The organism is Chryseolinea serpens (assembly GCF_900129725.1).
In the GTDB taxonomy this organism is placed as follows: domain Bacteria; phylum Bacteroidota; class Bacteroidia; order Cytophagales; family Cyclobacteriaceae; genus Chryseolinea; species Chryseolinea serpens.
In genome coordinates this window covers 403,700-461,370 of the sequence record NZ_FQWQ01000003.1, presented here as the reverse complement: position 1 = coordinate 461,370, position 57,671 = coordinate 403,700, and the positions used below count along the sequence as shown (strand labels likewise).

Annotated in this window: 37 protein-coding genes and 1 tRNA gene (2 of these 38 running past the window's edge); 17 read left to right on the top strand and 21 right to left on the bottom strand. The window is 49.4% G+C overall.

The features are described from left to right. The 4 genes from BUB30_RS21680 to BUB30_RS21665 all read right to left on the bottom strand — a co-directional run. Positions 1-394 carry the beginning of a substrate-binding periplasmic protein gene (locus BUB30_RS21680; protein ID WP_073138123.1) on the bottom strand. Its footprint begins 461 nt before the window's first position, so 394 of the gene's 855 nt are visible here — the first part of the coding sequence; the start codon lies at positions 392-394; the stop codon falls past the left edge of the window. A gap of 113 nt (positions 395-507) precedes the next feature. Next, positions 508-1,281 (bottom strand): enoyl-CoA hydratase/isomerase family protein, encoded by a 774-nt coding sequence (locus tag BUB30_RS21675; protein WP_073138121.1) that lies wholly within the window; start codon positions 1,279-1,281, stop codon positions 508-510. A gap of 30 nt (positions 1,282-1,311) precedes the next feature. Continuing rightward, positions 1,312-3,381, bottom strand: coding sequence for a ComEC/Rec2 family competence protein (locus BUB30_RS21670; RefSeq protein ID WP_073138119.1), 2,070 nt, complete (start codon positions 3,379-3,381; stop codon positions 1,312-1,314). 22 nt (positions 3,382-3,403) lie between these two features. Beyond that, on the bottom strand, positions 3,404-4,351 hold the full coding sequence (locus BUB30_RS21665) for a PhoH family protein (protein WP_073138117.1): 948 nt from the start codon (positions 4,349-4,351) through the stop codon (positions 3,404-3,406). A gap of 90 nt (positions 4,352-4,441) precedes the next feature. Between BUB30_RS21665 and BUB30_RS21660 the strand changes: the two genes are divergently transcribed. Both BUB30_RS21660 and BUB30_RS21655 read left to right on the top strand, forming a co-directional pair. Continuing rightward, on the top strand, positions 4,442-5,215 hold the full coding sequence (locus BUB30_RS21660) for an SAM hydrolase/SAM-dependent halogenase family protein (RefSeq protein ID WP_073138115.1): 774 nt from the start codon (positions 4,442-4,444) through the stop codon (positions 5,213-5,215). A gap of 70 nt (positions 5,216-5,285) precedes the next feature. Further along, entirely contained in the window at positions 5,286-5,591 is a 306-nt protein-coding gene (locus tag BUB30_RS21655; protein ID WP_073138113.1) for a putative quinol monooxygenase, read from the top strand. 102 nt (positions 5,592-5,693) lie between these two features. Here the strand turns inward: BUB30_RS21655 and BUB30_RS21650 are convergent, their stop codons facing one another. The 6 genes from BUB30_RS21650 to BUB30_RS21625 all read right to left on the bottom strand — a co-directional run bounded on the left by BUB30_RS21650 (position 5,694) and on the right by BUB30_RS21625 (position 14,509). Continuing rightward, on the bottom strand, positions 5,694-6,671 hold the full coding sequence (locus BUB30_RS21650; protein WP_073138111.1) for an SRPBCC domain-containing protein: 978 nt from the start codon (positions 6,669-6,671) through the stop codon (positions 5,694-5,696). After that, complete coding sequence (locus BUB30_RS21645; protein WP_073138109.1) at positions 6,661-6,993, bottom strand: ArsR/SmtB family transcription factor; 333 nt, start codon at positions 6,991-6,993, stop codon at positions 6,661-6,663. Before BUB30_RS21645 ends, BUB30_RS21650 begins: the two co-directional genes overlap by 11 nt. 256 nt (positions 6,994-7,249) lie before the next feature. Next, positions 7,250-8,431 carry a glycoside hydrolase family 53 protein gene (locus BUB30_RS21640; RefSeq protein ID WP_178377168.1) on the bottom strand — a complete coding sequence of 394 codons (1,182 nt, stop codon included), beginning with the start codon at positions 8,429-8,431 and terminating at the stop codon, positions 7,250-7,252. Positions 8,432-8,486: 55 nt separating this feature from the next. Continuing rightward, positions 8,487-9,878 carry a SusE domain-containing protein gene (locus BUB30_RS21635; RefSeq protein WP_178377167.1) on the bottom strand — a complete coding sequence of 464 codons (1,392 nt, stop codon included), beginning with the start codon at positions 9,876-9,878 and terminating at the stop codon, positions 8,487-8,489. A gap of 18 nt (positions 9,879-9,896) precedes the next feature. Next, positions 9,897-11,483: a RagB/SusD family nutrient uptake outer membrane protein gene (locus BUB30_RS21630; protein ID WP_073138103.1), complete on the bottom strand. Its 1,587-nt coding sequence runs from the start codon at positions 11,481-11,483 to the stop codon at positions 9,897-9,899. A gap of 11 nt (positions 11,484-11,494) precedes the next feature. Then, positions 11,495-14,509 (bottom strand): SusC/RagA family TonB-linked outer membrane protein, encoded by a 3,015-nt coding sequence (locus tag BUB30_RS21625; protein ID WP_073138101.1) that lies wholly within the window; start codon positions 14,507-14,509, stop codon positions 11,495-11,497. 298 nt (positions 14,510-14,807) lie between these two features. Between BUB30_RS21625 and BUB30_RS21620 the strand changes: the two genes are divergently transcribed. From BUB30_RS21620 to BUB30_RS21595, 6 genes are all read left to right on the top strand, one after another. Then, a complete protein-coding gene (locus tag BUB30_RS21620) occupies positions 14,808-18,923 on the top strand; it encodes a hybrid sensor histidine kinase/response regulator transcription factor (RefSeq protein WP_073138099.1) in 4,116 nt (1,371 codons plus the stop codon). 109 nt (positions 18,924-19,032) lie between these two features. Beyond that, complete coding sequence (locus BUB30_RS21615; protein WP_073138096.1) at positions 19,033-20,082, top strand: glycoside hydrolase family 53 protein; 1,050 nt, start codon at positions 19,033-19,035, stop codon at positions 20,080-20,082. Positions 20,083-20,188: 106 nt separating this feature from the next. Further along, positions 20,189-20,803, top strand: coding sequence for a hypothetical protein (locus BUB30_RS21610; protein WP_073138094.1), 615 nt, complete (start codon positions 20,189-20,191; stop codon positions 20,801-20,803). 255 nt (positions 20,804-21,058) lie between these two features. Then, a complete protein-coding gene (locus tag BUB30_RS21605; RefSeq protein ID WP_073138092.1) occupies positions 21,059-21,952 on the top strand; it encodes an AraC family transcriptional regulator in 894 nt (297 codons plus the stop codon). A 64-nt stretch (positions 21,953-22,016) separates the two neighbouring features. Further along, a complete protein-coding gene (locus BUB30_RS21600) occupies positions 22,017-22,754 on the top strand; it encodes an SDR family oxidoreductase (protein ID WP_073138090.1) in 738 nt (245 codons plus the stop codon). Positions 22,755-23,214: 460 nt separating this feature from the next. Next, positions 23,215-23,649 carry a hypothetical protein gene (locus BUB30_RS21595; protein WP_143165027.1) on the top strand — a complete coding sequence of 145 codons (435 nt, stop codon included), beginning with the start codon at positions 23,215-23,217 and terminating at the stop codon, positions 23,647-23,649. A 71-nt stretch (positions 23,650-23,720) separates the two neighbouring features. On the opposite strand, the gene BUB30_RS21590 is transcribed toward BUB30_RS21595, so the two are convergent. After that, a complete protein-coding gene (locus BUB30_RS21590) occupies positions 23,721-25,649 on the bottom strand; it encodes an SPFH domain-containing protein (protein ID WP_073138086.1) in 1,929 nt (642 codons plus the stop codon). 432 nt (positions 25,650-26,081) lie between these two features. Between BUB30_RS21590 and BUB30_RS21585 the strand changes: the two genes are divergently transcribed. The 8 genes from BUB30_RS21585 (at position 26,082) to BUB30_RS21550 (ending at position 35,243) form a co-directional block, all read left to right on the top strand. After that, complete coding sequence (locus BUB30_RS21585; protein WP_073138084.1) at positions 26,082-26,654, top strand: DinB family protein; 573 nt, start codon at positions 26,082-26,084, stop codon at positions 26,652-26,654. 140 nt (positions 26,655-26,794) lie between these two features. Beyond that, on the top strand, positions 26,795-27,367 hold the full coding sequence (locus BUB30_RS21580; protein WP_073138082.1) for a hypothetical protein: 573 nt from the start codon (positions 26,795-26,797) through the stop codon (positions 27,365-27,367). 12 nt (positions 27,368-27,379) lie between these two features. Continuing rightward, on the top strand, positions 27,380-27,664 hold the full coding sequence (locus tag BUB30_RS21575; protein WP_073138080.1) for a winged helix-turn-helix domain-containing protein: 285 nt from the start codon (positions 27,380-27,382) through the stop codon (positions 27,662-27,664). A gap of 162 nt (positions 27,665-27,826) precedes the next feature. After that, entirely contained in the window at positions 27,827-28,540 is a 714-nt protein-coding gene (locus BUB30_RS21570; RefSeq protein WP_084138297.1) for a hypothetical protein, read from the top strand. A 7-nt stretch (positions 28,541-28,547) separates the two neighbouring features. After that, on the top strand, positions 28,548-29,297 hold the full coding sequence (locus BUB30_RS21565; RefSeq protein ID WP_073138078.1) for an SDR family NAD(P)-dependent oxidoreductase: 750 nt from the start codon (positions 28,548-28,550) through the stop codon (positions 29,295-29,297). Between the two features lie 185 nt (positions 29,298-29,482). After that, positions 29,483-29,564, top strand: a tRNA-Leu gene (locus BUB30_RS21560). 783 nt (positions 29,565-30,347) lie between these two features. Continuing rightward, positions 30,348-31,301 (top strand): hypothetical protein, encoded by a 954-nt coding sequence (locus BUB30_RS21555; protein WP_073138076.1) that lies wholly within the window; start codon positions 30,348-30,350, stop codon positions 31,299-31,301. Between the two features lie 552 nt (positions 31,302-31,853). Continuing rightward, entirely contained in the window at positions 31,854-35,243 is a 3,390-nt protein-coding gene (locus BUB30_RS21550) for a two-component regulator propeller domain-containing protein (RefSeq protein WP_073138074.1), read from the top strand. A 420-nt stretch (positions 35,244-35,663) separates the two neighbouring features. On the opposite strand, the gene BUB30_RS21545 is transcribed toward BUB30_RS21550, so the two are convergent. The 3 genes from BUB30_RS21545 to BUB30_RS21535 form a co-directional block, all read right to left on the bottom strand. Continuing rightward, positions 35,664-36,866: an epoxide hydrolase family protein gene (locus tag BUB30_RS21545; protein WP_245804149.1), complete on the bottom strand. Its 1,203-nt coding sequence runs from the start codon at positions 36,864-36,866 to the stop codon at positions 35,664-35,666. Positions 36,867-36,980: 114 nt separating this feature from the next. Then, positions 36,981-37,850: a helix-turn-helix domain-containing protein gene (locus BUB30_RS21540; RefSeq protein ID WP_073138071.1), complete on the bottom strand. Its 870-nt coding sequence runs from the start codon at positions 37,848-37,850 to the stop codon at positions 36,981-36,983. A gap of 28 nt (positions 37,851-37,878) precedes the next feature. After that, the gene (locus BUB30_RS21535; protein WP_221408773.1) at positions 37,879-38,781 is read right to left on the bottom strand and encodes a TolB family protein; all 903 of its coding nucleotides are present in this window, start codon (positions 38,779-38,781) and stop codon (positions 37,879-37,881) included. Positions 38,782-39,313: 532 nt separating this feature from the next. On the opposite strand from BUB30_RS21535, the gene BUB30_RS21530 reads away from it, so the two are divergent. After that, on the top strand, positions 39,314-42,637 hold the full coding sequence (locus tag BUB30_RS21530; protein ID WP_073138069.1) for a two-component regulator propeller domain-containing protein: 3,324 nt from the start codon (positions 39,314-39,316) through the stop codon (positions 42,635-42,637). Between the two features lie 70 nt (positions 42,638-42,707). Here the strand turns inward: BUB30_RS21530 and BUB30_RS21525 are convergent, their stop codons facing one another. From BUB30_RS21525 to BUB30_RS21495, 7 genes are all read right to left on the bottom strand, one after another. Continuing rightward, positions 42,708-44,348 carry an alpha-L-fucosidase gene (locus tag BUB30_RS21525; RefSeq protein WP_073138067.1) on the bottom strand — a complete coding sequence of 547 codons (1,641 nt, stop codon included), beginning with the start codon at positions 44,346-44,348 and terminating at the stop codon, positions 42,708-42,710. 55 nt (positions 44,349-44,403) lie between these two features. After that, positions 44,404-46,002 carry a GH39 family glycosyl hydrolase gene (locus BUB30_RS21520; protein ID WP_221408771.1) on the bottom strand — a complete coding sequence of 533 codons (1,599 nt, stop codon included), beginning with the start codon at positions 46,000-46,002 and terminating at the stop codon, positions 44,404-44,406. 7 nt (positions 46,003-46,009) lie between these two features. Further along, entirely contained in the window at positions 46,010-47,464 is a 1,455-nt protein-coding gene (locus BUB30_RS21515; protein ID WP_073138063.1) for a cellulase family glycosylhydrolase, read from the bottom strand. 131 nt (positions 47,465-47,595) lie between these two features. Further along, positions 47,596-48,798 (bottom strand): glycan-binding surface protein, encoded by a 1,203-nt coding sequence (locus tag BUB30_RS21510; RefSeq protein ID WP_073138061.1) that lies wholly within the window; start codon positions 48,796-48,798, stop codon positions 47,596-47,598. A gap of 31 nt (positions 48,799-48,829) precedes the next feature. Continuing rightward, on the bottom strand, positions 48,830-50,404 hold the full coding sequence (locus tag BUB30_RS21505) for a RagB/SusD family nutrient uptake outer membrane protein (RefSeq protein ID WP_073138059.1): 1,575 nt from the start codon (positions 50,402-50,404) through the stop codon (positions 48,830-48,832). Between the two features lie 44 nt (positions 50,405-50,448). Next, the gene (locus tag BUB30_RS21500) at positions 50,449-53,607 is read right to left on the bottom strand and encodes a SusC/RagA family TonB-linked outer membrane protein (protein ID WP_073138057.1); all 3,159 of its coding nucleotides are present in this window, start codon (positions 53,605-53,607) and stop codon (positions 50,449-50,451) included. A gap of 464 nt (positions 53,608-54,071) precedes the next feature. Further along, positions 54,072-57,671 carry the 3' portion of a hybrid sensor histidine kinase/response regulator transcription factor gene (locus tag BUB30_RS21495; RefSeq protein ID WP_178377164.1) on the bottom strand. Its footprint extends 468 nt past the window's final position, so the window shows 3,600 of its 4,068 coding nt (coding positions 469-4,068); its start codon lies beyond the right edge, outside the window — the gene reads right to left on this strand; it ends in the stop codon at positions 54,072-54,074.

The following is a 57,671-nucleotide window of genomic DNA, read 5'->3' as shown; positions in this document are numbered from 1 at the left end:
TAGCAAAGTTGGTGATGAAGGGCGGGCTGAATTTTACTTCTTTTTTCCGTTCGTCGGTGATGGTGATGTTGCCCATACCGACTACGCCTCCCTTGGAGATCTTTACTTTGTCGTACATGCTCTTGAAGTTGGACCCATCGCCCACAAATTTGGACTCGACGGTCACTTGTTTATTTTCCTTCACCCAGGCTTTGAAGTCGCCCATGATGTCGATGCAGATGCCCGCGAGTTGGCCGGTGTTATCGATGTATACGAAGCTGGGGGTTTGCACGTAGGCCAGCGAGAGGGTGCCTTTTCCATTTTTCTTGGCTTGCTTCCAGGTATCGGCCGAATAAGATTGCGCCAGACATGACGCGGCGCCTAACAGGATGAAAAAAGTAAACAGGGATTTCATGGTAAGGTGATTGAACCACGAGTTTAGAGGTTTCGCCTCTATAAATTCCAATGGGCGTAATATCGGTGTGCGTTTTTTCGAATAATTACGGGATTAGCCTGACTTTTCCCTTTTTACCAGGTGATTTTTTCTTTTTTCAGAAAGGCGTCTACCCCACGCTTGCAATCCCCGGTAGCCCGGGCGGTAGCATTGGATTCCGCCGCAAACGTCAATGCCTGTTCGAGGGGGAGCTCCTGTACGCGGGCAATCATTTGCTTGGTTTGCATCATGGCTTGCGCTGAGTTGGAGCGGATGAGCGATGCAGCAAAGGCGATGGTCTCCTGCTCCAGGTTTTCCTTCGGGATGATGCGGTTGATGAGGGAGAGACGCTGGGCTTCGTCGGCCGTGATCAGTTCGCCGCTGAGCAGGAGTTGCTTCGATCGGGCCTCGCCGATCTTGCGCAGTAAAAAGATCATGACGATGGCGGGAATAAATCCGATCCTTACTTCAGTGTAGCCAAACTTTGCTTCGGGAACGGCAAATACAAAATCGCATACGGTTGCCAGTCCGCAGCCGCCCGCCAACGCATGGCCTTGCACCTGGGCGATGACCACTTTTTTCAGCGTATAGATCTGCAGGAACAATTCTTTCAGGTGATTCGAATCGGCAAGATTCTCTTCATACGAAAAATGCTGAAGCTGCTGCAGGTAGCCCAGGTCGGCACCCGCGCAAAACGCCTCCCCTTGCGCTTTGAGGATGATGATCTTTACGGTGGCGTCCATCTCCAGGGCGGTGAAGGCCGCTTTCAATTCGCTCACCAATTCAAAACTCAGGGCGTTTCTTTTTTCGGGCCGGCTTAGGGTGATGGTTCCGATGCCTTGGTCTGCGCTGTATTGGATATATTTCATGTCTTTTGATTAAATCACGGTTCCCTTATATCATATCGATCGATCAAATGCGCCGTCGTGCCACACGGAATAAACCGGCTGGCCCCGTTCTTTCGCTTGTTGCAGCAACCGGTTGGCAAGATAGAATTTATTGCTGCTGTCGACGATGATCTGTTTGGCCACAACCTTTGACACTACGGAAGAAAGATCGCGCACGGCATTGTGACTAAGGATCAGGTAATCGACCTGCAAAGTTGAAGGAAGCGAAAATTCCCGGTCGGAAATGCGCAGAATAGATTCGCCATGCCACACCATCAGCGTGCAGCCTTTCCATTCGTTTATGGGTGGAGGCGGTGCCGTTTCCTGCGCGTTGTAAAGGATCCGGTTTGGGGCCAGGTGGAATTTCACTTTCGATCGATCCCGGATCAACGCGGTATCGCCCCAGCTAAAAACCGTTCTCTCGTTCATCAGGTCCACCGCCGTTTGCCCGGAGACTTTATAGACCGTTATGCGTTGCTGATCGATTTGTTCCCGCACATAGCTCCCCTGCAATACAGCAAATCCCACGGCGGCGAAACCAGCCGTCACCAGCCACGACATCCTTCTTGTTTCCAGCAACCGGACGAGACAGAGCAACATCGCGGTGAGCAAAACAAATTGCCAGGGCGTGATATAGACATTTTCGATCTTACTGAATGGGAAATTCTCAACACCAAAAACAAATCCATTCATCATTTTCACCAGCCACCCCAGCCCTATACCCAAAAAGCCGGCCACCACGGGCACGGCGCTTACGGCCAACAACACCAAGCCGGCGATGAGCACCCCAAAAGAGGCGGGGATGACCACGAGGTTTGTGATCAGAAAATAATTGGGGAACTGATGGAAGTACAACAACCCCACCGTGAACGTAGCAAATTGCGCCGCCAGCGACACGCTGCTCACTTTCCAGATTTCGTCCCATAACCTGTTCTTAGGCTCCCACAACGCATAGATACCGGGTTGAAAATAGACGATGCCCAGCAAAGCCAGATAAGAAAGCTGAAACCCCACCGACATGATCATGAACGGATCGACCAGCAACAAGCAAAAAGCAGATGCTGCCAGCGTGTTATAGATATTCATTTGCCGGTTCATCGGCCGCGCCAACGCCATAAATGAAAACATGGTGACCGCCCGCAACACAGACGGAGAAAGCCCTGTCACAAACGCATAGCCCCAAAGCACAAAAATGCTGACGACGGCCAGGATCCATTTTCCGGAGTAAGTTTTCTGAAGCGGCCGCAACATCAACAGCAGCAACCAATACACGATGCCCACGTGCAACCCCGAAACCGACAACACATGCAACGCCCCCGTCGCGGCATAGGCCTGCAGAACTTCATTGTCCAGCCCATCCGTTACACCCAAGACCAAAGCCGATGCCAATCCGTATTCGCGGTCGCCGGGCACAAAACGACGGATCACACCATCGGCCCAAAGCCGCACGGCAATGGCGTGACGCATCAAAGTTCCCGGAGGGTCGTAGGCAATTTGCTGCACATCGCCGGTGCGTAGGAATTGCTGATGATAAATTTGACGGTAAGAAAGGTATTGCCGGTAGTCGAATTCTCCCGGGTTGCCGGGAGGCGGAATGAATTGGGGCGAGCCTTTCACAAGCAAAACATCGCCATACGCAAAAGGCTTTTTAAAATCCTGTTTGGAAAGATACAGTAGGACGTTGCCTTGCTGTGGCCTCCACCGGCCTGCGGTGTTCACTTGCTGCACGGCGACTTCCAGTTTCCAGGATTTACTTTTCTCTTCTGAAGGCTTCGTCGCTACGGCCGTGTAATAGGCGACTGGCGTTTTCAGGTGAAGAAAATGAGCATCGCTTCGGGAGGCCGTGCGTTGGAGCGTGATGCTGAAACCGGCCACAAAGAGGGCCAGCAATCCGAACAGCCCGGGGTTGAGTTGCCAGCGGCGATAGGTCAGCGCCAGCACAAAGTAGATCATGCAGAGGCCCACCAACAGGGCTTGCGCCAACGGCGCGTCGATTGCGTCCGGGAGATGGATGGCCAGCAGGATGCCGCCCCCTAGAAATACCACCATGCGGACGAAGGCGTAGGGTATCCAACGGTTCATGAAGAAAGGTAATAAAATTCCGTCAGGAACTTTCCTTGTCGTAGGCTTCGATGATGTCGCGCACGAGGCGGTGACGCACCACGTCTTTCTCGTTGAGTTCCACGATGCCGATGCCTTTCACGTCTTTCAGGATGCGCACCGCTTCCTTGAGGCCGGAGCTTTGCCGCGTGGGCAAGTCGATCTGGGAAGCGTCGCCGGTGACGATCATTTTGGATTCGGGGCCCATGCGGGTGAGGAACATTTTCATTTGCATGGGCGTGGTGTTCTGCGCTTCGTCCAGCAGGATGAAGGCGTTGTTCAGGGTGCGGCCGCGCATGTAGGCCAGGGGTGCGATCTCGATGATCTCGCGTTCCATGTAGAAGCCCAGCTTCTCGAAGGGGATCATGTCGTTCAGTGCGTCGTAGATGGGGCGCAGGTAGGGATCGATCTTTTCTTTCAGATCACCCGGCAAAAAGCCAAGGTTCTCCCCTGCCTCCACCGCGGGGCGCGTGATGATGATCTTCTTTACCTGTTTGTTTTTGAGTGCTCTCACGGCCAGCGCCACAGAGATGTAGGTCTTGCCGGTCCCCGCCGGACCAAGCGCAAAGACCAGGTCGTTGTCTTTCACCAACTGCACGAGTTTGAGCTGGTTGGCGGTCTTGGGCTTGATGGGGTTGCCTTTGGTGCCATAGACGATCACGTCTTCGGCGGCCTGGTGTTCGGCTTGCACTACCTCGTGTTCGCGCTCGATGTAGGCTTGCACGTTTTCTTCCGTGATGCGGCCATACTTGTGATAGTGGTCCACCAGCGAGGTGAGCACATCGTCGATCTGGCCGATCTCGGCCGTGGGTCCTTTGATCAGTATTTGGTTGCCGCGTGATATGATCCTGCTTTTGGGAAAGGCTGCCGACAACGTGTCGATGGTCTTGTTCTCGATTCCCAGGAAGTCAACCATGGAAATATTTTCCAGTGTAACTACTTTTTCGGTCAAATGAATATGGATTTAGAGTAAAAGCAATGTGGCTTAAAAATGTTTACTTTGCCATACCAAAATTAACGAATATCTGCGGTAGCATCAACCATGGCCATTGTTACGCTTCTTACGGACTCCGGCGAAAGTGATCACTATGTGGCCGCGGTCAAGGCCCGGATCATCAGTATAAACCCGGGGGTTCGGGTGGAAGACATCAGCCATCACATCAAACCAGCAGACATTGCCCACGCCGCCTTTGTGTTGCGGGCTGTTTTCCGCGATTTTCCCAAAGGCACCGTGCACCTGGTCGGCGTAGATGCAACAGGAAACCGGGGCGATGCGTTCATTGCCCTGCAGTTGGAGGACCATTTTTTTGTGGGGTGCGACAATGGGCTGTTTGGCCTCATCAGCGAAAAGCCCCACCAGCAACTGGCCGAACTCAATGCCATCGCCACGGTGAGCACCACCTTTCCCGAACGCGACATCTTTGCACCGGCGGCCGCCAAATTGGCCAGCGGCGTGGCCATCACCACCCTGGGCAAACCCATGCCGGCGTTCAAAAAAATGATCGACCGCCAGATGAAAGCCACCAAAAAGCAGATCACGGGCAGCATCATCCGCGTGGACAATATGGGCAACCTCATCACCAACATCAGCAAAGATGCGTTCGACGTGCTGAGCCAGGGAAAAGCATACACCATCCAATTCGGGGGCGAAAAATTCCGCCGCATCCAGACCCAATACAGCCAGGCCGAACAGGGCGAATGCTTTATCGTGTTCAATAGCCTGAACCTGCTGGAAGTCGGCATCTACAAGGGGAACGCCTCGGAGTTGCTGGGACTTGGTTATGGGGGGACAGTGAATGTTATCTTCGAGGAATGACGACAACGGTCATCCTGCAGCCTGGTCCACTCACCCGTCTTTTGTCGTAAGCCATAAAAATTTAATCCACATGCTCATCCGAATCGTCCGCATGCATTTTAAAGAATCGGGGGTCGAAGAATTTCTCACCGTCTTCAACCGGCACAAAACCGAGATCCGGAATTTTGAAGGGTGCTCGCACCTGGAGTTGCTCAAGGATGTTGACGCACCCCACACCTACATCACCTATAGCTACTGGCGCGATGCCGCAGCGTTGGAGCGCTACCGGCAGTCGGCACTCTTTGAAAGTGTGTGGGGAAGAACCAAGGAATTATTTGCGGATCGGCCGCGGGCGTTTTCGGTGGAGAAATTTATCGATGTACCGGGGAATGCTTGAGACGGTTCTTTTTGAAAGAAGCTGAGGCGCGATTCAAACCACGTAAAAAACAAAGACTGCCCTTGCGAGCAGTCTTCATTTATTTCAAGGTACTGTGATGCTTTACGGTTTCTCGATGCAATTGAACATCCAGTTTATTCCATAGCGATCGGTGAACTCCCCGAAGTAGGCACCGAAAAACATATCTGCCAAAGGCATCGTCACGTTGCCGCCACTTGACAGGGCATCAAAAAGCTTTTTGGTTTCGGCCCGTGTGGAGGGTTCCACGCAGATGTGCATGTTGTTGCCCTGCGTGAGGGTCATTCCCATTTCCTTTGGCGCATCGGTAGCCATCAACACATGTCCGCCCAGGATGGGCAGCTCCACGTGCAACACCATCTTCTTGATCGGGTCGGGCACCGGGGGATGTCCCGCTTCCGGGGGAATATCGCCAAAACGTTTGATGCCTTCGCCGCTGAACTCGGTTCCGAAAACGGACCGGTAGAATTTGAACGCCTCCTCTGTGTTGCCAGGGAAATTCAGATAGGTTGTGACCCGCGGTTTTGTATTCGTCTTTAATTGTTTGCGAATTTTGAATTGAGCTTGCAGGTATTGCTCCAGGTTTCCGAGTGCCATGGTGAAGCCGGTCTCGAAGCCCATCGCCAGCAACTGCTGGAGGTTAGCCTCGCTTGCCGACGTGATCTCCACCGTGATCTCCGTTCCGCTGCCCATCGCGCGAAAGGCGATCTTCCAACGCGTCTCGCCGAATTCTGTATTCTTCACACCCTTTTCATCAACAAAATAATCGGTGGTCTCGAAGCTTTTTTGAGGATCGATCTTGTCAAAATCAACTCTCGCCCAATGCCGTTCGTTGTTGGGGCCCACCATGGAATAGAGCCAATGGCCACCTTTTTTGAAATCCATGGTTTTGGTTTCGGTCTGCCAGGGTCTCGGTGCCCACCATTGGTCGAGCAATTCCGGCTCGGTCCAGGTGAGCCAAACCAACTCGGGCTCGGCCTCAAAATACCGGGTGATGGTGATCTTTTTGTTTGCCAAGTCTTTCACGACTTGCGTTTCCTGTGTTTCTACGTTACTTACCATGACGTTTTGATTTAAGTTGTTTTAAAACATTATCCAGTTGATCGAAGCGCTTTTCCCACAACCGTCGGAAGGGCTCCAGCCATTCGTCTACTTCTTTCATTTTTTTGGGGTTACAGTAATAATAGATCTCCCTCCCCGATTGTTCCTGGTTCACCAGTTGGCATTCGGTCAGGACCTTGATGTGCTTTGATACTGCCTGGCGGCTCGTATCAAAATGTTCCGCCAGGGCATTGGGCGTCATGGCCTGCAATGCAATGAGCGTCAGGATTGCCCTCCGCGTGGGGTCGGCAATCGCCTGGAATACGTCTCTTCGTTCGATCATATTTTTAATCAGCAACTATATGGTTGCAAATGTAAAAGCAACCATATGGTTGCGCAAGACTTTTCCTGAAAAAATTTTTATGGAACTCCTAATTCATTAATACAAAGCGCTTTGGGTGATCGCGGGCGGACTTTTTTTCGGGAATGCCAATTCAGAATTTCACCAGAATTCGTGACGGAAGGGCATAGATTCTCCAGGCGAAGCGATTCGCAGGCAATGGTCGGATGGGCTTTGATGCTGAGTTAAGCGTTGCGGCTCATGGATATTGGAAGGTCATGTAATCCATGGTTTGAATGGCGTTGCCGCTGAAATCGAAGTAGGCACAATTGTCCAGGGTCGAGCCTGTACCCCACTGGTCCTTCATGCCCGACGTTATCGCTCCAGGCTCCCAGGGAATGACACCCACACCGCCTCCTTGCTTCACTTCCGTGGTGAGTTTTTTCATCAGGTCATATTGACCTTGGATGGTGAAGGGAAAACCATTGAGGGGTTGTGCATCGCCAAACAGGTTGTTGTAGCTGTCGGCGTTCTCGCGGGTCCAGGGATAGCCGGTTTCCAGGATGATCACGTCCTTGTTGAAGCGTGCTTTGAAGCCGGCAACTTTAGCGGAGATATCGTCTATGGCCACCGTGGTATGCCAGAGGGGATAATAGGAAAAACCGACCATATCAAAATCGGTGACCAGCGCCTGGCTTTTTATATTGTCGAACCACCATTCCACATTTTTCGGGTCAGCAACGTGCAGGATCACTTTTGTTTTGGTGGATGCAGAGGCCGACACATCGCGTACGGCGCGGATGCCCGCATTCAAAACTTCGCCGGCATTCGTCCATTGATTGTTGCAGACGTTGCAGGATGGAAATCCACTCGGCGCATCGGTAGACAGCAGGCCACAGTTGATCTCGTTGCCCAGTTGAACCAACTCCGGCTGCAGGTTTTTGCCCTGGAGATAATGCAGGGTTTTGAACGTGTAGTTATAGACCGAATCGCTCAAAACCTTTATCGATTTAATATCCTGCCAGGCTTCGGGGATATACTGTTTTTCGGGATCGGCCCAGGTATCGGAATAATGAAAATCAAGCAACACCTGTAGTCCCAAAGCTTTGGCGCTGGCAATGGTGCGCTCAACGTCTTTGATGTCGCTGTACAACTGAGTTCCCTGGTCGCCATACTTTTCTTTCGTCCAAAGCGGATTGTTCCAAAGTCTTACGCGCACGAGATTCAGTCCTTTGTTCTTGAAGATCTGATAAGGATCTTTCACCACGTTGTCTTCTTTATAAACGCCACCGTGGTCGAGGATCTCGTTCACCCACGAGAGGTCGGCCCCAAAATAAAAGCTACCCCCGTCGACCGGCGGGGGTTCGCTTTGGGAAGGATCGTCTGAATGACAAGCCATCAAACAAAATAAAATCAGGAAAAGAAATTTAGATGCGTTCAAGTATATTTTGTTTAAGTGATCGATTGTCATTCAGACTAAATTCAAAATAAATGATCTAGGGCATGTCTACTTCGAGGTTATAAAGATCCACAGTGATGGTATACGACCCCGTTGTTCCCGTGAACTTGAAATTGGAATCGTTCCCTCCCCCATTGATCAGCTGCGGGCTGATGGTTCCTTCTTCGAAATAGGGAAAGTTACCAAAACCGGCGGACCAATCGGGTCTGTCGAAAAAGCGGAAGATGGAATTGTTTGTAAAATTTGTCGTGCCCGTATACTTGCCGCCGCCGAGCCACGTCATTTTAAATGCGTTGCCCAGGTTCCAGCCCTGGTCGTCGCCGATCAGGTAAAGCGTGGGTTCGTCTGTGGCCTCCACGGTGATCGTCTTGGTATTGATGTTGACCACCAGTTTGTAGACTCCCGTTGTGCTATTGAACAGGAAATTCGAATCGCCATCGGCGCCGTCGCCCAACTTGCTATCGATCGTGCCGCTGGCAAAAAAGCTATGGCCATACTGATCTGCAGCCCAATCGGGAGACACAAAGAATCTGAATTTTCCATTCTCCTGAAATTGTCCGATCACTTCAAACTCGCCACCCCCCAAGCTGTGCATCTCCAACGCCTTGTTCAAATCCCAACCCTGCGCGTCGCCGATAATAAACAGCGTCGGCGCCGAAGCGGCTTCCACGGCGATGACCTTATCCTTTAACGAAACGGTGACCTTATAATATCCCGAAGCACCACCAAACAGAAAATTCGAGTCGCCATCGCCGCCATCCGACAACTCGCTGGCTATAGTTCCGCCACTGAAGAAACTCCATCCCCACTGTTGAGCCGTCCAGTCCGCTGTGGCAAAGAGCCTGAACTTGCCGTTGTTCTGGAAAACGCCCGTGGCTTCATAGGTGCCGGGTCCCGTGCTCTGCAACACCAATGCGTTCGCCAGGTTCCAACCTTGGGCATCGCCGACGATGTAAACGGGAGGAAACGTGGTGGCGTAGGGTGTTACTGTCAGGTTAATAACGGTTGAGTAAACCGGCGACACCTTGGCGTTGACAGACGAACGGACTCTTACTTTGATGCCTGCCGCTTCTTCCGGAGTCAATCCCAAGCCAAGCAAGGCTGCATTCAACTCGCCCACGGTCATGGTTGCCGTGGTGTTGTTTGCCGAAGGAAGCGTGAACGGATCCGAAAAATCGGATTCTGCTTTGTCGATCTCCAGCGTGTAATCCACCGCCGCTTCGAAGCCATAGTCGGGCACTGACCATGTGAACGTTTCGAAGTCTTTGTCGCCGTCGTCATACGAGAGCGTGTAGGTAGATCCCGATAGCGGGGCGAGTGTATTCGCGGCTACGTTTTCTTTCATGGTCACGATCTGCGTGTCTTCCTCGCAAGCCCATAAGGCCAGGAGCGCAAAACCGAGTATGAAGGGTATAATTTTGTTTTTCATGTCGTTCATTTTTTTGGTTTACTCGCCACCGGGGTAGCCATCGTTTTGCTTCAGGGTTGGGTTGGCCGCCAGTTCGAAGGCCGGTATGGGAAACAGGTTTCGGAATGCCTCGGTGGGCGCGCCGGCTTTGGTGTTTCCTTTCCATGACCACAAATAGTCGCCACCCGTCAACAGCCCATAGCGGATGAGGTCGGTGCGGCGGTGGCCTTCCCAGTAGAGCTCGCGTGCTCTTTCGTCGAGAATGAACGACAGCGTTAACTGGCCGGCATTGATGTTGCCCGAGTCATCGCCGAAGGCTCTTGTGCGGATCGCGTTCACATAGTCAAGCGCAGTGGACTGCGAGCCTCCCGCGCCTCCCCGCAACACGGCTTCCGCATACATGAGGTAGGCATCGGCCAGGCGGAACATGGGATAGTCGGTATCCACAAAATCGATGCTGCCCCCGCTGGGTGCGCTGCCGCCGGCCAGGGTTTTGTTCGTGAATTTTGTTACGGCATAGCCGTCGGTGAACGTGCCCACGTCGTCGATCTCCAACTTCTGTCCATCGGTGTGGAACATGGCGCGCGCATCGCTATCGCCACTCGTGTCGGGAAATTTCGCGACGAATTCGGGCGTGACACGATTTTGTGCCCAGCCGCTCGATACGCCGAAGTCGGCCGAATTCATGTTGCCGCCAATTTCTCCATGAATGATATAGGCCATACCACCATACGTCTGCGTGTGCACGGCGTCGTGGTTGATGGTGAAGATCAACTCGGGGCTGGTATTGTTGTCAGCCACGAAATTGTGACGATATTCGGTCGAGAGCGTATAGGCATTGCGCGACAGGAGTTTATTCAGGGCTGTGATACATTCCGTATTTCTCTCTGTTCCGGAATAGACTTTAGCGTTCAGGTAGAGTTTAGCCTGAAGCATCCACAACGCGGCCTTATCGGCACGGCCGTATTCAAATTTAGGTTCGCCCAAACCTTCCTCGATTTCCGTCAGTTCCTTTTCGATGTAAGCATACAAATCTGCGCGCGTGGTTTGCTTTGGAAAAAATGATCCCGGCTCATCGGCTTCCGTCACGAAGGGTGGATTGCCAAAAAGATCGAGCGCGTGGCTGTAGGCGAGCGCGCGGATGAAGCGGGCCTCGGCATGATACATTTTCACGTCCGTATTCGTCGATGCTGCGGACGCACGGATAAACTCATTGCAATAGGCGACGGTGAGCATCACGCGCGTATACAACGCACCGATGAAGGTGTTCGTGGGCGTCCATGTTTGCCAATGGAGCGGGTGGATGGTGCCATCCTCGGTCCAGCTGTAAACAGCCTCGTCGGTGGTCAGCTCCTGGAGATTCCAATAGCCTCTCAGGTAGATCCCAAAACCAATATCGAGGTTGGAGATGTCCGGGTCGGCGCCGGGACCCGACTGACCCGCCACGACAAAGCTGGCATATAGTTTGGCCAGCCCCATTTTATAATCCGCCGGAGTGTTGTAGGCATACGCCGACGTGACCGAATTCGGGCCCAGCGGTTGGGGATCGAGATCGCTGAAACAGGATGTGAGCAGCGCGAACACCGTCAGCATCACCATGGTCATTTTAAAGGATATGATTTTCATAGGAGTATGCATTAATAGGTAAGGTTTACACCCAGCATAAACACCCGGGCGCGTGGATAGATGTTGTTGTCGATGCCCGTGCTCACTTCCGGGTCGATGCCGCTGTACTTCGTGATGAAGAAGGCGTTCTGAACCGTGAGGCTCACCCGCGCTTTCAGCTTGTCCGACAACATCGGTTTCACATTGTAGCCCAGGCTCATGTTATCCATCTTGAAGAAGGAAGCATTCTCGATGTAATAATCCGAGAAGGCCTGATAGGTATAGAAGTCCGTGTTCCTGATGGCTGCGGGCATGTTGGTGAAGAATCCGATGGACTGGTACAGGTTTGCGTAGTTGGCCGAGCCGGCCTGAATGCCATTGTACAAATAGTTGCCAAAGCTGGCGCGTCCCGAAAAAGAAAAGTCCCACTGCTTATAGTTCACCCGCGAATTGATCCCCAGCAGGTATTGTGCCTGTGGACTGTGCAACCGGTATTTGTTGTCATCGCTTCCGGAAACCACGCCACCCTGACCGCTGCGATCCACATACAGTCCTTCGACAGGCTTGCCTTCGCTGTTGTAGACCTGCTGCAAAACAAAGAAGCTGTTGATGGGATAGCCCACCTGGATGTTCTGAATGTACTGTTGCTTACCAATCGCGCCGGCACTGACGCCTTGATAGTTGGGATCCTCTGTCTTGAGCAGTTTGGTCACCTTGTTGACGTTGTGTGCCGCGTTTACGCCGACGTTCCATTTGAAATTTTTTGTCTTCACCAGCGTCGAATTCAGGGTGAGTTCGATCCCCTTGTTTTCCAGGTTACCGACGTTGGTCACCAACACGTTTGAAAAGTTGCTGCCGCCCGGGATGGGGATGGAGTTGATCAGGTTGCTGGTCTTTCGTTGATAGACATCGATGGTACCGGAAAGTTTCCCGGCCAGGAAATCAAAATCAAGACCGATGTCGGTCTGGGCCGTCGTCTCCCATTTCAGGTTGGCGTCGTAAGGTTGCGGGCGATAGGTGTTGGTGAACGCGTTTCCAAATTGATATTGCGAGGTCGAAGAGCTCGACTGGTAGGTTGACAGATACGGGTAAGGATTATTCGAAACATCCTGTTGCCCGGTCACGCCATAGCTCGCTCTCAGTTTCAGATCGGTCAACGCGCTTACGCCGGACAGGAAGGCTTCCTTATTTATATGCCATCCCAATCCCACCGCAGGGAAGACCACCCACCGGTTGTCTTTGGAGAATCGTGAAGACGCGTCGTCGCGGAACGACAAGGTGACGAGGTATTTTTCATTGAAGGAATAATTCAATCGGCCAAAGAAGGAGATCAGCACGTTCGGGTTGGAGATGTACTGGCGGGGTATCGGATTTCCCTCGGCGTCGAGCGAATTGTCGCTAAAGATGGTTTGGGCCGCGTTGCGGATGAAGCTGGAGCCATCGCGGTCAAACCGTTGATAGGAATACCCCACGGTCACGTCCAGGTTGCTTTTGCCGATGGCCTTGGTGTAGTTGGCATACAAGTCCAGGAGTTTCGATTTGTTTTCGCCGGTGTAGTCGTTCAGTTGTCCTATTCCGCTGGCATAGGTGAAGGCTGCGTTGGTCGGATTGTTATTGTGGCCTTTCGAGCTTGAGTAGTCGAAGCCTCCGTTGGCGGTGAGTTTTAACGCGGGCAAAAATTTAAGCCTGTAGTCGATCTGCAAGGTGCCGATGCCGCGATACACACTGGCACGGTTGTCGGTCTGCATCAACAAGGCAACGGGGTTGCTGGTGGCCAGGGAGATGGGGTCGCCATTCGGATCCATCGTGGTGGCCGAAGGAGGATTCACCCACGAGAAGAAGCCACCCCACCGCGTGCTGCCGTTGTACACCGGCTGGGTGGGATCGAAAGAGACCGCCGAACCCACGGCGCCCGTGTTGCCAAAGTTCTGATTTGTATGCGTGCCTTTGAATGACGCGGATACTTTCAGATCGCCATCCAGAAATTCGGGCGTCAGGTTTACGTTCAATGAGTTCCGTTGAAAGTTTGTCGTTTTCAGAATGCCGTCCTGGTTGGTGTGGCCAAAGGATACACGGTAGGGAAAGTTTTTGAAAGCCCCCGACACGCTCACGTTGTGATCCTGTGTGAAGGCTTTCCGATAGATTTCTTTTTGCCAGTCGGTGTTGGCATCCCCCTGTCGTTCGGCAGCTTGTGCCGTGAGACCGGGCACATCGCCGCGGGCCAGCAGTTCGCTGGTGAGCGAACGCATTTCATCGCCACTCAAGACATCGACATATTTCATGGGTGAGCTCAGCGAGAAATTTCCATTGTAGGCAATCTGTGGCTTGCCTTCTTTTCCTTTTTTGGTGGTGATGATGATCACGCCGTTGGAAGCCCGCAGACCATAGATGGCGGTGGCCGATGCATCTTTAAGGACGGTGAACGTTTCAATGTCGTTGGGATTGATGGACGCCAGGCCGTTGGATTGGCCCGTCACAGCGTTGGCATCCAGCGGAAAACCATCAACCACGATCAGCGGCTCCTGGTTGGCTGAGATGGAGCCGCTGCCGCGGATGCGAATGGTGGCGCCTGCGCCCGGAGAGCCGTCGGTGGTGCTCACCTGCACACCGGCAATGCGACCGATGAGCATGTCCTGCGGCGAGGAGACCACGCCCTTGTTCAGGTCTTCAGGTTTCACGGCCACCACGGCGCCGGTCAGATCTTTTTTCTGATTCGAGCCATAGCCCACCACCACGATCTCGCTCAAGGCTTTGATGTCGGGGAGCAAGGTGATGGTGAGGTTGGTTTGGTTGGCGGGTTGGAGCTCTTGTGTGGCATAGCCTACAAAAGAGAAGCTTAGTGTGCCGCCGTCCTTTACCACAATGGTGAAATTTCCTTCGCCATCGGTGACGGTGCCATTGGTCGTTCCTTTTTCAAGGATACTGACCCCGGGCAAGGCGCCACCGTCGTCGCCGGACAGGACCTTGCCCCGGACGGTTTGCCCCTGGGCAAAAACACCGCCGGCCATGATCAGTAAGCCTAAGAGAGTGAGTAGTTTTATATTCATAAGCAGATTTGGTTTCAACCGTTTGCAAGTTCGATTCAAACGGTTTCGGCGGGCGAAAAAAATTGCGCACAAATGGAAAAAAATCGGTCAGGACGACAGCAAAAAAAGGTCGTTTATAAAAAAAATATCACCATCCCCTGACGGGTTTTTGACTCGAAAACCTCCAAATTCATCCTGATTTCACAGCTTTTCATTTTGACTTCCCCTCCGCTGGCAGGCTGCCGACGCCGGCCATCCCAATCCCACCCATTTCGGTTTTTAGTCGAAAGCCGTAATTTTCAATGTGAAGGCAACCGGTATGATCAGAAAAAGGACATGGGTTTTGGTGTTGACAGGCGTTGCGCTATGCCTCACGACCGCTCTGTACGGTCAGTCTTTCTTTTTTTCAAACCTGTCGACGCGCGATGGACTCCCTTCGAATGTTGTCGCCACCGTCGCGCAGGACACACACAATTATATATGGATCGGCACCGACAACGGCCTGGCGCGATACGATGGCTATGTATTCAAAACCTTCCGCAGCGCCGACAATCCGCATTCGCTGCCGGAGAATGGCATCTGCACGTTGCTGGCCGACGGCGACTCGTTGTGGGTGGGCACCTGGAAGGGATTGTGCCGGATCAACACGCGCAACTTTCAGATCTCGCGCATCACGCAAGTGGGCAACGCCGCCATCCGCTCACTCTATAAAGATAAAAAGGGCAATGTGTGGATCGGAACGCTGAATGGCTTGTGGCAATACAGTCCCGACAAAAAATTCAAAGCCTACACCGTCGAGAACAGCAAGCTCAGCCACAACACCGTCCGCAGCATGTATGAAGATGCTCATGGCACGCTTTGGGTCGGCACCTACGACAAGCTCAACCGGTTCGATGCGGCGAAGGGCGAATTTCTGGCGATCGACCTGAAAGGAAATTACAAGCCTGAGCTCAAAAACAATTTGATCGTCGACATCAAACCCGTGAAGGATGCCGATTCCCTTTTGTGGGTGGGGACGGAAACAGGTTTGTGTTTATTCAACACGCAAACCCTCCGCTACACGCATTTTGCAGGCAAAAGCTCCGGCTTTAGCAACGAGGTCATCAAACACATCTACACCGGCCCCGATGGCCTGCTTTGGTTGGGCACCGACTTTGGTTTGAACTTGTTCGATCCAAAAACAAAAAAGAACACCATCTACTTTCACAATCCTCGTGTCAGCTACTCGATCGCCAACAATGTGATCTGGCAGATCTTTGAAGATTCGGGAGGAACGATCTGGCTCATCACCGCCAATGGCATCAGCAAAGCCAACAAAGACAACCAGAATCTACGGTATCACGACGTGACCTATGAGTATGATCACCAGGCCATCGGCAACCAGGTGAAATCCATTCTCGTGTCGAAAAAAGGAATCGTTTGGATCGCTACCATTCACGGTGTGATCCGCATGGATCCAAAAACAGGCGCTCAAAAAATATTCGACATCGAATCGACGGCAGCGGATCGCATCATCTTCAACAATGTTTTTACGCTCGAGGAAGACGACCTGGGACGGATCTGGATTGGCACCGCCGGTGGCATCAATGTGTGGGACGATGAGAAGCAAACCATGCATGCCATCAGCGCCAATGCCGAAAATGGTCTCTCCTCCAACTATATCGCCCGCTTCATCAAGGGTCCCGATGGCTCGTTCTGGGTCAGCGCCTGGGAGGGCGGTCTTTTCAAAATGGTGTCGGGGTTTGAAAAACTGGATAAGATCAGATTCGAATACGTCGCCGATTTTGGAACGGAGAAAATCATTTACGCTGTCAATGCGCTGTGGAGCATTCGCAACCACGAGTTGTACCGGATCGATCTGAATGCCTATGTGCCCAAAAAAATCGAAACCTTTAGCAGAGCGGCCAAGGGACAAAACATCAACAACCTGTATTACGCTCCCAAAGGCAGCATCTGGGCCGGGGCGCTGAACGGATTGATCGAATACCGGCTCGACACCGACTCGGCGCGTTTTCATCCCATCATCACCGGCAGCGATGTGGTGTTGAACAATTTCATCAGCGATCCCTCCGGCAACATCTGGGCTGCAACCGACAAATACATCCTGAAATACAATCCCCAAAATGCCACGCCGGAAATTTTTCCGCTGGACAAAGACCTTCCGCTAAAAATGTTCTACGCCGGTTGTGTAGCCCGCAGCAAAGACAACGCGTTGCTTTTCGGAGGCGACAATGGTTTTGTGAGCTTCACCACCGACATCAAGCCCAACACCTATCAGCCCGATGTTTTCATCACCTCCATCGAGATCAACAACAAGCCGATCCAGCCCTTCCAGGAATTGAACAATCATACCACGCTCACAGAAGATGTTTCGTTCACCCCAGCCCTAACACTCGACTATTCGCAGCGCTCCGTCACGTTCAGCTTTGCGTCGCTGCACTACTGGCAGCCCGACATCAATGTGTTTGCCTATATGCTGGAAGGCCTCGACACCGACTGGACCTATGCATCGGGCACGAAAAATTTTGCCGTGTATTCCAATCTGTCGCCGGGCACGTATCGCCTCCACGTGAAGGCCACCAATAACTATGGCATCTGGAGCCCGAAAGAAGCCACCATCCAGGTGGTGGTTCGCCCGCCGCTTTTCCTGAGTCCCGGTTTTATCGTGGCCTATGCGTTGGTGGCAATCCTGGTCACCATCATTGCGTTCCGGATTTATGGCGTCCGCTTAAAATTGAAGAACGAAGTGAAGATCGCGCGCCTCGAAAAAGAACATGCCGAAGAGATCGTTCAGGCTAAACAGGAATTCTTCACCAGCATCTCGCACGAGCTCCGAACCCCCATCACCCTCATCATCCCTCCCATCCAGCAAATCCTCAAACGGAACAACCTGGACGAGGAAGATAAAACCCTGATCACCATTGCCGAAAAAAATTCGCAACGGCTGCTGCGTCTCATCAACCAGTTTCTCGATTTCCGGCGGATCGAGCACGGCAATCAATCGTTGAAGCTCAGCTGGTTCGACCTGGTGCCCTTTTGCCAGGAACTCTACAACCTGTTTACCGACAAGGCCGCGCGCAGCGAGATCGACTTTATTTTCACTCCGCGCGTGGAGTCCTGTCCCATCTGGGCGGATAAGGAAAAGATCGAGATCATTGTGTTCAACCTTTTCTCCAACGCCTTCAAGTTCACTCCCCGGAATGGGAAGATCGAATTTATCATCGACATCGAGCGGGATGCCTCTGGCAAAGGTTCCGTCCGGTTGACCGTTGCCGATTCGGGTGTGGGCATCGCGCCGGAAGAACACGCAAAAATATTTGAGCAGTTCTATCAGACCAACGACGCCCGGAAGATGGAAGGCGGCTCGGGCATTGGGCTTACGTTGGTGTCGGAATATACCAAGCTGCACCGCGGTGAGACAAAACTGACCAGCGAACCCGGAGCCGGAAGCACCTTCGCCATCACCTTGCCCCTGGGCAATGAACACTTTCCGGTAGACCAGCAGGATGAGGGACGCGAAGTGAACGTGCTCGCCACACGCGCCGCCAACAGTCCCGGCGATTCGTATGAATTCAACCTGAGGTCGAACAAACCCCTCATCCTCCTTGTCGAAGACAACGTCGACATCACGGACCTCATTCAGGTGTCGCTCAAAAACAAATACTGTTTTGTCACCGCCGAGAACGGGGAAGACGGGCTGCACAAGGCGCACACCTTGTTGCCCGAGATCATCGTCAGCGACATCATGATGCCGGTGATGGATGGCCTGGAGTTTTGCCGGAGGATCAAACACGACAACAAGACCAGCCATATCCCCATCATCGTGCTCACCGCCAAGAGCCTGGTGAGCCAGCGCATTGAAGGCATCCGGATGGGAGCCGACATCTACCTTACCAAACCCTTCGAGATAGAATTGCTCGAAGCGCACATCGACCACTTGTTGGAGCGTAAAAAAGAACTGGCCCAATTCTTCAAAAATGAATTGATCACCGAACCCAAAATGAACCAGGGTGCCGAAAACGAAGACGACCGGTTCCTCAAGAAAGTGATGAACGTGATCGAGGCCAACATCGCCAGCCCGGACTTCAACGTGGAAATGATCGGCGAAGAGATCGGCATGAGCACCAGTCAACTCTACCGCAAGCTCAAATCGCTGACGCACCTGGGGGCCAACGAGATCATCAAGAAATACCGCATCAAGAAAGCGTCGCTCCTGTTGAAGAACAAGGAGGGCAATATTTCGGAGATCATGTACGAAGTGGGGTTCTCGAACCTTTCTTATTTCTCAAAGTGCTTCCGGGCCGAATTTGGGCTCACACCAAAGGAATACCAGCAACGGGAAAGCAAACCGTCGTATGACTTACCGCAAAACCTGGAGACCGGCTATTCCGCCAAACATGCCAATATTGAAGAAGGAACGCCGATCAACGAATGATCCCGCATTTCATCTTAAAATGGTCTATTTTTTTCTTTTTGTGCAGGATTATTCTCCTCTCACACCCCAGTTTAGAAATTACTTTGCACGACCAGATACAACCCAGAAAATGAAAACGACTTTATCTCCCCTACTCCTCTTCCTATCGCTTCACATAAGCGCTGCAGCGACTTCCACCAACAGCCCTACGCCAGAAAAAAAAGCGCCGGCTTTTGTAAAGGGCGCCGACATCAGTTGGCTGCCGCAGATGGAGGCCGGGGGTTATGTTTTCTATGACGACCAGGGCAAACCACAGGATTGTTTCCAGATCCTCAAAGACCACGGCATCAATACCATTCGCTTGCGCACGTTTGTCAATCCTTCCGACAATCCGCACAGTGGCCATTGCAGCAAAGACGAAACCATCGCCATGGCCAAACGCGCCCAGCAGTGGGGCATGCGGGTGATGATCGATTTTCACTACAGCGACAGTTGGGCCGACCCGGGCAAACAAGTAAAACCAAAAGCCTGGCAAGGCCACGGGTTCCCACAACTGCTCCAGGATGTTTATGATTATACCCACGACGTGATGACCGGTCTGAAAGCACAGGGCATCACACCGGAATGGGTGCAGGTGGGCAATGAAACCCCGGGCGGCATGATCTATCCCGAAGGCAGCACAAAAACCTGGGACAGCCTGGCGCAACTCATCAACAAAGGGTACGACGCCATCAAGGCCGTGAGCCCGAAAAGCAAGGTGATCCTGCACGTCGACCAGGGCAACAACATCCCCCGTTTCAGAACGTGGTTTGACAATGCAAAAGCCCACGGCGCAAAATATGATGTGATCGGGTTATCCTACTACCCCTACTGGCTCGACGGCAACCCCGACTACACGCTGAGCATCGACGACCTCGCCAAAAACATGAACGAAATCTCCGCGCGCTATGGCAAAGAAGTGATGGTGGTGGAAGTGGGCGGCGAAGACGATAAAGTGCAAAACACCTACGACATGCTGGTGGCCGTCATCAAAAAAGTGAAGGCTGTGCCAAACCATAAGGGCCTCGGTGTGATCTACTGGGAGCCCGAAGGCGCCCAAAGCTGGAGCCGCTACAAGCTGAGCGCCTGGGGCAGCGATGGCCGGCCCACGAAAGCCATGGACGCTTTTTTGGTGGAATAACCTCGTTTGAGCGCTTTTTGCGGGGAATCCGGGGAGGGAATATTATTTTTTGTTCGTAAATAGTGGTAAGGAAGGTTTCACCTGTCCTCTTGAAAACCCCTACCCTATGAGATCAGTTGCCATATCCATTTTGCTGGTCGGACTGCTGGCACAATGTCACGAACCCAACATCGCCAACCGGGACTACTTTCCTCTCAACGAGAACACCGACTGGGAATACCTGCACCAATATTTCGCCACCGACGACAATAAAACATTCCTCTGGGCAGACACCATAAAGCTCACCATCAAAGGCGACACCGTTCTGGACGGCATTACCTACAAAAAGGTAGTAGACGACCAGGGGGCTATCGACAAAGCCTTGCGCAAAGAAGGAAACAAATACTACGGCCGGAGCCATGAAGTGTACCAGGGTTTTACAAACGAATACCTTTTCCTGGATGAAGACGCCACCCTCAACACGACGTGGACAAACGACAAGGGCAATGGTAACCGCACCGTCTACACGGTAGTGGCCGTGAACGGCACCCGCACTTACAATAGCACCACCTACAAAGAGGTCATGGAGTTGAAGGTAGAATACTACCTCGGGGATGATCTTAACTACACCACGCGTCATTATTATGCCCGTGGCGTTGGTGAGATTTATGCTTTTTATCCATACCCCTCATCGTTCACCTATAGCGATCTTGATATCTCGCTGTTGAACTACGCTCCATAGCGCTCGTTTGTCCGGGACGATTTTGCCCGTCAGGCAATCTTTGCCATGCTATCGACGTGATCCTAAGTGTTCTCCCCTGATAAATCCCAACAAAAGAGGTTGTCATTCGCGACAACCTCTTTTTCATTAACGTCTCTCTGAAACAAGATCTGCTTGTCGCTTGTTATTTTTTTGGATCGCGCGGTTTCCCCAAGCGAGCGTTTCTTTCGTACCTTACGGGAAGATTCCCTATCGGCAAATCTATAATTCTATCAGATGACAGTTACCAAGACACAGGTCAACATACCCAAATACGCTTTTGAACAAGATCCGTCCACGGGCAATACGGTGTTTCGAATCAAGAAAAACGATAGCCTTGTCAACTACCGGAAAGCCGAATTCCTGGTTCCCCATCGGAAGGATTACTATTTCATGGCGTTTATAAAAAAAGGCGGCGGCCGTCATTGGATCGATATGACGTCGTATACGATCAAGCCCAATAAATTCTATTTCACCATTCCGGAACAAGTCACCCTGAAAGAACAAGCCACGCAAATAACGGGGGTGATCATCTGTTTTACAAAAGACTTTCTTGCCTTGGATGAAAACCATTCCCTGAGGAAACTTCCCATCATTGAAAATCCTCATCACGGACACGAACTGGATCTGACTCCGAAGGACATTGTGTTCATAGAAGACATCCTGGAGAAGATTTATCTCGAATACAACGCGAAAGGCGAATGGCAAAATAACATGCTCCTGGCCTATATGGAAGTGCTCTTGATTTACTTAAGCAGGCTCTATACCGAACAGTTCAGCCAGCCCAAGGAATCGCCGGACCGCCAACTGTTAAAAAAATATCTTTCGCACATCGAAGAAGCCTTTTCCGAATTTCATGAAGTAGCGGCCTACGCCGACCTGATGAATATTTCCGCAGGACACCTGAGCGAATTCGTGAAAAAGCAAAGTGGAAAACCTGCCATCGTACACATTCACGAACGGCTGATCCTGGAAGCCAAGCGAATGCTTCTCCACTCCGACGACTCCATAAAAGAAATAGCCTTTCAGCTCGGCTTTGAAGATGCCTCCTACTTCAATAAGTTTTTCAAACGCCTCACCCAGCAAACCCCGCTGCAATACCGAACGGCCATCCGTGAAATTTACCATTGAAACCTGAAAGACTGCCGTTCCCGCCGGGCAGCGAAGAATACCTTTGTGTTGTTAAACCAACACTATGAAAACAGCACTGATAACGGGAGCCAACAAGAGCATTGGCTTTGAAGTCGCAAAACAACTCGCGCAAAAAGAACATTTTATTTACCTGGGCAGTCGTGACCTGAAGAAGGGTGAAGAGGCGGTCGCCAAATTGAAAGCACAGGGATTGAATAACGTCGAAGCTATTCAAATCGAAGTCACTGACCTGGATTCTGTGTCGGCTGCCGCCACCCGCCTGGCACAAAAAATAAATTCCCTCGACGTATTGATCAACAACGCGGGCATCAGCGGAGGCTTTCCGCAAAGTCCTACCGAAGTTGACACGGACATGATCCGGAATGTTTTTGAGACCAATTTTTTCGGACCTATTGAAGTGACCCGGAAATTTATGGGGCTGCTAAAAAAATCGGCATCTCCCAGAATTGTGAATGTCACCTCCGGTCTGGCTTCGCTCACGCTGCACAGCGATCCTTCGTGGAAATACTATGCGGTGAAAGGCGCAGCGTATGGTCCGTCGAAAACAGCGTTGAATGCTTACACCATTGTCCTAGCTCATGAATTGAAAGACACTAATTTCAAGATCAACATTATTGACCCAGGCTATACGGCAACCGATTTTAATCACCATCGCGGTCCCGGAAATGTGGAAGACGCCGGGAAGTTTGTTGCCAAGTATGCTTTATTGGGGGGTGATGGTCCTACGGGGAGATTCTTCAGTCTTGATTTTGAGGGGAAAGATAATGAGAGTCCCTGGTAAGATTTCTCCAGCAGGAAAAATTCCAAACGTACTCGCCTAAAAGAAGCAGTCGTTAAGACAACCGGTCTCGCAACAACAGTGCGAAGCCAGATCAAGCGCAGCTAGCCCGTGCCAATCCAAGCGCAGGAGATCGATCTGATCTTCCTTTGGCACGTTTTAAAATTCATTTGTGCAACCCCGGGCTAAAGCCCGGGGTTGTGTAAAAACAAAAGAGACCTTCTGTTTCAAGATGGTCTCTTTTGTTTTGACATACTTGTGAATAAGCTCTGGTCGGAACCGAGCGATTTCTTAGGATGGTCCTAAAGGATTTTAACGTACGGGTTACTTGCTACCAGGCATTTCGAAATCATTTGAGCGGCGAACTGGAAAACCGTTCTGTTGCAAAAACCACCTCCCATCGATAAGTTTGTCGTTGACAATCATCCCGACAGCTTATCCATCGATAAAGGCAACCCAAGAAATGCAAGATTTGAATGACGAAATAGAAAATGATGACAGTGGACCGGGATGCGGGGCTACCATTGTGTTGCTGTTAGCCGTCTTCATTTACTTAGGATATCGGCATATTAAGGATACGCAATACAGAGGGCAGGTCACCTATAGCCCCGCGTACACCGAAGGTGAAATCGTTGCATACCGTGAGAGCACGTCAGTGGAGGGCGCTACTTCTGCAGCTATTGAGTATAGCTACACGGTGGAAGGCAAACACTACAGCAGAAAAGTCGATATATCCGTGAGGTCTTTTAGGTGCGAATCCCTGGACTCCTGTTCAAAAAAACGGTTTTGGGTTGTCTACTCAACACGCGATCCGCAAAAAAGTATGATCAATTTCCAGCTCGAGGTTCAGCATACCGAACAACCCGAACCCTTCCCGAATACGGACGATTTTATTTAAAGAGACTGTCCAAAAAGGACAGTCTCTCTTATTGTGACCCAACTGTGAATTTGATCTAACCGAACCCCGGATTATTTCTTACTATCATCCGGCTTCTTCGGACCGTCGTTTTTCTTGGGGTCCATCATTTCCATCAGCTTCAATCCGAGCAAGCCTTCCATAGCGGTTCCGTTGCTGTTGGCGCCGCCACCGATGAGCACGTCGGGGATGAGTTTGATGTGACCTTTGGAAAGTTCTTCCGTGATCTTGTAGCGTGTGAAGTTCTCACCACCGAGGGCTTCCACCGCCAGCTCATAGGCTTCGGCCGTGGACTTACCGATGGCGAGGATCTTTTCTGCTTCCGCATTACCCGTCAACGAAATTTGCTCAGCTTGTGCAGACGCGCGCAGTTTGATCGCTTCCGATTCGGCTTGTGCGCGGGCTTTCGTGGCTTCGGCTTCGGCGTGGGCCCGCATCTTGGTGGCCTCCGCTTCGGCGCTCACCGCCAACTTCACGCTGGTGGCATCCCCCTCCGATTTTTTTACAGTGGCGTTGGCCGTGCGCTCGGCGATCTCCACGCTTTGCTGAGCCTTCACAATATCTTTCTGCATGTCGGCAATGGCGGTTTCCTTTTCCATGCCTTGTCGGGTCTCTTGGGCTTTCTTTTGCGTGTCGTACGTGACCTTTTGTTCTTCGGCGATTTTCCGGTCGGTCAGCGTTTTCATCAGCGACTCCGGCGGCACGATATCACCGATCAGTGTGTCGACGGCGTTCACGTTATATTCGTCCAACACCTTTTTGATATGAAACTTGGCGGCCTCCTGTCTTTCTTTACGCGTGCTGAGGAAGGCAATCACATCGCTGTCCTGCGCCGAGTTCCGGAAGTAGTTACCAATCGTTGGCTCGAGCACCTGCGACACGAGGTTGATCATGTTCCCGAAACGCGCAATCACTTTCGGCGCTTCCGTGGTGGGCACGTGAATGATCTGCGCCACGTCGAGGTTGAACGGGAAGCCGTCTTTGGAACGCACGGTGATGGTGCTAAGGTTTTTGTCGAGGTTGTGCGCTTCACTGCGCGCGCTCGCCCAGTTCAACACCAGGTTTGTGGTGGGCACTTGCTCCACCTTCATGATGTACTTGTTGATGGGATACTTACCGGGACCCAGTGGCTCGAGCCAAACGCCTTTAAATCCCTTCTGAACAATGTTACCGTGTTTGAATTCCACGCCCGTCAGGTCGTGTCCGTCCTGGCCGATGTAGGAGATCACCACGCCCACATAACCGATGGGAATTTCCGTCATGGGAATCTCTTCCACCTGCACCGCCCACGGGTTGAGGTTGTATGATCCCGCCAGGATCACCTGGGGCTGAAGTCCACGGTTACCCTGGTTCTTGATGAACCTGTCGAAATCCTGAAAGTTGTTGTGGCCTTCCACCAGTTGTCCGGCAATTTGTCCCGGCTCGATGGGCTGGCCGTCGAGGGTGGTGACAATGCCGACCATGCTTTCCTGGATGCGGATCATTTCGGTGATGGAGATCTGGAACAACAGCGTGTTGATCCGGTACGATCCCGATGTGATGTAGTTTGCCTGGCGGCCCCGTTGTCCGTTGTTGTTGAGAAATTTTTCGGCGTCCTGGTAGTTGTCACAGTCCACGCGTTGACCTAAAATATTTCCGGTCGGAATTTCTGCGCCGTCTTTGGAGAGGATCAAACCAATCTTGCCTTCGGGAATGATCACGAAAGGCTGCATGTTCACTTCATATTGCCAGAACCATTTTCCAAAATACAATCCCGGCGCCAGCGTCTTGGCCTGAAAGCCGGCTTCGCCACGGGTAGCGACGATGCGGCCATCGGGCAACTCGCGAAATTCACCAAAGAGTACGAATTTTTTTGTCACCAACCCGATCCGGTCTTCCGGCACGATGACCATGCCGAACAGGAACCGCAAAATGTACTTGTAGAGCAGAATGCAGATCACTACAACAATGACCCACCAATAACTGAAAATTGGACTTTCCATACGTGTTTTACTTTTAAGATTAAATGAAGGGGATAACTATAGACGGAGATTGTGAAACTGAATGCTGGCGATGAGGAATGGGATGAAGGCTATCCGTGGTGAGGTGTTCCGAAGAACTAATGTTTTAACTTTCATTAAACTCCGTATTGGCTACGGGCTTGTTCGGGGATGAAATTAAAAATAATTTCCATGCGTCCTGAAAAAGACCAGAACATTATTTTAAGCATCGAATAGACGCTGCTTTTGCTGTTTTTTTGATGCGCGCTATGCATCCCTATTGCATTTGCGCTCATTCGGTTGCTGCCTTAAATTGGCTTCACACGAAAAAAGATTGCGCGAAAGCGGAATGATAAAAAAGTGTCGGAAAATTTCATTATTTCTATAATTTTTCAATTTAAATTCATTTCCTCTCAAAAAAACCAACGCCTCGCTATGCATCATACGTTCAAAAACTGCCTGCTTAAAAATTTTCTGGCGGCCATGGATATGTTCAAAAATATCATTGTCCTATGTCCTGAAAAAGTATGGGAACAGGACAAAAAGTTTTTCTACCTGACGTATCACACGGCAATTTTTTTGGATTATTATCTTTCAAACCCCGTAAAAGAATTTTACCCAAGCTTGCCCTACACGATTTTGGATAGTTTACCGCCCGAGGCTGTTGATGATGTTATACCCAACAAATTCTACACGAAAGAAGAGCTAGTCGAATACGTTTCTGCCATAAGAAAAAAGTGTCAAAACTTGATTCAGCATGCTTCCGATGAAAAACTGGACGGGCGATGGATTAAAGATGAAGAAATCAATTTGCATGGCCTGTGCCCGACGTTGGTGTCGAACTATACGTTGATGGAAATTTTGTTTTATAATCTCAGGCATCTGCAACACCATGCGGGCCAGTTGAATTTGCTCCTGAGACGGCAAGCAAACATTGCGGCCGATTGGATTTCGCAGGCGGATGACCCTATTCACGAGACGGCAAACGGAGGAGCCACCAATATCTGAAAACTGGATTAGGCCTTCATTTCTGACGGGTTGGATTTGATTGATCCAAATGGCTAAAAAACACGGCCTGAAACAAAATGAAGGATTTAATTTGGTTTGCACCACAAACTAGATTTACATTTGTCTATAAACGCAGCGCTATGGAAACCGCAGAAAACGAATTAGACCCCGTGCAGAGCCTGCACATCATCACCGAGGCGATCGCCAAAACAAAGGAAAATGTCAAAGCGCATGGCTTTCTATTTCTATTGTGGGGATGGCTGATCGCGATTGCCAGCCTTTCATTTTTTATACTGCAGGCCTACACATCGTTCCAATGGTTCTTTCTTCCTTTCCCGGTATTGGTGCTGACCGGAATCATTCTATCCGTTCGGCATTATGCCCGCAGGAGTCATCAGACTGAAACCTATATGGGATACTATCTAAAAAAAATGTGGCTGGTATTGGGCATCAGCTTTATCACGGTGGTCGCCATGAATGTGGTCATCACCCAGCCTCCCTTTACCTATACGCTGCTGATCGGCGGCATCGGCACGATGGTTTCCGGTTTGGTGCTGCGCTTCAGACCGCTTGTGGTCGGTGGTGTCTTATTTTTGCTTTTCGCTGTGGCCAGTGTATTTACCCCAGACGTTTATAAACCCCTTTTGCAGGGAATCGCCGTGGTTACCGGCTACCTGATACCGGGATATTTATTGAAACATTCTAAAGTATAACGGGCATCCTGCATGTACAATGAATTGGACCCCGTTTTAAATACTCCCGTGCGCCTGGCCATTGTGTCGGCACTGATCAAAACGAAACAGGCGGATTTTGCATATCTCATGGAAATAACCAACACGACCCAGGGCAACCTGAGCCACCAAATCAAAAAGCTACACGAAGCGGCCTATATCGAAGTAACCAAAACGTTTAAAGGAAACTATCCCCACACGATTTGCAAACTGACTTCCAAAGGAAAAAAAGCGTTTGAGAAATATGTAGAGGACATTAAGAAGTATCTGCACTTATAACGCATAAAATTTCTACACCAGCACTTCGGTGCTTTTTTATAGATTTTTTAGTTTGCAATACAAACTACATTTATATGTAAAATAAAATACAGCACGCTGCGTCTTTCCTAAAAAGTGCCCTTTTTAAAAACCTATCATTTCGTCATTCTAAAACTATATTTTATGTATGAAGCAACCCACCCCACCCGGTCTCCCTATGATACGCATAGAGGGCCGCACCCAGGCATCATCGCCATTATCTATGTCTGCTTGTTTATTGTCAGCCTGATCCTCTTTGGTATTTTATCGCAGGGGTCAGGATTTCCAAGGCCCTTCGCACCCCCGGAGCAGGCGCAACAAATCTTCCAGCAGTTCCCGAATGCTATCCGTTTCAATGCGCTCTTCCAGTTTGGCGCCGCCATACCGCTTGGACTCTTTACCGCCGCCGTGACCAGCAGGCTTAGAATTCTGGGGGTGACGGCCACCGGTGTGAATATTGCCCTGTTCGGCGGCATCACGGCCTCTTTGCTCATCACCTTCTCGAGCCTTTGCAGTTGGTTGCTGTCGCAACCCGGAGTAGCCAACGATCTGCCGCTAATGCACGCGCTGCAACTTTTCGGATTTGCAACCGGGGGCGTAGCCCATATCGCGGCGGTAGGTCTGCTCTTGGCGGGAATTTCCGTACCCTGTCTTTTGGGCGGATATGCACCGAAGTGGGTGGCTTGGCTGGGGTTGATCCTGGCCGGCATCGCCGAGCTTTCAACGCTGAGCCTGGTGATTGAGCAGGCCAGCTATCTGCTGCCCGTGGTCCGGTTCGGTGCCTACCTCTGGATGATCAGCACCGGATTCACACTGGCGAAAAGCAAAACAGAATCGATTCACTCGAAGGAAAAATAATTCAACCATGAAAAATAAAGTAGTACTGATCACCGGCGGCACCTCCGGATTGGGCGCATCCGCCGTCAAAGCATTTGCAGATTTAGAAGCCAAGGTCGTTTTCTGTGGAAGGCGCACAACGGAAGGAAGCAGCATTGAATCGCAGATCCGGTCAAAGGGTGGCGAGGCCACTTTTGTGCAGGCCGATGTAACCAACGAAAAACAAGTTGAACATCTGGTATCCGAAACGATCCGCTTGCATGGCCAACTCGATGTTGCTTTCAACAACGCCGGCGCCAATCTATCCTTCGGGCCGCTTGAAGGGATGAGCAGCGAACAATTCATGAACACCGTCATGCTCAATCTGACCGGAACATTCCATGCCTTGAAGTATGAGATCCAGGCCATGAAAAAAAACGGGGGGAGCATTATCAACACCGCCAGCACGGCAGGGGTGAAAGGTGTTGCCCAGGGAATAGCAGCCTATGTTGCTGCCAAGCACGGGGTGATCGGTCTGACAAAAGCGGCTGCCCTGGAACAAGCACGCAACCAAATCCGAGTGAACGCACTTGTGGTTAGCGCGATGGCTACTGAACAATGGCTGCAGGGTGTGAACAGAACGCCGGGGATGTATGAAAAAATCGCGGCCGCCATGCCGTTGGGAAAAATAGCAACGCCAGAAGATATTACTCCCTTGATCACATTCCTCGCGGGCGACCAATCCACCTTCATCACCGGGGCTGCGTTGGCCATCGACGGCGGTGTCACTGCCGGATAGCGCACGACTCACCCGACAAAAATTCAACGGCATTTGGGCTGGACCACGAGATATTTAAAAGTTTCTTCTAAATTTGCCCCTCGCTTGCCTTCAGCATGACGTGCTGAATTGCGAAAGCAGATCCATAAAGTCCAAAAACGGCGAAATTGAGCAGATTTCGGGGTTATTTGGAAACCATGGAGCAAGCCAAAGTGGCGGAATTGGTAGACGCGCACGACTCAAAATCGTGTACCGAAAGGTGTGTGGGTTCGATTCCCACCTTTGGTACTACCTCAGTATCAGCAGGTTAAAGCCTCACAGTCCGTGAGGCTTTTTTATTGAAAATCGAATTTGCCCCACTACTCTCAGTTCTGAGAAAAAATTTTTCTACCACTGCCAAGGAGCGCATTTCAAATGAAAAAACCTTAGCTGTAGTTTCCCCAGCCTAAAGGCGACAACTTTCCAAGAAATGACGGAAGCTTTCACGAGTCAATATAACTAACGTGACGGTCCCCGGTAGCTATCGGCTGGTAGATGGCGCACGTCCCCGATAGTAATCGGTGTGTCTGTTCACATGTTTTAAATGACTGATAATCAGCATGGTATAAAAAAAGATTGAGCCGAACTGGATACGATTCGGGATCGCGCGCTACGTAACGCGGCTTAGCCAAAATGCTCTAGGACTTACATCATCGCGACCAGGCTGGACATAGATCGATGGCTAAGGCTTCAATGAATCAAAGATCAAGGCTTCTTCATTTTGCGTTTCCGCTGTATCTTTCTTGGGGAATGGGGTATCGAAACGTCCACCACAATGATTTTAATCATTGGTGAAATTTTATCCCGAAAATTTCGCGCAGGAGGGTTAACATCTCCACCGCTAAGTTGGAATTCTCCCTTGAAGATCCGGTTTTGGATTTTTGGTGTGGTCCAGCTGACCCAACCATAGCACGAGGTATATTCCGTATCCCTCAGAGCGATATTCGCGGGAGTAGTCTGCCAGTTGAGTTAAGGCGACGTGCCCCATGACGAAGAAAGAACGCCATTTTGAAATGCCGAACCCGTTGAGCGATGCGTATAAATAAGCTAACTCCATTTCTGTTTTTTATCGTTGCCTGTTCCTCAGATGATGCGCCTCAACCTGACTTGTCTGTTTATGTTGATCGTTTTGTAGCCGAGGCCAGGGCACGGGGAATTACGCTTGATGTCAGCAATCTTACGATGGCATATGTATCGGAAACCGACCCTCCGAATTATTGTGGTTATGGCACGGTCAGGCCCGAACATGTTCAGATCAAGTATTCGGATGATTGCTGGAATTCAAGGACCGATATAGATAAGGAATTATTAACGTTTCACGAACTGGGGCACGCCGTTTTGGGTCGTGTTCATTCCAACACACAATTATCAAACGGCGATCATCAAAGCATCATGTATATGAATCCATTTGGCCTATACAATGAAAGCACATTGGATAAAAAAGCCTACTATCTGGACGAGTTATTTGACATGACCACGCCCGAACCCCAATGGGCTCACGTCGATAGACCAAACCGTGTGGAAATTTTGAAGGATTCTGTCGCTGCGGTCAATGCATGGAAATTTGGAACTACTGGACTAATTGATCACGCGGGCGTTGTCAGCCATGAGGCATTTGTTTCGGCCGGGCATTCGCTTTCAATCCAGGCAAATGCTGCCGGATCCGGAATTTCCTTCTGGCGATACGATCTGAGTCCAGGTAATGTCACGATCGGTTCAGCGCTCACGCTTACCGTGAAGGTGATGACAAAAGATGTCACGGGCCCGGGATTGGATTTCGAATTGCAAGGGTTCGACGCACAAGACACCAACGTTTTTTATGTTTATTCAAAAAAAATTACCGGCACCCAGGACTTTAAAGAGTACACCATAGATCTACACTACTTTCCGCGAGACGTCTCCGTTGTTTCTATTTTTCTGCTGATGGATGGCCGAAGCACCGGAACTGCTTACATCGATGATATCTCCCTGGTGAATAAATACTGACTTTCCCCGACGTGAAGATCTTCAACGCATAGGATATTTACCGGCGATTCGCCACCTAAAAACCTCGAATGCATTCGAATTGGCCAGTGTGTGTGCTACACAACACGTTTTCAAATCGTGCGCACCATTCACTGCCGAAACTATTAATACCTGCGTTCGTTCGCCAGTCCTTCAATACATGAATTAGCAAAGTATCGACCTCTTGTGGGATTCTGGTTTGTCGAAAAATCACGGCGCATCAGATAGATCCCCTCTGTTCTGTTTGTAGCCGCACGGTGAAGACAAATGTAGAGATGAAGTTATTCTTTGACTTCCTGCCAACGTAATTCAAAATATGAACTATCGGCAAGAGGCCCTTAAAAAGCGAAACCCCATAGCTTGATTGCTCAGAATGAAATACGTGGAATTTGAAAAATAGCTAGAAAATGATAAGGAGAATTTGAGGTTTAGCAAAAGGCATACTTGTTGTCAACACCAAATCAAAGGCTTTCCAGGCGACACCCCCTCAGTCAGAATGGAAACAGGTTTAAAAAAAACCTTAACTTGTATGTAATGCCTGTAGACGTGAAAATAAGTAAAAAAAAGCATGTTCTGATACTCTTGGCGGCATTGGCACATTTGCCGTGTGATGCGCAATCTCAAAGTCTCGTTCCTGATCAGTTATTCTTTAAGCGGATTTCTACTGACCAGGGTTTGCCACAACCCTCTGTAAATAGTATCCTTCGCGACACACGTGGTTTTGTGTGGATGGCCACTGAAGACGGACTAAGTCGTTTCGACGCTGCCGAGTTTCGAACGTTTCGTCACGATCCTGCAGATTCCAGTTCCCTCAGTCATAACGTGGTTCATTTCGTTCAGGAAGAAGAAGCCACCGGCAATTTGTGGGTCGGAACGGTGTCTGGTATTAGCTATTTTGATCGCTCGCTTGAACGATTCAAGGTATATAAAGCAAACAACCCTCCCGGCACGGTTTACACCAATGCCACACTCGATAAAAAAAGGAACCGCTTGTGGCTGGCTTGTACTGTTGCAGGGTTAAGGTACCTTGATTTATCCAGGCAAGTAATAATTGATTTTAAAAAACCAGAACTCGACAACGAAACGGTATGGAATGTTAAAATCGCAGGTGATAGTTTATTGATAGCCACCCTTCAGGGCCTAAAAATTCTGAATTTACAAAACCAACAAATCTCTTCATTCTATAACAAGACTCCTGTAAGATCGCTTTTAATTGATCAGAATGATTTGTGGTTCGGAACAGAGGGTAACGGGCTTGGAAGATTCGATCGCGTTACAAAAAAAACAACCTTTTACAACCGGGAAAATGGTGGAACCAATAACAATGATATTTGGTCCCTTGCCCTAGACAAGGAACACAATTTATGGGTCGGCACGGATGGTGGTGGATTAAATGTGCTGATGCGCGGAAACAACATTTCACGGTGTTATCTGCACTCAGAATTTGATGATCGCAGTTTAAGTTACAATACGATTCGCTCTATCTTCATTGAACCGAATGGAAATGTGTGGCTTGGCACCTACAACGGAGGGGTGAACTATCACGAAAATAAGCCTATTCAATTTCAGTTGTATAGGAAAGACTTTTTTAATGACCTTTCATTGCGCAACAATGCCGTCTCAGCTTTTACAGAATCAACCGATGGGACAATTTGGATAGGTACAGATGGAGGAGGGCTTCATTACTTAAGGGACGGCGTTGTTCATCGTTATGCATTGCCTGAAAAACTAGCCCATGTGAATGTGATAACCGCTTTGCAAAGTGACGGACTGGGTTTATGGATAGGTTCGTTTCAAAATGGATTGATTTATCTGGATGGTCATGGAGGCTGGAAGCAATTCAAACATGAACCGGGCGATCGCACTTCGATTGCCGCCAATACCGTGTGGGATATTGAGAAAGATTCATTGGGGTACCTGTGGCTTGGGACAAACCGTGGCGTCAACCGGTTCAATCCCAAGACAGGAATCTGCCATCACATTGATCACCCCTTGAAAGGAAATATTGACAAGCTTTTCAAAAACATTCAGGCACAAACAATTCTTATTTCTTCTGACCACACGCTGTGGGTTGGATCGTATGGTTTACTTATGGCCTACCTACCCGCATCCGATTCAGTCATCGAGATCAAAGGACAAGATGGCCCGATACGGCCACCGCCCGATCTGCGGGTGAAAGCCCTACTGGAGGATGATGGGAAAATATGGATCGGCACCTATGGAAGCGGCCTTTGCCAATATAACATCCTCACCCGCTCCCTCCACGTCCTGGATGAACGTGATGGGCTACCCGATAACGTCGTTCTCTCTGTCGAAAAAGGAGAGCCTGGAAGTTTATGGCTAAGTACCAACAAAGGTCTGGTTCATTTTAATGAAGCGGATACCATTTTTACAGTATTTGACGCCAACTATGGAGTCCAGGGCACGACCTTCAACCGGAACGCTGCATTGCAAACATCAGACGGTCGTCTATTATTCGGGGGCACACATGGCTTTAATATTTTCAGACCCCATGCCATCTCAGACAATCGTGGGTCGTTAGAAATCGTATTTACGGATTTTAGCATTTTTAATAAGCAAATAAAACCTGGGAGTGACCTATTAAAACAAAGCATAACCGAAACGCAGCAACTCGATTTGCCACACGCTGATTCACGATTACTTACGTTTCACTTTTCAGCTTTTAACTTTTCATCACCTGACAAAATAATCTATGCCTATAAGCTTACAGGTTTCGATGATGACTGGCAAAAAACAGGTAAAGATCATAGCGTCACCTTTACCAATCTTGATCCGGGATCGTATACCCTCACGGTGAGGGCCTCCTTTAATGGCAAGGTATGGGGTCCGGAGAAATCGTTGACCATAACCATTCAAACACCCTGGTGGCGCACCACCTATATTCGCTGGCTTGCATTTCTTCTTTTTGTCATAGGGGCCTACAGCTTTAGTCGTTATCGCACCTACCAACTCAGCCAACGAAAGAAAGAATTGGAACAGTTGGTAAGTCAGCAGGGGCAGGAAATTAAAAAACAAAACCACGATCTGGCGGCACAAAATGAAGAGCTGATAGCACAAAACGATGAAATGGCCGCGCAGCAGCAAATGATTACCGAGCAGAATATCCAGTTAAGTGAAGCAAAACAAAGCCTGCAAATGATCAATCAATCCCTGGAACAGGTAGTCGATCAGCGCACGGAGAAGTTAAATGAGACCATTCACCAACTTAATAAAACGATTAAAGAACTGGATGCCTTTGTGTACAGTGCCTCGCATGATCTTATCGCTCCCATGAAATCCGTGACAGGCCTGATTGAACTGGCACGAAGACAAAATCAGAATCCGGACATCGGTGTCTATATCGATCACATGGAACGAAGCGTCAAAAAGCTCGAGGATGTAGTCCTAAATATGATGCAATACTCGCAAAATTCAAATTTAGAAGTAACCTATGAAGAAGTGAACGTGCATGATCTGATCCAGGAAAGCATCTCTGATTTAAAGTTTTATCCAGGAATGGACGCCATGAATTTTGTCATCAATTTTAATAAGGATGCAAGCGTTAGAACCGATAGGAAAAGGTTTAAAATCATTTTGAACAATCTGATCGGCAATGCCATTAAATACCGTGATGATCGAAAAGAATCAAATATCGGGCGGGTAACATTTGAAAATGGGAAAACCATTTGGAAACTTGAGGTGCAAGACAATGGCATCGGCATTGATAAACACTACCTCAGTCGTGTATTTGAAATGTTTTTCCGTGCCACTGATCGATCGCAGGGATCGGGCCTCGGGCTTTACATCGTAAAGGAAACGGTTGAAAAACTTTATGGAGAAATTTATGTCGATTCTGAAAAAGGCGAATGGACTAAATTCACCGTCGCTATTCCCCATGAAAATATTTATGTCCGAAAAAAATAAGCTTGATCATAGGGACGCGCCGCTGTCTAACCGATAAATATGGCTTATCATCAAACCAACATCACTGTATTCTTTTGAAGTGATATTCATAGCTATTTCCATAACAGGACATACGCTGGCAGGCAGATCGCAAAATGCCTTGATACCGGCGAAGAAAAGGAGAATACGATTCGTATTCTCAAATGGTTTGACGCGGTCAGTTTGGAGTTATTGGCTCCTGGTTCAACGCGGACCGGCCGGTCGGGTTTCACCTTTACCAGAATGGCGGCCGTGGCTTCGGCCTCGGAAATCCGAATCGAACCAGCAATCGCTGGTTCGATGGCTTCATAGCTGGAGGTAAAATAACTTTCTCGCTTCCAACGCTAAGAATTGATCAAGATGCTTTACCTCCGTTACTACGCTTATGAGATAACAGCCGATTTATTTGATGCTATAAAAGAAATTCTTTAGTTCCTCGGCAAAGGCGTCGGGCACTTCGAGGGCTGCGAAGTGTCCGCCTTCTTTCATTTTTTTATAGCTGACTACATTTACAAAACGCTCTGCCCATTCTTTCGGAAATTGCGCCTCTCTTGGAAATACGGACACCCCTGCCGGCACGTTGCTTTTCTTCAAGGGTTGCGAACCACCCCACTGAGCAATGGCATCTGCTTTATACATTCTGACCGAGGTGGCGACCGTTTGCGTCACCCAGTAGATCATGATGTTGGTGAGCAATGCATCCTTGCCGCCGAATGCCGGCTCTATTAATTCGGGTGTTGCACCGGCGTTGACGAAACTCAGCATCCAACCGGCAAGCGCCACGGGCGAATCGTTCAAGCCGTAGGCCAACGATTGTGGCTTGGTGGCCTGCACCATGGCATAGGCCCCCTCGGCATACCACCATTGTTGCACGAACTGTGCAAATTGTTTTTCGGCTTCAGTCATGGTGGCAGGATCTTCCTGCCCCATGGGATAACCCAAGTCGGTAAAATGCACGCCCGCCACTACTGCGGGATATTTCGACGCCAAGGCTTTGGTGACGCCCATGCCGATGTCGCCGCCGGCAGCATAGAATTTTTCATAGCCCAGATTTTCTGTCATCAGCACTTTCCATAGGTCAGCCACGGCTTCGCTGGTCATGGCGGTTTTTTCCGAAAAACCAAAACCAGGGATGGAGGGAATTACCAGATCGAAGCTTTGCTCGCCCTCGGTGAGCAGCGGAATGATCTTATGAAAACGGTAGTAGCTGTCCGGCCAGCCGTGTGTTAAAATCAGCGGCTTCGGATTTTTACCTTTGCCCTTGATGTATTGAAAATGAACTTTCACACCGTTCACTTCGGCGATGTACTGCGGGTATTTGTTGAGCAAGGATTCTTGCTTGCGCCAGTCGTATTCGGTTTGCCAATAACGAACCAGGCCGCGCAAATACGCTTCGCTGGTGCCGAAATTCCAGCCTGAGCCTTCGGCCTCGCCCGGCCAGCGGGTATTCTGCAACCGGTTTTTCAAATCGTCCAATACTTGTTGAGAGACGGCTACTTTGAATTCTGTTACGTTTTTCATTGCGGGTGTCTTTTTTGTTTGTGAATAACAACTCATGCTGCCCAGCGTGAGCAGGGCGAAAATGACAGCGTTTAGCTTGTTCATAGGGGACTGTTTTTAAACAAAGCTATGTTTCAAACCCGTTGGCGGTTAGATGAATTGTCGGGAGAAATGGTACAAATTTCGGTTTCCTTCCCTGTGTTCAGGCGACAATGACGCTTATCCCTTGCGGTACTCCGTAGGGGTAATTTTTGCCAGCTTTTTAAATGACTTGGTAAAATGGGAGGCGTCTTCAAAACCGAGCCAGTGACATATTTCCTGTATGGACATCGTGGTTTGCTTTAACAGGCTCTTGGCTTCCAGCGTCACAAATTCGTCGATGAAGGTTTTGGCCGACTTGCCCAACTCAACCTGCAGGACTTCGCTCAGGTATTTGGGTGTGATGTTCAGGCTTCGGGCATAAAATGCCACACCTTTATGCTGGGCAAAATGGTGGGCCACCAGTTTTCTAAACTCCCGGGCGATCGCTTCGCTTCTGGAGCCCTGTGGACTCTTGCCTTTCCCATTTTGCGCGGAATGAAATGAATTTGCCAACACCAGGAGAGAATGAACGACTCCCGGAATAGCCTCTTTGTCGTCTTTTAATACCTTGAGCAATCCGAACAAGGATTCTATCTTTTTTACCTGTTCGTCGGTCAGCTGGATCACATGATTACCTCCGTGAAAGAAGAAGGACAGCGAATGCAAAAATGATTTCGCCTGTATGCCTTCAAATAGTTCTTCCGTAAAATAAACCGTATCGTGTTCTGCCGTGTAATTACCCGCCCATTGACAGACCATCCCAGGCCCGACGGTCGTGAGGCTTCGCGCTTTCAGAGAATAATCCGTGCTGCCGATCTTAAACACATCGCCTTCGCCGGTGTAGGTAATGCCCAGCCCATAGGCAAATGTCCGGAAAGGAAAATTGACGTGTGCGTTCTTGTAGGTATGCCGGTCTGCCAAGAAAAATGGCACGTTAAAACCATGCGTGTTTTGGTGCTTTAAAAATTCATACAAGTTGAAAGATTTCAGATTGAATTTTTTCTGCATGTCAATATTTTTTGGGGGGAGGTGGCTTTCAAGGTAACATCCAGGGCAAGTGCCGGGTGCTGATCCATTTCACATCGTAGTCTGTACTATAAAAGAGATACTGCTCGTCCGGTGTCAGATAGGTGCAATATTCGTAGGTGTTCGTATTGAATTTGGCCCCCATGTTTTTTGCAGCGCTCCACGTACCATCGTTGTTGCGCTGTGAATAGTACAGATCGCCGCTGCCATATGAATCCGTCCGATCAACGGAGGTGAAAATAAGGTATTGTTCATCGGGTGAGATCATCGGATCATGTTCCATTTGTGCCGAGTTGATGGCAGGTCCTAGATTTTCGGGAGTTGTATAGCCGCCATTGAGATACCGGCTTACATAGATGTCGTGCGATCCCAGCGTCCCGGGTCGATTGGATGCAAAGTACAAATTGCCATTTTCCGCACGGGACATGTAGTACTCCGTACTGTCCGAGTTTACGCCTTCGGGATTTTCGGGCTTGGACCATGAACCGTCGGATTGAGGGCGGACAAGCCAGATATCGTAATCCGGGATGGTGTCGCCGATGTTTCGTGGCCGGTTGGAAATATAATATAACGTTCCGTCGCGGGATACAAAGGGGTCGGCTTGCGAGTACTCGGTTTCAGTGAAGGGTGCCAACACGGGTTTGCTCCATGCGCCTTCCCGCAGTTCGGTCATGTAGATCATCCACTTGCTATGGCTTGATCTTGAAAAATAAAAACGATTTCCATCCAAAGAAAAGGCTGCATTGAAGTCAAGCGAGTCGCCGCTCACAATTCCGGGAAGGAAAGGCATGGCGACAGAATCGGGCAAAGGTTGGGGGTAGTTAACGGAAGTATGGCGTCGCTGGTCACGGGCGCACTGGACCATCAATATCGTGATGGCTACCAGGAAAAGATGCTTCACGGATTTATCCATAACCATAGACGATCACGATCCAGTTGCTTTAAACTAATATGACCATCTAACGTCTTTTACTTGGCAAAGTTTTTTGTTGCCTTTAAAAATTATGGCAGACGGCATGTATCCGTGGTATCGATTCGTCTCATGCGATGGCCAAGGAGTCTAACCCGGCACATAGAAACCTCTGCGCGCATCGACACAGCTTCTATGGATTCATCAAATCCTGCCTTTACGTTTAACAAGCAGAATTGTAACCAAAATCTCCACTAAACGAGAACACTCTAAAATTAAATGTTCCCACCCATACCTAAAGGTCTCAAAAACGTGTGCCATTCGTCTCAATTGCGAAAAACGCGGCCAAAAAATTATACCCACGTAGTACATTTGGTCTCATCAGTATGGGTAGCCATTTCGTCCGGCGCCCCACATCATTTTCGACAAGTCCCCCTGTTGTAATGCTGCCCTAAAGCCATTGGATCAAGATCGGTCAATCCCCATATTCTGCCTAAAAATGTGTATATTCATTAATTCCCTTTGAAACACAATTATGCTTAAGACAAGCGCCCCTTATATATTGTGGTTTCTCCTTTTTTTGGCGTGGGAGGATTTTGCACAAGCTCCCTTAGAGAAAGTCAAATTCTCAAAGACCTCCATGACGCTGTCCAATCCACATGTGTCATCTATCTTGCAAGATTCGCGTGGCTTTTTATGGGTGGGCACGGAAGATGGACTCAACCGGTTCGATGGTTATGAAGTTACTGTATATCGCAATGACGCGAACGATTCCACCAGTCTTCTAAAAAATGTCATTCTAAAGATATTTGAAGACAGCCGTGGGGTGCTCTGGGTAAGCACGAGCAGCGGCGGGCTTCACATCTATAATCGTCAGCAGGACAATTTCAAACGGCTGTCATCCTATTCGTTTGACTGTGAGGTGAGCGAGTTCCATGAAGATGACTCCAGCGTATGGATTGGAGGCATACGCCACGGCAAAGCTTTTGTAAACCAAATCAATAAGAAAACGAACCGGCACCGGTATTTTGAACTTTTCAACTCGCGCAGCCCGGTGCACGCACTCATTCCGGCATCGGATCATGCGTTCTGGGTGGGTGTCCGCGGAACGGGTCTCTTCCTTTGGGATTTGAAACAAAAAACCATCCACCGGCAGGGTCCCTCCCAAAAGTTTCACCGCGCCGTAAAAGACCGGGAAGGCAACCTGTGGATTGCTGCCGGTGAGGGCTTGCAAAAGTATAACCCGGCAACAAATGACAATACGCTCTATAACACCCATTCGAATCCGGCATTGCCGGTCGATAATGTGCTGGACCTTTGTGCGGATGGAAACTACCTTTGGGTGGGCACGGAGAACGGTGGTCTTTGCCGGTTGAATACCCTTACCAATGAACTGTTAACATTTCAAGCGAACAAGAACGACCCGGAGTCATTGCCCGGCAACTCTATCCACGCGCTTTACAAAGACCGGCAGGAACGAATATGGACGGGCACATTTTCGAATGGGATCGCGGTGATTGACCGGTTACAGGAGAAGTTCATGGAACTGAATATCCCCCTGGAAAATGAAAACATAACGGCGATCGTTCAGGATTCAAAGAACCGCCTCTGGATTGGTACAGAAGACGGGCTGATCGTGAAATCCTCCCAAGGTATAAAACACTACAGACATACAGCAGCAAAAGAAAGCTTGCAGACCAACCCTATACTCGCCGTCTACGAAGACCGGCAACAGCGCATTTGGATAGGCACCTGGGGAGGCGGCCTGCATCGCTTTGACGAGGCCCACGATAATTTCATTCACTATATGCCGGATGAAAACCGCAAAGGGAGTCTTTCCAATCCCCATGTATTTTCCATTTCGCAGTCTGGAAAAACACAGCAACTGCTGGTGGCTACCTATGACGGTCTGAACATACTCACCGATGAACGTGCAGGCACGTTTGACCATGTTCGCGAAAATCGTTTCGAATTCAATAACTACATGCGAACGATCTACGAGGATAAAAAAGGCAAGATCTGGATCGGCACGATTGAAGAAGTTTTATGTTATGATCCCCTTCAAAAGGAGTTGACCCGGTTTGAAACAGCAACCCATCCCGACTCCATACAAGTCGGCGGCATGTGCAACAGCCTGCTGGAAGATCGTCATGGCCAACTGTGGATCGGCACCCGGAATGGTCTGCATCTGCTCGTCGATGGAGTGTTTAAAAAAAGATACACCACACACGATGGATTACCCAACGATGTCACACAGGCCATCCTGGAAGATGACGCGGGCAACCTCTGGCTGAGCACCGCCGATGGCCTATCCCGGTTCAATCCAGCGACGGGTGCGTTTCGCAACTATGATGCCGCCGATGGGCTTTCCGACGACACCTTTAATCCCAATGTGTGCATGCGTAACCCAACCGGGCAACTTCTTTTTGGCGGCAAGGGAATCTGTATTTTTAACCCCGACAGTGTGCGCGACAATCCTTTCGCACCCAGTGTCTACATTAGTGAACTTCGGATCCTCAATCAGCCGGCAAAGCCCGGCGATTTTGGTGGCATGCTACAGCATCAGATCAGCGAAACCCGTGAGATCACCCTTCCCTCCGAATACACCTTCTTCTCACTGAAGTATGCTGCATTGAACTTTACCGCCACGTCTAAAAATCAATACGCCTATAAATTGGAGGGATTTCATACCGACTGGAATTATGTAGGCGACCAGCGCTCGGTGATGTTTACCAATCTTGATCCCGGCACCTATACGTTCAAGGTGAAAGCCAGCAATAATGATGGCGTATGGAGCAAGCAAGAGGCAATGCTGGTCATCCGCGTCTTGCCACCGTGGTGGCGCACATGGTGGGCAAAACTGGCGAGCGTTATTCTGCTGACCGGTGTCGCGGTGTCGATCTACAGACTGCGCGTGGGCAGCATCAAAAAGCAGAACAAGATGCTGGAGTTGCAGGTATACAAACGAACCGAGGAGCTGGCACAACAAAACGAAGAACTTATCCAGAGCCAGGAGGAAATATCGGCACAACGCGATATCGTGTCGGCGCAGAATTTTGAATTGCAAAAAGCCCGACAGATCATCGAGGAACAGAACAATGAGATCATAAAACGCAACGAAACACTCGAAGCGGAGGTTGAAGAACGTACCCACGATTTAGTTGAATATAACCAGCAACTGGAGCAATTCGCGTTCATTTCCGCGCATAACCTTCGCGCGCCGGTTGCCCGGATACTCGGACTGGGGCATATATTGGAAATCAGCAAAAGTGATGTGCAAGAATCGCGCATGATCATTGACAAAATGATGATCACCACAGAGGAACTTGATCGTGTCGTAAGGGACCTGAATACCATACTGGAACTGCGCCGGGATTCCACGTCTGAGATTGTGCAGATAAACCTTGAAGAAGAACTGCGCCTCGTCAAAATAAACCTGCAGAAAGAAATAGAGGATAGAAAAGCAACGCTGTACGAAGACTTTTCGAAAGGCGTTACGCTTTGGACGGTGAAACCCTATCTCGATAGTATCCTATTGAACCTGGTCAGCAACGCCATCAAATATCGTCATCCCAACCGGAGGCCTGTGATTCGTATATGTTCAGAGCTGGTGAATGAACACCTTCATCTCACCGTACAAGACAATGGACTCGGTATGGACATGGCAATATGCAAAGACAAGCTCTTCAACCTATACAGTCGTTTCCATCTTCACATTGAAGGAAAAGGTATGGGACTGTACCTGGTGAAAACCCAGATGACTGCATTGGGCGGCAAAATTGAAGTAGAAAGCAGGGTCAATGAGGGTACGACTTTCCATCTCTTCTTCAAAAAAAACCATCATCCGCAGATGAACTAGCATGGGGAGAACGATCGAATGAAATATATCCAATGCGTCCCCCCTACTCTATCGCTTTTGGCGCTCCCCGTTACTGCAAATATATTTTATAGACCACGGCGATGTCATTTGACGTGGCCTTTGGCTTTTGGATGACCAGGTTGTCCGAATTTTGCTTCCAGGAAAGTTTCTCGGTGCTGCCCAGCATTTCAATATTTTTAATCCTGGTCTTCCCCTTCCCCAGCGACTTGATGTTTACGTTATCGACTGGCCTACCCAATACAGTGGCATATAGAGTATTCCCTTTTTTATTGAAGCGTATGTCGCTCGCGGTGAGTTTGACCTTTCCTTCGTTAAACCCCTGGACCTTCACCGGGTTGGCGGCTTCTGTCGATGGGCCTTCGCCAAATATTTCCCATGGGCGTGTATCGAAAATGCTTTCACTATTCACTTTCATCCATGATGCGATGTCTTCCAGTACGGCGATCTCTTTTTCGTCTATCGTTCCGTCGCCACGAATCGGGATGTTCAACAGCAGGTTTCCGTTCTTACTTACAATGTCCACCAGCATGTGAATGACATCTTTTGCCGATTTATACTCTCCCTTTTCGTAGATCGATCTTTTGTAGTGCCAGTCGCCAATGCAAGTGCAGGTTTGCCATGCCAGTGGCTGGATATTTTCGGGGGCTCCGCGCTCGACATCCCAGACGATGCATTTTTTCTGCTCTTCGTTCAGGACCTTTCCGAATAATACCCCCTCAAGTTTACCCTGATGCGTTGCCTGGCTGTGGTTGTAATAATCTGCTGCAATTTTTAAACCCACGTCGCTTACAGGGTAAAGCGGGAGAACCGAATCATCGAAGTAAAGCAGGTCCGGATTAAACTGATCAATAAGATCAACTACTCTGTTGTAAAACTTATTACAGTATTCCGGAGAAGGCGTGGATGCGCCATTGCCCCACTCCCACTGCTTGAACAAGGATGTTATTTTATCGCTTCCCTCACTCAAGGCATGATCTTGCGCATAGAGCTCCTGGGGATCGAGCCCTTCCCACCATGTTCCCTTTCCCTCCGCCTTTGTGAGCCGGCCATCGTAAGGCACGCCCATAAGGGGTCCGCTCTTATCGGAACGCTGCGAGGTCTCCAACCACGACCAGGCATGTGAAGCATGCACACTCAGTCCAAACGGAAGGTTATTATTTTTTGCCGCCCGGGCCCAACTGGCGATGATGTCTTTCTTCGGTCCGACGCGTACGGTATTCCACGATTGATACTTACTATCCCACATGTCCAGGTTATCATGATGGTTGGCCATCGCGAAAAAATATTGAGCACCTGCTCTTTTATAAAGCGCTACCAGTTTTTCCGGATCCCAGTTTTGAGCTTTCCAATCGTTGATAACTTCCTTGAAACCGGCCTTGGAAGGATGTCCATAGTGAGCCACGTGCCATTTATACTGCTCACTACCCTCATCATACATATGCCTGGCATACCAGTCGCCTTGCTCGGGCTGACATTGCGGACCCCAATGTGCCCAGATTCCGAACTTGGCGTTGCGAAACCATTCCGGAACCTTGTAGCCCGCTAACGATTGCCACGTTGGCTCGAACTTACCTTCTGAACCTGTTTGCTTGGTCGCGGATACGGGGGCTTGTTTCGAGGATTGGCCGAGTGATGGTTGATAAAATCCGATAACGGCGAAAACAAAAAGTACTATTGAAACAGATTTCATAATATATAGTATAAAAGAAGTGTTAGTTGATTCTACAATCGTCTTATCAGAAAACTCAGAGCTTGACAAGGTTGAGAAAGAACACATCATTTTCTCTGGTGTCAAGTTCACGCGAAAAAACAGATCCCGCCTTTATGGATACAATCTCTTTCAAAAATGGAGCACCGTCGTTTTGTCGCTTGATATGTTCCACCTGTAGCTTTGTAAGCTGTGCTGGCTTTCCCATAGAAAGATAGGTTGAGTAGGCGTCATTACTGCGATACCCCACTTTATATATTTCCAGCGCATATGTACCCGCCGGTATATGTGTAATATCCAGCTTTACCTTGGGCTTCGCCTTTGACGGCAAATCACGGACATAGTATCGCTGGTTGTTTACAGAGTCGCCGGGATGGGTGTTTGTAAAATCCCACACGACTGCCTGGACATTTCCTTCTTCATCTTTACACACCCAGGATGACTGATCCCTATTTGTCAATTCCGTATTCCCCAACCGGTTCATAAATTGGTACGCATAGAACACCGGCTTGTTAATCCCTTGGGTATTGAGCATACCAAACCCTCCGTGAAAGGGTGTGAACCTCGGGCCCGCCTCCTCGAATATATCCGTGAAGACCCAGTATGACATGGAGTTGGCGGCATCACCCACTTGCTTAAGCTTTTGCAAGACAAAGGCTGCTTCGTGATAACTGTCGTGTATCGGGTCTGCCGGGGTGTAGGAGGCACTCCACTCGGTATAGTGCAACTCGAGGTTGGGTTTGGATGAAGCGGAGATCTCTTTTCGTGAATCCAGCACATCGCCGATAATACTCATCGGATTCTTGTCCAGCACCGTACCGGAATTGCCAAACTCGTCGAGGTATCCCTGCTTTACGCCGTATGCATGTGTGCTGATGAAATCAATAGGCGTAGCGTTCTTGATGCAGTAATCAATCATCTCGCTTTCCCAGGCAGCGCCTGCTGTTCCCGGCCCGCCTACCCGGTAAGACGGGTTCACTTTTTTTATGGCATTGGCACTGTAATTATATAGTTTGAAATACTCAGCCTGGCTACCCGCCCAGAAGCCATCGAGATTGGGTTCATTCCATACTTCAAAATACCATGTCTTTACTTCCGCTTCGCCGTATCGTTCTGTAAAATGTTGTACGAGATTCGTGATCAATGCGGCCCATTTCTCATGGTCTTTCGGAGGCGTTACATTGCCCCGCCACCAGAAAATCGTTTTGTTACCGCTGGCAAGCTGTGATGGCATAAACCCCAGCTCCACAAAGGGTTTCATTCCGATGGAGTGCAGAAAATCGAACAACACATCAACGTACATATAGTTGTACTGAGGGTTCCCATTTTTATCTTGTGCGTAAACGGCCATGTCATCCGTCAATAGCCCGTGCATGCGAATGTATTTGAAGCCGCATTCTTTTCTGACATAAGCGAGTTGCTGTTGCCAGTCGGTGCGCAAACCTTCGTTGGCACGCCCCGCGCCCACACATTCCTTGAACATGGTATTCAGCGGTCCTTTTTCAACATTGAAATCAATGTTGATCAGACGTTCGGGTGCTACCTTTTTCTTACTTTGGGCCATTGCACAACTTGCCAACAGGCAAACAAATACAACGGTATAGGTCCGGTTCATTCTTGAATAATTACAATTCATAAAGCGTCTATTTCGCACCTTCCAGAATAGCATCTATCGTACGTTGATCTTTTACCGTATAATTTGCTCTATCCAACGCTCCGCCTGTGTCCCAGTAAAACGGCTTGATACCGTTCGCTATCGCCTGCTTGGTGACGTAGGTTAGCCAGTAGTCAACCGCGTCGTTGTGCGTGGCTAAGTCCAAAGGAATGTTTTTAGTGCCACCTCGTCGGTATGCGCCATATTCCCCCATGAGGACAGGAATGCCCTTGTCGACATAATTCTCCTTCCACAGTTTAAAGGCTTTCAGCTGTTCATCTTCTTCCCCCCAGTTTGGATTGCGATCGGGTTCGATCGTAGAATGATGTCCGGCACCCCAGTAGTAAAACATTTTACCCCAGCTCGCATCCCCATCCAAGGCTGTAAATTGAAAAGGCGTATAATTATGCGGCTCAAACATAAGACGGTTTGGCGAGGGATCGGTGGGGAATGAGCTTACGTCAAACCATTCGGGTGTGCCTTGCAGCACCAGGACGCGATAGGTGTTGCGACCTCCGGTGGAGCGAACGGCATCAACAAAAGTCTGATGATAGGAGCGCAACACACCCATTTTCGTGGCATCGTCGGCGTTGGGCTCGTTGGCGCTGGCAAACATGAGATGTTCATCGAAGTCACGCATCGTCGTTGCGATCTGTTCCCATAGTGCTTTTTGTTTGGCGTTGACCGAATCCTTTTTTACGGGGGTACAGTTATTCTCAAGCCATCCACCATCCCAGTGAATATTCAGCAAAACGTACATGTCATTTTTCACGCAATAGCCCACCACTTCTTTCACTCGGTTGAGCCAGTTTTGATCGATGTGCGCGGTTGCCTTATTATCCACGTGATACCAATTCCAGGCACTGGGAATGCGAATAGCATTAAAACCAGTTTGCTTTACAAATTTGATATAGTCTTCCGTGATGACAGGGCTACCCCACCCGGTTTCACCACCGGGTGCTTCCATGGTATTTCCAAGGTTCCAGCCCAACTTTATCTTGTCGGCGAGTTGCAGGGCTGTGCTACTCATCCCGGTGGCATCCGATGGTTGGGGAGATGTATTATACGACGGATAGATCTGAGGCAGAAAGATCTGGCTCGGCTGAGAAACGGTAACGCGCCTGGACTGGCCGCTATCTGAGCTCACCACCAACACCGCTGAACGCGTGGAACCGGTAGCATTCGATCCTGCAATTATTTGAATGGTGACACTGCCGCTGTTCCCACCGGTTTGCGTTAGCTGCAACCATGCGGAGGCAGCATTGTTAATACGCCAGCTATCGCTACTGGTCACGGTTATTTCAGACGTGCCTCCCGCGACGGGGAAGGTAAGCTCCGTTTCAGAAACCGACAGCTGTGGTTCAACCCCCTCCTTTCCGCAAGAGGAAAAGGAAATAACGACAATGAAAAACAGAGAAATTTTAAAAGGACATTTGATCTTCATTTTTTCTTCACTTTAGATGCATACTATTTCCAGCGAACGAAACCTTACAACATGAACTAACATTTCAATTCGCGTACATTTTTACGTTAGAGGGTCTTTTTAACAACTACTGCTCCGTTGGCAGATGACGGCTATTTGATTTTCACTACTCTGATATTATCAATGGCCGCAATCAACCCTGTCGCTGTAGGGGTAGCGGCACTGTTGATCGTATAGATGTTTACGCTTCCATTGCCCGTGCTTCCCAACAAATCGGTCAAGCTGGTAACGGCAACTCCCGTACCGTTATCCTTTCGAAATCCAGATAATGGAAGGGTTACCGTGCGCCAACCCTTGGTGGAATATGAAAACGTATTTCCGTTGGCGTCTTTCCACGGCTCATAGGGAGCAACATACGTCCATGTGTAATCCTTCAAGACAACGATAGAAGTCCCCTTCCATGCATCCGGAACATTGATCTCGAATTTAAGCGCGTAGTCGCCGACAGGATCGCTCATATTATCGACAGGAACCCATTGCACCGCGTTGGTATTGATGCTGCGTTGCCAATTCCACCATGACGCATCGCCAGCGCTTAAAACAGCATTATTGAGCACGGCATAGGATCCCTTGTTGCCCGGAAAATTGGTGCTGCTATTATCTGTGCCCGTGCCCCAACTAAGCGTATTGATGTTATCAAAATCACAGAGGACCCCAGTCGATGCATCATTCACATTGAAAGCAGTAGAATCTGCGCCCGACTGGTTCGCGACAATCACCTGTCCGCTTTGATTAAGCTCTGGCAACACGAAGCCCACAGCCGTACCATTGACCGATGAGGTGTACGCTGTGATCGGTACGCCGGCAAAACTTATTTTGGTAAGCAGAAATAAATTTGTCCCATAGATATATACCGAGTCTCCCGCGTTGGCATTCTCATTTGAGATGCTGGTGATGGTGGGTGCCGGTGCCACAATACTAAACTCAAATGTCGCTGACCCATGCGATGTAAAATATTGAATGGTATTGAGCTTCTCGGCGGGTATGGATGGGAACGGTATCACCGCCGGCACCTGCACGACAGCATACGAATCTGAAAATAATCCGTTGTTGAAATTTGCCGGCACGCCATTGAAGGAAATCTGGAGAGCGTCTTGCAAATTATGTCCGTTCACTACCACCCACTGGCCGGGGGTCAGACTTTGCAAGACCGTGTCATCCGGCGATGGGGCGTAATTTATGATGCCGGTTATCACCGGGGCACTCACCTCATCTTTTTCGCAGGCCTGCAGCCACATCAAAGTCACTGACAGTAAAAAAAGCTGCCGCGTATAGTTATACAGTATCTTTTTCATAGTTGATTTTTTTAAGTCTGAGCGTAAATCATCAATGGTAATAGCGCACCGGGGCATCCGCCAACTTGGGGTTTGCCGTAAGTTCCGCCGACGGCAACTGTAGCGTAAAGGTGCCGGGGTTCGCAGGGGTAATGCTTCCGATCGGGGCATTTGGCGTAGCGATACCACTGCTATAGGCAAAGGTTACGCGTTGCTGATCATTGAGAAAGCTCACGGCTTTTTGAGGGTCGTAGTAAGAAAGCCGGACCAGGTCGAACCAGTAATGTCCTTCATAGGCCAGTTCTTTTCGCCGCTCCTGGATCAACGTGTCGATATTCAGCGAGGGTGCCGGGTCGACGCCTGCCCTTTTGCGCACGGCGTTAAAATATTGCAGCGCCTCACCATCGGCGGTAGATCCATTGTTGCCCAAGATGGCTTCGGCATATACCAGGTACACATCGGCCAGCCTGAGCAGGGAATTATGTTCTACGGACGAGACGAGCGTCATGTTAGGTGAATTATTATCCGTTTGCGTTCCTACCATATGCTTTTTCAAGGTTGAACTATTGGAAGTATAGCCACCCCCTGCGGCGTTCAGTTCAGGGTACTTGTCGCCGGGAAGCATAAAGCTAGCCTTGCGTCGGATCGTGTCTTTCTTGGAATATAGTTTGTATAGATCGTAGGTAGGCTGCAGAAAAAGCCAGGCTCCTTGATTGTTGGGCGTGATGTCGGAGCTGGGAGAGTAGGTCTGCAGCATGTTGCCAAAGCCATACGTTACGCCAGGTGCCCATTGCAGTGCAAATAAGGATTCCGGGTTGTCATTGAATTGCGTTTTGAACAGGTCATAGTAACTGGGAAACAGCGACCGTCCACTGTTCTTACATACATTACCGGCATAAAATTTTGCGCTATCCAAATAGGTCTGATTGCGTGAGCCTCCCTCCTGCGATAAGCCGGACATCGTCAGGTACACTTTGCCGGCCATCCCTTGTGCCGACCACGTGGTGGCTCTCCCGGCGGCGTCTGTGGCAGGGAGGTTTCGCGAGGCAAAGATCAGGTCGGCCGTAATAAACCTGTAGACATCCGCCTTTGTATTCCGGTTCACCAGCGGTGAGCTGATGAGTTTGGTGTTGTCTTCAATGATGGGCACATCGCCCCAGAGCATGACCAGGTGATAATAGGCCATGGCACGAATAAACCTGGCCTCTGCAATGGCCGCATTTTTATCCGATTCCGGAATGGAAGCGGGTGCTTTTTCACGTATGGCATTAATGGTTGAATTACAATGCGCCACCACAATGTACAAGCCCGTCCAGGCTTGCTGCATGATGGCGTTTTGTCCCGTAATCGAGAACGTGTTCAGCTGCACGGCATCGCCCCACCATTGCGAGATCAAGTTACCGCTCATGACATCACCCAGCATCATGTAGGGCTGGGTGTTCCATTGCCACCAGGGAGAACCACCGTAGAGCGCGGCTGTAGCCAGTCTTAAGTCTGCCGTTGTCTGATAAAAATTATCAGAACTTATCTGTGATAATGACGGACGTTCAAGAAAATCTTTTTGGCAGCTCGTTATCGATACGATAACGAACAGCAAAGGGACGATCAAGGCATATATTGATTTCATTGCTTAATATTTTATTGTTTAAAAGGACCAATAGCCATGTATTCTTATAGTTGCAGGTTAGCGCCTATAGTAAATACCCGGGGCTGGGGATAAAAACCATTATCCATCCCTGCAGACAGCGGATTCCATGAACCGATTTCTGGATCCATCCCTTTGTATTTCGTTATGAGAAAAGCGTTGGAAACATTACCATAAATCCGCAAGGAATGTATGTGCAATTTCGACGTGATCTTTTCGGGGATCGTGTAGCCCAGCGAAATGGTCTTGCATCGAATAAAAGAACCATCTTCGACATACCGGTTGGAGATCCGATTGTTGTTATTCGTATCGTCATTTCGGAGCCCTACGATATCCGTTTCCGGATTGGTGACGTAGACGTTGTTGATGTCTGAAGCCGATCCATTGGGGTCAATTAACGCCAGTTGCGCGTGGTTTGACAGCGACTTAAAATAGCCAAAACTGGTCAACGGGTTGTCGCTTTGTATGCGCAATCCATTCAACACTTTGTTCCCCACGTTCGCACTGAAGAAAACATTCAGATCAAAATTCCTGTAGGTAAAAGTGTTATTGAAACCAATCTGATATTTAGGAATAGGCGAACCCAGAAACGTTTGGTCATGTTCGTCGATAACACCATCGCCATTGACATCTTTGAATTTGTAGTCGCCATACCAGATCGAACCCGACGATGGTCCAATCGGCAATTTTGCACCGGTGGTAGGATTAATCGGCAAGGGATGGGTTTCAAAATCGTTAGCCGTTGCAAAGAGGCCATCGGTTTGATAGCCGTAAAATTGCCCCATCGACCGGCCCACCACCGACATGGCCGCAACGTTGGCCCCATAGTAACCCGGCAATGAAGCCCCATCCGTGTTCAACTTCTCTATTTTATTGGTGTTGTGTGATACGGTGACATCGGTTCTCCAGGTAAACCCTCTTGTGGTCAGGTTCGTTGAGCTGATCCTGAAATCAAACCCTTTGTTGCTCACCGACCCAACATTTACATAGGGAGCTTCCAGGGCACCCGGTGAATAGCCTGTGGTGGTGCCGGAATAAAAAGGCAACGGGAGACTGAGCAAAAGGCCATCTGTTCTGCGGTCATAAAAATCCACAGAGAAATTGATGCGTGAGTTCAGGATGCCTCCATCCAGGCCAATGTTGGCGTACTTGGTTTTTTCCCATTGCACCAACGGGTTAGCCAGATTGCCGGTAAGTTGAGCAACGCCCGACAGACCATTGGAAATGGTGTTCAGCGTCGCTGCATAGGCATAGTCTTTTATATTTTGGTTGTTGGTAAGTCCATACCCTGCGCGGAGCTTTAACTCATTGACGGGCGTGTTTCTAAGAAAATTTTCATTTTGAATTTTCCATGCCAGCGCACCGGAATAGGTCGTTACCCACCGGTTATCCGCCGCAAATTTTGACGAACCATCCGCGCGCACGTTGCCGGTGAACAGATATTTATCGTTCCACATAAAATTGACACGACCGAAATACGATTCAAGTGCGTTCTGTCCTTTTGTGCCCGAGTTGGTGGCCGTTGTGGCATCGCCGCTGTTGATGGCGTGAACGTTGTTTGAAGGAAAATTTATGCGCGACGCCGAAACGCTTTCACTGGTATTCAACTGCGCTTCATGTCCCCCCATAACGGTGAGGTTATAGGCGGAATTGAACATTTTGGAATAGGTGAGATAGTTCCTGACGATCGTGTAGTAATTTTGTGTATAGGAGTACGTGGCAGAATTTGTTTTATTCACATTAAGTCCCATCGTATAGGTAGGATTGAATTTATCTTCCGTACCCATGGCGAAACTTCCTGACAATTCATTCCGCAGCATCAGGTTCTTGGTAAATTCTATTTCAGCGTAAACATTGCCGAAGAGCTGGTTGCGCTTTGCCAGATCGGTATTGATCAGGGCAAGGGCATACGGGTTTGCCATTCTGCTAGCGTTCACCCAGCCGTTTGGATCGATGCCACCTCCCCAGCTTCCATCCGGATTTTTTACAGCGATATCGGGTGTTTGACTGAGTGCAGTAGAAATGACATTTGAGTTTGTGGAGTTGACATTCTCCTTGATGTTGACGAGCTGCAGGCTGGTTCCAATTTTCAACCAACGGGTGGTTTTGTTATCCAGGTTGAGTCGCACGGAGACGCGCTGGAATCCGGAGCCTAGGGCAATTCCTTCCTGCTTGAAGTAAGCGCCGGAAAATAAGTACTGCGTCCGTTCGTCGCCTCCGCTCACCGTCACCGAGTGATTGCTCATCGGCGCGTTCCGGAATAATTCTTTTTGCCAATTGGTGCCCTCACCCAGGTATTGTGGATTGGCGAACTGAGGTCGGGTATCAAATCCCCAGCCTAACCCCGTGTTTCTGTCGTTTATAAAAGTGGCAAACTCGCGCAGGTTCATGGTAGGAAGCATCTTCCTCACTTGCTGATAGCCGGTATAGAAATCGTATGTTATTTTGGGTGGCGATACCTGGCCTCTTTTCGTCTTGATGATCACCACGCCGTTCGTGGCCTGCGAGCCATAGATGGCGGTAGCCGATGCATCTTTTAAAACATCGATCGACTCGATCTCCGAAGGGTTGATACCCGCCAACGGATTAGAACCCACTGCCGTATTCGCACCGCCGCCGATGATCACGCCATCGATCACAAATAAAGGCGAAGCGCCGCTAAAAGAGGAGATCCCACGGATCTGTATAGAAACAGCTCCCCCTGGCTGACCAGAGATCTGCTGCACAACCACGCCGGCTACTTTCCCCTGCAACGCCTGGTCGAACGTGACCGGATTTGTTTTTCGGATCTCATCGCCGGTGATGGAAGAGATCGCGCCCGTGACATCCTTTCTCTTTGACTCACCATACCCCACCACCACGATCTCATCAAGTGTCTTCACGTCTTCACTTAATGTCATGTCGAGCCTGGTCTGTTGGGTGATCAGGATTTCTTCGCGCTTATAGCCGATAAACGTGAATACGAGCGTCTCATTGGGGTTGGCATTAATGGAAAATGTCCCATCAGCATCCGTGACGGTCCCAATGCTCGTACCTTTTACAACTACACTGACGCCTGGTATGGTACTTCCAGATACGTCCTTTACGGTTCCCGTGATCGATCGCTGCTGCGCCGGAACCTGGAGGTAGCCTAGCATCAGGATCAACACAGAAATGCCGAAACATCTGTAGAGTTTCTTCTTCATATGATTGAGGTTTAGAGGTTAAACTTTACGGACTTGAGCCTGAAATCGAGCTAATTGACCCGTTTTGGTCCAAAGAGGGCTGACGATTTCTGAGCTACAATTCCGTAATCGTTTGCAGTAAATGTATGGCGGGAGCCCGCTGGAGACGGTATTGATTCGTCTTAGAGACAGGGATATGGAGTCTAAGGGGGTATTAAAAAGTCTCGAAAGTAGGTATGATTTTACCGGGTGGAATTCGTGTTGTGACAAATAACGGCTCCGCAACGCATTTTACACCAGGGAAAGGATCCACGTAAAAATGGAAATGATCAGCACATACATGACCATTTCAATCAAAAGCAGGATTCTTAGTTTTCGTTTCAAACCGGAATATTTGTCCGGCAAAAATAGACAGACGCCGTTCCCGCAAGCGTAACAAATAATCCTAAAGGTGGGTAACAAACGTCTAATACAAAGCTTAACGGCTAACTTCTTCGCTTGCCGTTGGCATACGCCGATGGCAATACGTGATACAGATCTTTAAAATGACGAGCGAAGTATTTGGGGTTATTGAAGCCCACACGGTAAGCGACTTCAGAAACAGAGAGCTGACTTTTCTCAAGAAGTTGTGCTGCATATTGCAACCGGATGGTGCGAATAAGTTCCAGGGGCGATTTGTTGGTGAGCTCTTGTACCTTTCTAAAAAACTGGGCACGGCTCACCCCCAGTTCATGACTTAAATCCATTACCGTCAGCTCACTGTTGGATACATTGTTTTCGATCGCCTGGACAACGCGATGGATAAATTGCTCGTCGAGCGAGGTAACCTGGATCTCGCTTGCCTTGATCCCGTTCTTCTTGGCGAACAACGCATGGAGATCTTTCCGCAACGAGATCAGGTTGCGGATCCTCGACTCTAACATGGGGAAGCTGAAGGGTTTCGGGATATAGTCATCTGCTCCTACTTCAAATCCTTCCAGTCGCTGCTCTTCGCCCGAACGGGCCGTGAGCAGGATCACGGGTATATGCGATACACGCTGATCGGATTTTATTTTTTTACAAAGCTCAATGCCATCCATACCCGGCATCATCACGTCCGTCACGATAAGATCCGGATATTGCAAAATCGCTTTTTTCAAGCCCTCTTCTCCATTCGCAGCTTCGATAACTGCATACGATGTCTTAAGATTATCCTTCAAATAAATACGAAAATCCTCGTTATCTTCTATCAACAAAATCAAAGGCTTCTCTTCCGATGCCGGCACCTCTTCTATGGGAGCGTCGACCACCGTGTTCACGGGCTCATTTATGGTTTCATGTACGGTGTGAACCATTTTCTTCAGCGGCAACACTACGATAAAGGAACTTCCTTTTCCCTCCTCACTTTCCACGCGGATCGTGCCTCCATGGATGCGCACAAATTCCTTTGTGATAGCAAGACCTACACCGCTCCCCTGGTTCATGAGGGAACTGGGTAAGTCGTTTTGAAAGAAGCGCTCGAAGATCTGCTCCTGTTTTTCGGCAGGGATCCCGATCCCGGAATCCTTCACCATGATTTCTACAATACTATTTTCAGCCGCGTCGTTAACCTCTACGACTATTGAAATCACCCCGGAGTCCATGGTGAACTTGAAGGCGTTCGAAAGCAGGTTGAACAAGATCTTCTCGACTTTGTCGTGGTCGAAAATAGCTTCCAGGGAAGACGTGTTTGATTCGAATGTGAGCCGAATGCTTTTTTTCTCAGAAAGATCGGCAAAGGAGGAAACGGTTTCACGAACAAACCGGATGATATCACCTTCCGAAGGATGAAAGCGAATATCATGAACCTCCATTTTTCTAAAATCGAGCAGCTGGTTAACGAGGTTCAATAATCTCTTGGCATTTTTCTGAATGAGATCTATATTTTTAAGCTGTGCCGGATCAACGACCTGTTCGCTGAGTTTTTCCAGTGGAGAAATGATCAGCGAAAGCGGGGTCCTGAATTCATGGCTCACATTGGTAAAGAACTTTGTCTTGATCATATCCAACTCGCGCGACCGCATGGCCTCTTCCTGTTGTTGTTTCATGGCAAACTTCATTTGCTCGCGTTGCTGGATGAGTTTACGCGCGATAAACAGCAGCAATGACAGGACGAGCAGGTAAACGACAACGGCCTTTGTAGATTTCCAGAAAGGAGGAAGCACTTTAATGGGAAGTGAAATGCCTTCTTCATTCCAAAGCCCATCATCGTTTGAGGCGATCACGCGAAACACATAGTCACCGGCATCCAGGTTGGTGAACGTAACTTTCCGGTTGCTTGCGTCCGTTACCAGCCATTCCTGGTTAAATCCTTCCAGTTTGTATTTATAGCTGTTTTTGGAGGGCTGAATAAAGTCGAGCGCCGCAAACTCGATTGAAAAAACATCATCATTTGCGGCCAACACGATGGGAGGATTGGTCGTGATCGAAGACGATAACGCGAAGTGCTTACCGTCCGCTTTTCCCGGCCGGACGCTTCGGTTGAACAATTGAAAATCCGTCAGGACAAGCCGTGGCATCGTTTTGCTATGCCCGATATCACCGGGTTTGAAAATATTGAATCCATTGGCGCCGCCAAAGACAAGCTCTCCATTCATCGTTTGGAGGACAGCATCTTCATTGAACCGCTGCCCTTGCAGACCGTCGGCTTCGGAGTAGTTGGCGAGCTCAAGCCGAATGCGGCCGCCTTCAGACACGATCGTCGCACACGCGAGTCCATTCGGTGTACCCAGCCACAGCCTCCCGGCTGCATCCTCTTTCATAGACATGATGGCATTGTGAGGCAATCCATCTTTCACGCTGAAGTTAACAAACCGGTTGCTTCCCTTTTGCCATAGACTAAGTCCTCCCTGTGTCCCAATCCAGATCCTCCCCTCGGAATCTTCCATTGTTCCCAGAATGGCGTCGCTTCGAAGGGATGTGGGATTATTCCGCTCTGATCCAAAATGCGTGATGCTTCCAGACTCCTTCATGAGTACATCGATGCCCACGGAGGTTCCAAACCAGAGGTTGCCCTTCGAATCTTCCATGATCGTTGAGATGTATGGGGAATAAAGCGCTATTTGCTTCGGATGACTGTACCGGGCAAATGTCTTATTTTTCCGGTCAAGGAGGTTAAGCCCCCCGTCGAGCATCCCAATCCAAAGCTGGTGCTGTGAATCTTCAAAGATTTCCCACACACTTTTACCGGGGAGGCTGGTGGCGTCTTTTGCATCGTGTTGATACCGGGTGAATGTCTTGCCATCGAAACAGTTCAATCCACCAAAGAAAGTCCCTATCCAAAGTTTGTCCTCATGATCCAGACACAAACTGACAACAACATCGCTGCTCAGGCTATGCGGATCTTTCGGGTTGTGTTTGTAGGTTGTAAAGCGCCCGCTCTGCCTGTCAAAGTAGATCAACCCTCCGCCGTTTGTGCCGAGCCACAGATTGCCTTTCCTATCCTCCACAAAACGGTTGACGTCCTCAAAAGGCAACGGATACGGTTTTGAGTGTCGGCTATAAACCGGGAACCGCATCATGCTTTCGTGAAAGAAGTTCAAGCCTTTTTTATAAGTACCCACCCAGATGATACCGTCTTCATCTTTAAACATGCCGGCAATTGAATTCTCATTCAGCCCTTCATTCGTCTCCGGATCATGCAAAATGCGTTCTATGGCAAAATTCTTTTTATTGAGAATATCAATTCCCGCGCTGCCGTATGAAATCCAGATATTGCCTTTATTGTCTTGAACGAGGCCCGATATCAAGTCGTCTCTTAGGGCTACAACTTTGGATTTTCTTTCGAAGTGGCTTACGCTATGTTTAGCTGCATTATAATAAAACACGCCTTCGTCTATATTGGACCGATAACTCCAGAGATCTCCATCGTTATCGATCGTCAATTCACATTGAAGATACCTGTCTTTGTCGGATGATTCCCTTGGTGAAAAAGAGACCCGGTTAACCACCTTGAGTTTCTCTTTTTCAAGGACAACGTTCTCTGCAACACCATTGGAATGCGCTATCCAGTAACTTCCATCCTGGTGAGCCACAACCGAAGTGACGTTGTTGGTGAAAAGGGTGGT

Excerpts from the sequence above, each read along its gene's own strand:
- BUB30_RS21675 (WP_073138121.1), bottom strand. The coding sequence starts at position 1,281 with ATGAAATATATCCAATACAGCGCAGACCAAGGCATCGGAACCATCACC.
- BUB30_RS21670 (WP_073138119.1), bottom strand. The coding sequence starts at position 3,381 with ATGAACCGTTGGATACCCTACGCCTTCGTCCGCATGGTGGTATTTCTA.
- BUB30_RS21660 (WP_073138115.1), top strand. The coding sequence starts at position 4,442 with ATGGCCATTGTTACGCTTCTTACGGACTCCGGCGAAAGTGATCACTAT.
- BUB30_RS21655 (WP_073138113.1), top strand. The coding sequence starts at position 5,286 with ATGCTCATCCGAATCGTCCGCATGCATTTTAAAGAATCGGGGGTCGAA.
- BUB30_RS21650 (WP_073138111.1), bottom strand. The coding sequence starts at position 6,671 with ATGGTAAGTAACGTAGAAACACAGGAAACGCAAGTCGTGAAAGACTTG.
- BUB30_RS21645 (WP_073138109.1), bottom strand. The coding sequence starts at position 6,993 with ATGATCGAACGAAGAGACGTATTCCAGGCGATTGCCGACCCCACGCGG.
- BUB30_RS21635 (WP_178377167.1), bottom strand. The coding sequence starts at position 9,878 with ATGAAAAACAAAATTATACCCTTCATACTCGGTTTTGCGCTCCTGGCC.
- BUB30_RS21630 (WP_073138103.1), bottom strand. The coding sequence starts at position 11,483 with ATGAAAATCATATCCTTTAAAATGACCATGGTGATGCTGACGGTGTTC.
- BUB30_RS21625 (WP_073138101.1), bottom strand. The coding sequence starts at position 14,509 with ATGAATATAAAACTACTCACTCTCTTAGGCTTACTGATCATGGCCGGC.
- BUB30_RS21620 (WP_073138099.1), top strand. The coding sequence starts at position 14,808 with ATGATCAGAAAAAGGACATGGGTTTTGGTGTTGACAGGCGTTGCGCTA.
- BUB30_RS21615 (WP_073138096.1), top strand. The coding sequence starts at position 19,033 with ATGAAAACGACTTTATCTCCCCTACTCCTCTTCCTATCGCTTCACATA.
- BUB30_RS21610 (WP_073138094.1), top strand. The coding sequence starts at position 20,189 with ATGAGATCAGTTGCCATATCCATTTTGCTGGTCGGACTGCTGGCACAA.
- BUB30_RS21605 (WP_073138092.1), top strand. The coding sequence starts at position 21,059 with ATGACAGTTACCAAGACACAGGTCAACATACCCAAATACGCTTTTGAA.
- BUB30_RS21600 (WP_073138090.1), top strand. The coding sequence starts at position 22,017 with ATGAAAACAGCACTGATAACGGGAGCCAACAAGAGCATTGGCTTTGAA.
- BUB30_RS21595 (WP_143165027.1), top strand. The coding sequence starts at position 23,215 with ATGCAAGATTTGAATGACGAAATAGAAAATGATGACAGTGGACCGGGA.
- BUB30_RS21590 (WP_073138086.1), bottom strand. The coding sequence starts at position 25,649 with ATGGAAAGTCCAATTTTCAGTTATTGGTGGGTCATTGTTGTAGTGATC.
- BUB30_RS21585 (WP_073138084.1), top strand. The coding sequence starts at position 26,082 with ATGCATCATACGTTCAAAAACTGCCTGCTTAAAAATTTTCTGGCGGCC.
- BUB30_RS21580 (WP_073138082.1), top strand. The coding sequence starts at position 26,795 with ATGGAAACCGCAGAAAACGAATTAGACCCCGTGCAGAGCCTGCACATC.
- BUB30_RS21575 (WP_073138080.1), top strand. The coding sequence starts at position 27,380 with ATGTACAATGAATTGGACCCCGTTTTAAATACTCCCGTGCGCCTGGCC.
- BUB30_RS21570 (WP_084138297.1), top strand. The coding sequence starts at position 27,827 with ATGTATGAAGCAACCCACCCCACCCGGTCTCCCTATGATACGCATAGA.
- BUB30_RS21565 (WP_073138078.1), top strand. The coding sequence starts at position 28,548 with ATGAAAAATAAAGTAGTACTGATCACCGGCGGCACCTCCGGATTGGGC.
- BUB30_RS21555 (WP_073138076.1), top strand. The coding sequence starts at position 30,348 with ATGCGTATAAATAAGCTAACTCCATTTCTGTTTTTTATCGTTGCCTGT.
- BUB30_RS21550 (WP_073138074.1), top strand. The coding sequence starts at position 31,854 with ATGCCTGTAGACGTGAAAATAAGTAAAAAAAAGCATGTTCTGATACTC.
- BUB30_RS21545 (WP_245804149.1), bottom strand. The coding sequence starts at position 36,866 with ATGAACAAGCTAAACGCTGTCATTTTCGCCCTGCTCACGCTGGGCAGC.
- BUB30_RS21540 (WP_073138071.1), bottom strand. The coding sequence starts at position 37,850 with ATGCAGAAAAAATTCAATCTGAAATCTTTCAACTTGTATGAATTTTTA.
- BUB30_RS21535 (WP_221408773.1), bottom strand. The coding sequence starts at position 38,781 with ATGGATAAATCCGTGAAGCATCTTTTCCTGGTAGCCATCACGATATTG.
- BUB30_RS21530 (WP_073138069.1), top strand. The coding sequence starts at position 39,314 with ATGCTTAAGACAAGCGCCCCTTATATATTGTGGTTTCTCCTTTTTTTG.
- BUB30_RS21525 (WP_073138067.1), bottom strand. The coding sequence starts at position 44,348 with ATGAAATCTGTTTCAATAGTACTTTTTGTTTTCGCCGTTATCGGATTT.
- BUB30_RS21520 (WP_221408771.1), bottom strand. The coding sequence starts at position 46,002 with ATGAATTGTAATTATTCAAGAATGAACCGGACCTATACCGTTGTATTT.
- BUB30_RS21515 (WP_073138063.1), bottom strand. The coding sequence starts at position 47,464 with ATGAAGATCAAATGTCCTTTTAAAATTTCTCTGTTTTTCATTGTCGTT.
- BUB30_RS21510 (WP_073138061.1), bottom strand. The coding sequence starts at position 48,798 with ATGAAAAAGATACTGTATAACTATACGCGGCAGCTTTTTTTACTGTCA.
- BUB30_RS21505 (WP_073138059.1), bottom strand. The coding sequence starts at position 50,404 with ATGAAATCAATATATGCCTTGATCGTCCCTTTGCTGTTCGTTATCGTA.
- BUB30_RS21500 (WP_073138057.1), bottom strand. The coding sequence starts at position 53,607 with ATGAAGAAGAAACTCTACAGATGTTTCGGCATTTCTGTGTTGATCCTG.